This is a genomic window from Kitasatospora gansuensis (assembly GCF_014203705.1).
In the GTDB taxonomy this organism is placed as follows: Bacteria; Actinomycetota; Actinomycetes; order Streptomycetales; family Streptomycetaceae; genus Kitasatospora; species Kitasatospora gansuensis.
Map to the genome: position 1 here is coordinate 1 of NZ_JACHJR010000002.1, position 55,170 is coordinate 55,170.

General features: G+C 71.5%; 58 protein-coding genes and 4 pseudogenes (1 of these 62 only partly in view). 36 read left to right on the forward strand and 26 right to left on the reverse strand.

Annotated features, from left to right (window positions below; genetic code table 11):
* Positions 1-85: 85 nt before the first annotated feature.
* Positions 86-628 carry a GNAT family N-acetyltransferase gene (locus F4556_RS38880; protein WP_184910473.1) on the reverse strand — a complete coding sequence of 181 codons (543 nt, stop codon included), beginning with the start codon at positions 626-628 and terminating at the stop codon, positions 86-88.
* A 574-nt stretch (positions 629-1,202) separates the two neighbouring features.
* Between F4556_RS38880 and F4556_RS37065 the strand changes: the two genes are divergently transcribed.
* Entirely contained in the window at positions 1,203-2,882 is a 1,680-nt protein-coding gene (locus F4556_RS37065) for a serine/threonine-protein kinase (RefSeq protein WP_184925857.1), read from the forward strand.
* Positions 2,883-2,889: 7 nt separating this feature from the next.
* On the opposite strand, the pseudogene F4556_RS38885 reads toward F4556_RS37065, so the two are convergent.
* Positions 2,890-3,474 (reverse strand): annotated as a pseudogene (locus F4556_RS38885) (TetR/AcrR family transcriptional regulator).
* A 106-nt stretch (positions 3,475-3,580) separates the two neighbouring features.
* On the opposite strand from F4556_RS38885, the pseudogene F4556_RS37070 reads away from it, so the two are divergent.
* A pseudogene (locus F4556_RS37070) lies at positions 3,581-4,635 on the forward strand (FAD-dependent oxidoreductase).
* 104 nt (positions 4,636-4,739) lie between these two features.
* On the opposite strand, the gene F4556_RS37075 reads toward F4556_RS37070, so the two are convergent.
* Both F4556_RS37075 and F4556_RS37080 read right to left on the reverse strand, forming a co-directional pair.
* Positions 4,740-5,423, reverse strand: a complete 684-nt coding sequence (locus tag F4556_RS37075) for a hypothetical protein (RefSeq protein WP_184924090.1) — start codon at positions 5,421-5,423, stop codon at positions 4,740-4,742.
* 118 nt (positions 5,424-5,541) lie between these two features.
* The gene (locus tag F4556_RS37080) at positions 5,542-5,934 is read right to left on the reverse strand and encodes a ribosomal protein L7/L12 (protein ID WP_184910461.1); all 393 of its coding nucleotides are present in this window, start codon (positions 5,932-5,934) and stop codon (positions 5,542-5,544) included.
* A gap of 384 nt (positions 5,935-6,318) precedes the next feature.
* Here F4556_RS37080 and F4556_RS37085 point away from each other — a divergent pair, with 384 nt between their 5' ends.
* On the forward strand, positions 6,319-6,657 hold the full coding sequence (locus F4556_RS37085; protein ID WP_184924092.1) for a cyclic-phosphate processing receiver domain-containing protein: 339 nt from the start codon (positions 6,319-6,321) through the stop codon (positions 6,655-6,657).
* A gap of 140 nt (positions 6,658-6,797) precedes the next feature.
* Here F4556_RS37085 and F4556_RS37090 read toward each other — a convergent pair whose 3' ends face one another.
* From F4556_RS37090 to F4556_RS37105, 4 genes are all read right to left on the reverse strand, one after another.
* Positions 6,798-7,118: a hypothetical protein gene (locus F4556_RS37090; protein WP_184924094.1), complete on the reverse strand. Its 321-nt coding sequence runs from the start codon at positions 7,116-7,118 to the stop codon at positions 6,798-6,800.
* Complete coding sequence (locus F4556_RS37095; protein WP_184910459.1) at positions 7,118-7,309, reverse strand: hypothetical protein; 192 nt, start codon at positions 7,307-7,309, stop codon at positions 7,118-7,120. The genes F4556_RS37090 and F4556_RS37095 overlap by 1 nt, the downstream gene beginning before the upstream one ends.
* A 174-nt stretch (positions 7,310-7,483) precedes the next feature.
* A complete protein-coding gene (locus F4556_RS37100) occupies positions 7,484-8,146 on the reverse strand; it encodes a TetR/AcrR family transcriptional regulator (RefSeq protein ID WP_184910457.1) in 663 nt (220 codons plus the stop codon).
* Between the two features lie 72 nt (positions 8,147-8,218).
* On the reverse strand, positions 8,219-8,950 hold the full coding sequence (locus F4556_RS37105) for a DUF2306 domain-containing protein (protein WP_184924096.1): 732 nt from the start codon (positions 8,948-8,950) through the stop codon (positions 8,219-8,221).
* Positions 8,951-9,308: 358 nt separating this feature from the next.
* Between F4556_RS37105 and F4556_RS37110 the strand changes: the two genes are divergently transcribed.
* Positions 9,309-9,674: a hypothetical protein gene (locus F4556_RS37110; protein ID WP_184910455.1), complete on the forward strand. Its 366-nt coding sequence runs from the start codon at positions 9,309-9,311 to the stop codon at positions 9,672-9,674.
* Between the two features lie 113 nt (positions 9,675-9,787).
* Here F4556_RS37110 and F4556_RS37115 read toward each other — a convergent pair whose 3' ends face one another.
* Positions 9,788-9,982 carry a hypothetical protein gene (locus F4556_RS37115; protein ID WP_184910453.1) on the reverse strand — a complete coding sequence of 65 codons (195 nt, stop codon included), beginning with the start codon at positions 9,980-9,982 and terminating at the stop codon, positions 9,788-9,790.
* Positions 9,983-10,168: 186 nt separating this feature from the next.
* On the reverse strand, positions 10,169-10,300 hold the full coding sequence (locus F4556_RS39290; RefSeq protein ID WP_281403623.1) for a hypothetical protein: 132 nt from the start codon (positions 10,298-10,300) through the stop codon (positions 10,169-10,171).
* A gap of 667 nt (positions 10,301-10,967) precedes the next feature.
* Here F4556_RS39290 and F4556_RS37120 point away from each other — a divergent pair.
* The 3 genes from F4556_RS37120 (at position 10,968) to F4556_RS37130 (ending at position 13,784) form a co-directional block, all read left to right on the forward strand.
* Positions 10,968-11,771 (forward strand): SDR family NAD(P)-dependent oxidoreductase, encoded by an 804-nt coding sequence (locus tag F4556_RS37120; protein ID WP_313068080.1) that lies wholly within the window; start codon positions 10,968-10,970, stop codon positions 11,769-11,771.
* Positions 11,772-12,153: 382 nt separating this feature from the next.
* Positions 12,154-13,290 carry a serine hydrolase domain-containing protein gene (locus tag F4556_RS37125; protein WP_184910451.1) on the forward strand — a complete coding sequence of 379 codons (1,137 nt, stop codon included), beginning with the start codon at positions 12,154-12,156 and terminating at the stop codon, positions 13,288-13,290.
* A gap of 203 nt (positions 13,291-13,493) precedes the next feature.
* Entirely contained in the window at positions 13,494-13,784 is a 291-nt protein-coding gene (locus tag F4556_RS37130; protein ID WP_184925862.1) for a PASTA domain-containing protein, read from the forward strand.
* 65 nt (positions 13,785-13,849) lie between these two features.
* Here the strand turns inward: F4556_RS37130 and F4556_RS37135 are convergent.
* The 4 genes and pseudogenes from F4556_RS37135 to F4556_RS37150 all read right to left on the reverse strand — a co-directional run.
* Positions 13,850-14,218 (reverse strand): annotated as a pseudogene (locus tag F4556_RS37135) (VOC family protein); the annotation flags it as partial.
* Between the two features lie 148 nt (positions 14,219-14,366).
* Positions 14,367-14,780, reverse strand: coding sequence for a hypothetical protein (locus F4556_RS37140; protein ID WP_184925869.1), 414 nt, complete (start codon positions 14,778-14,780; stop codon positions 14,367-14,369).
* Between the two features lie 159 nt (positions 14,781-14,939).
* Positions 14,940-15,605, reverse strand: coding sequence for a mechanosensitive ion channel family protein (locus F4556_RS37145; protein WP_313069335.1), 666 nt, complete (start codon positions 15,603-15,605; stop codon positions 14,940-14,942).
* Positions 15,606-15,673: 68 nt separating this feature from the next.
* Positions 15,674-15,826 (reverse strand): hypothetical protein, encoded by a 153-nt coding sequence (locus F4556_RS37150; protein ID WP_184925872.1) that lies wholly within the window; start codon positions 15,824-15,826, stop codon positions 15,674-15,676.
* Positions 15,827-15,866: 40 nt separating this feature from the next.
* On the opposite strand from F4556_RS37150, the gene F4556_RS37155 reads away from it, so the two are divergent.
* Positions 15,867-16,145 carry a hypothetical protein gene (locus F4556_RS37155; protein WP_184925875.1) on the forward strand — a complete coding sequence of 93 codons (279 nt, stop codon included), beginning with the start codon at positions 15,867-15,869 and terminating at the stop codon, positions 16,143-16,145.
* Between the two features lie 4 nt (positions 16,146-16,149).
* Positions 16,150-16,965, forward strand: a complete 816-nt coding sequence (locus F4556_RS37160) for a hypothetical protein (RefSeq protein ID WP_184925878.1) — start codon at positions 16,150-16,152, stop codon at positions 16,963-16,965.
* 355 nt (positions 16,966-17,320) lie between these two features.
* On the opposite strand, the gene F4556_RS37165 is transcribed toward F4556_RS37160, so the two are convergent.
* Complete coding sequence (locus F4556_RS37165) at positions 17,321-17,620, reverse strand: DUF4193 domain-containing protein (protein WP_184925881.1); 300 nt, start codon at positions 17,618-17,620, stop codon at positions 17,321-17,323.
* Positions 17,621-18,131: 511 nt separating this feature from the next.
* Here F4556_RS37165 and F4556_RS37170 point away from each other — a divergent pair.
* From F4556_RS37170 to F4556_RS37185, 4 genes are all read left to right on the forward strand, one after another.
* Positions 18,132-18,863: a hypothetical protein gene (locus F4556_RS37170; protein WP_184925884.1), complete on the forward strand. Its 732-nt coding sequence runs from the start codon at positions 18,132-18,134 to the stop codon at positions 18,861-18,863.
* A 33-nt stretch (positions 18,864-18,896) separates the two neighbouring features.
* Positions 18,897-19,373, forward strand: coding sequence for a hypothetical protein (locus tag F4556_RS37175; protein WP_313069336.1), 477 nt, complete (start codon positions 18,897-18,899; stop codon positions 19,371-19,373).
* A gap of 164 nt (positions 19,374-19,537) precedes the next feature.
* The gene (locus F4556_RS37180; RefSeq protein ID WP_313069337.1) at positions 19,538-20,248 is read left to right on the forward strand and encodes a helix-turn-helix domain-containing protein; all 711 of its coding nucleotides are present in this window, start codon (positions 19,538-19,540) and stop codon (positions 20,246-20,248) included.
* Positions 20,249-20,327: 79 nt separating this feature from the next.
* On the forward strand, positions 20,328-20,882 hold the full coding sequence (locus F4556_RS37185) for a dihydrofolate reductase family protein (protein ID WP_184925888.1): 555 nt from the start codon (positions 20,328-20,330) through the stop codon (positions 20,880-20,882).
* Positions 20,883-21,156: 274 nt separating this feature from the next.
* Here the strand turns inward: F4556_RS37185 and F4556_RS37190 are convergent, their stop codons facing one another.
* Together F4556_RS37190 and F4556_RS37195 are read right to left on the reverse strand one after the other, a co-directional pair.
* Positions 21,157-21,978: an SAM-dependent methyltransferase gene (locus tag F4556_RS37190; RefSeq protein ID WP_184925890.1), complete on the reverse strand. Its 822-nt coding sequence runs from the start codon at positions 21,976-21,978 to the stop codon at positions 21,157-21,159.
* A 551-nt stretch (positions 21,979-22,529) separates the two neighbouring features.
* The gene (locus tag F4556_RS37195) at positions 22,530-23,372 is read right to left on the reverse strand and encodes an SAM-dependent methyltransferase (protein ID WP_246512048.1); all 843 of its coding nucleotides are present in this window, start codon (positions 23,370-23,372) and stop codon (positions 22,530-22,532) included.
* 29 nt (positions 23,373-23,401) lie between these two features.
* Between F4556_RS37195 and F4556_RS37200 the strand changes: the two genes are divergently transcribed.
* The 4 genes and pseudogenes from F4556_RS37200 to F4556_RS37210 all read left to right on the forward strand — a co-directional run bounded on the left by F4556_RS37200 (position 23,402) and on the right by F4556_RS37210 (position 25,146).
* Positions 23,402-23,602 carry a hypothetical protein gene (locus tag F4556_RS37200; RefSeq protein ID WP_184925892.1) on the forward strand — a complete coding sequence of 67 codons (201 nt, stop codon included), beginning with the start codon at positions 23,402-23,404 and terminating at the stop codon, positions 23,600-23,602.
* A gap of 53 nt (positions 23,603-23,655) precedes the next feature.
* A pseudogene (locus F4556_RS39840) lies at positions 23,656-23,799 on the forward strand (helicase associated domain-containing protein); the annotation flags it as partial.
* Positions 23,800-24,339 carry a helicase associated domain-containing protein gene (locus tag F4556_RS37205; RefSeq protein WP_184925894.1) on the forward strand — a complete coding sequence of 180 codons (540 nt, stop codon included), beginning with the start codon at positions 23,800-23,802 and terminating at the stop codon, positions 24,337-24,339.
* Between the two features lie 153 nt (positions 24,340-24,492).
* On the forward strand, positions 24,493-25,146 hold the full coding sequence (locus F4556_RS37210) for a TerD family protein (protein WP_184925896.1): 654 nt from the start codon (positions 24,493-24,495) through the stop codon (positions 25,144-25,146).
* A gap of 1,038 nt (positions 25,147-26,184) precedes the next feature.
* Here the strand turns inward: F4556_RS37210 and F4556_RS37215 are convergent.
* Positions 26,185-27,999 carry a hypothetical protein gene (locus F4556_RS37215; protein ID WP_184925898.1) on the reverse strand — a complete coding sequence of 605 codons (1,815 nt, stop codon included), beginning with the start codon at positions 27,997-27,999 and terminating at the stop codon, positions 26,185-26,187.
* A gap of 414 nt (positions 28,000-28,413) precedes the next feature.
* On the opposite strand from F4556_RS37215, the gene F4556_RS37220 reads away from it, so the two are divergent.
* Positions 28,414-28,632: a hypothetical protein gene (locus F4556_RS37220; RefSeq protein WP_184925900.1), complete on the forward strand. Its 219-nt coding sequence runs from the start codon at positions 28,414-28,416 to the stop codon at positions 28,630-28,632.
* A gap of 66 nt (positions 28,633-28,698) precedes the next feature.
* Here the strand turns inward: F4556_RS37220 and F4556_RS37225 are convergent, their stop codons facing one another.
* Positions 28,699-29,040: a hypothetical protein gene (locus F4556_RS37225; protein ID WP_184925980.1), complete on the reverse strand. Its 342-nt coding sequence runs from the start codon at positions 29,038-29,040 to the stop codon at positions 28,699-28,701.
* Between F4556_RS37225 and F4556_RS37230 the strand changes: the two genes are divergently transcribed.
* Positions 29,033-29,458, forward strand: coding sequence for an NUDIX hydrolase (locus tag F4556_RS37230; RefSeq protein WP_313069340.1), 426 nt, complete (start codon positions 29,033-29,035; stop codon positions 29,456-29,458). The genes F4556_RS37225 and F4556_RS37230 overlap by 8 nt on opposite strands.
* A gap of 74 nt (positions 29,459-29,532) precedes the next feature.
* Here the strand turns inward: F4556_RS37230 and F4556_RS37235 are convergent, their stop codons facing one another.
* The gene (locus F4556_RS37235) at positions 29,533-30,111 is read right to left on the reverse strand and encodes a TetR/AcrR family transcriptional regulator (protein ID WP_184925905.1); all 579 of its coding nucleotides are present in this window, start codon (positions 30,109-30,111) and stop codon (positions 29,533-29,535) included.
* A 92-nt stretch (positions 30,112-30,203) separates the two neighbouring features.
* Here F4556_RS37235 and F4556_RS37240 point away from each other — a divergent pair, with 92 nt between their 5' ends.
* From F4556_RS37240 to F4556_RS37255, 4 genes are all read left to right on the forward strand, one after another.
* Positions 30,204-30,650, forward strand: a complete 447-nt coding sequence (locus F4556_RS37240; RefSeq protein ID WP_184925907.1) for an anthrone oxygenase family protein — start codon at positions 30,204-30,206, stop codon at positions 30,648-30,650.
* Between the two features lie 357 nt (positions 30,651-31,007).
* Positions 31,008-31,397 carry a hypothetical protein gene (locus F4556_RS37245; RefSeq protein WP_184925909.1) on the forward strand — a complete coding sequence of 130 codons (390 nt, stop codon included), beginning with the start codon at positions 31,008-31,010 and terminating at the stop codon, positions 31,395-31,397.
* A 279-nt stretch (positions 31,398-31,676) separates the two neighbouring features.
* Positions 31,677-31,892, forward strand: a complete 216-nt coding sequence (locus tag F4556_RS37250; RefSeq protein ID WP_184925911.1) for a hypothetical protein — start codon at positions 31,677-31,679, stop codon at positions 31,890-31,892.
* A 206-nt stretch (positions 31,893-32,098) separates the two neighbouring features.
* A complete protein-coding gene (locus F4556_RS37255) occupies positions 32,099-32,353 on the forward strand; it encodes a hypothetical protein (RefSeq protein WP_184925913.1) in 255 nt (84 codons plus the stop codon).
* Between the two features lie 235 nt (positions 32,354-32,588).
* On the opposite strand, the gene F4556_RS37260 is transcribed toward F4556_RS37255, so the two are convergent.
* On the reverse strand, positions 32,589-33,770 hold the full coding sequence (locus F4556_RS37260; protein ID WP_184925915.1) for a hypothetical protein: 1,182 nt from the start codon (positions 33,768-33,770) through the stop codon (positions 32,589-32,591).
* A 1,012-nt stretch (positions 33,771-34,782) separates the two neighbouring features.
* On the opposite strand from F4556_RS37260, the gene F4556_RS37265 reads away from it, so the two are divergent.
* Positions 34,783-35,280 (forward strand): ricin-type beta-trefoil lectin domain protein, encoded by a 498-nt coding sequence (locus tag F4556_RS37265; protein ID WP_184925917.1) that lies wholly within the window; start codon positions 34,783-34,785, stop codon positions 35,278-35,280.
* Positions 35,281-35,436: 156 nt separating this feature from the next.
* Here F4556_RS37265 and F4556_RS37270 read toward each other — a convergent pair whose 3' ends face one another.
* Both F4556_RS37270 and F4556_RS37275 read right to left on the reverse strand, forming a co-directional pair.
* Positions 35,437-36,792 (reverse strand): AAA domain-containing protein, encoded by a 1,356-nt coding sequence (locus tag F4556_RS37270; protein ID WP_184925919.1) that lies wholly within the window; start codon positions 36,790-36,792, stop codon positions 35,437-35,439.
* Positions 36,782-37,912 carry a hypothetical protein gene (locus F4556_RS37275; protein WP_246512050.1) on the reverse strand — a complete coding sequence of 377 codons (1,131 nt, stop codon included), beginning with the start codon at positions 37,910-37,912 and terminating at the stop codon, positions 36,782-36,784. Before F4556_RS37275 ends, F4556_RS37270 begins: the two co-directional genes overlap by 11 nt.
* Positions 37,913-38,057: 145 nt before the next feature.
* Here F4556_RS37275 and F4556_RS37280 point away from each other — a divergent pair, with 145 nt between their 5' ends.
* The 7 genes from F4556_RS37280 to F4556_RS37305 all read left to right on the forward strand — a co-directional run bounded on the left by F4556_RS37280 (position 38,058) and on the right by F4556_RS37305 (position 43,517).
* Complete coding sequence (locus F4556_RS37280) at positions 38,058-38,660, forward strand: hypothetical protein (protein WP_184925983.1); 603 nt, start codon at positions 38,058-38,060, stop codon at positions 38,658-38,660.
* 13 nt (positions 38,661-38,673) lie between these two features.
* Complete coding sequence (locus F4556_RS37285; protein WP_184925922.1) at positions 38,674-41,157, forward strand: helix-turn-helix domain-containing protein; 2,484 nt, start codon at positions 38,674-38,676, stop codon at positions 41,155-41,157.
* Positions 41,157-41,708 (forward strand): hypothetical protein, encoded by a 552-nt coding sequence (locus F4556_RS37290; protein WP_184925925.1) that lies wholly within the window; start codon positions 41,157-41,159, stop codon positions 41,706-41,708. Before F4556_RS37285 ends, F4556_RS37290 begins: the two co-directional genes overlap by 1 nt.
* Positions 41,709-41,895: 187 nt before the next feature.
* Positions 41,896-42,447, forward strand: a complete 552-nt coding sequence (locus tag F4556_RS37295) for a hypothetical protein (RefSeq protein ID WP_184925928.1) — start codon at positions 41,896-41,898, stop codon at positions 42,445-42,447.
* 218 nt (positions 42,448-42,665) lie between these two features.
* Positions 42,666-42,938, forward strand: a complete 273-nt coding sequence (locus F4556_RS37300) for a hypothetical protein (protein WP_184925931.1) — start codon at positions 42,666-42,668, stop codon at positions 42,936-42,938.
* A 75-nt stretch (positions 42,939-43,013) separates the two neighbouring features.
* Positions 43,014-43,142: a hypothetical protein gene (locus tag F4556_RS39295; RefSeq protein ID WP_281403852.1), complete on the forward strand. Its 129-nt coding sequence runs from the start codon at positions 43,014-43,016 to the stop codon at positions 43,140-43,142.
* 3 nt (positions 43,143-43,145) lie between these two features.
* A complete protein-coding gene (locus F4556_RS37305; protein ID WP_184925934.1) occupies positions 43,146-43,517 on the forward strand; it encodes a hypothetical protein in 372 nt (123 codons plus the stop codon).
* Between the two features lie 317 nt (positions 43,518-43,834).
* On the opposite strand, the gene F4556_RS37310 is transcribed toward F4556_RS37305, so the two are convergent.
* Positions 43,835-44,458, reverse strand: coding sequence for a TetR/AcrR family transcriptional regulator (locus F4556_RS37310; protein WP_184925937.1), 624 nt, complete (start codon positions 44,456-44,458; stop codon positions 43,835-43,837).
* Between the two features lie 218 nt (positions 44,459-44,676).
* Here F4556_RS37310 and F4556_RS37315 point away from each other — a divergent pair, with 218 nt between their 5' ends.
* The 5 genes from F4556_RS37315 to F4556_RS37335 all read left to right on the forward strand — a co-directional run bounded on the left by F4556_RS37315 (position 44,677) and on the right by F4556_RS37335 (position 48,039).
* A complete protein-coding gene (locus F4556_RS37315; RefSeq protein WP_184925939.1) occupies positions 44,677-45,096 on the forward strand; it encodes a hypothetical protein in 420 nt (139 codons plus the stop codon).
* A 512-nt stretch (positions 45,097-45,608) separates the two neighbouring features.
* The gene (locus F4556_RS37320; protein ID WP_184925942.1) at positions 45,609-45,884 is read left to right on the forward strand and encodes a hypothetical protein; all 276 of its coding nucleotides are present in this window, start codon (positions 45,609-45,611) and stop codon (positions 45,882-45,884) included.
* Positions 45,885-46,086: 202 nt separating this feature from the next.
* Entirely contained in the window at positions 46,087-46,659 is a 573-nt protein-coding gene (locus F4556_RS39930) for a ribonuclease FAU-1 family protein (protein WP_512699297.1), read from the forward strand.
* Between the two features lie 251 nt (positions 46,660-46,910).
* Positions 46,911-47,159 carry a hypothetical protein gene (locus tag F4556_RS37330; protein ID WP_184925949.1) on the forward strand — a complete coding sequence of 83 codons (249 nt, stop codon included), beginning with the start codon at positions 46,911-46,913 and terminating at the stop codon, positions 47,157-47,159.
* Between the two features lie 89 nt (positions 47,160-47,248).
* Positions 47,249-48,039, forward strand: a protein-coding gene (locus F4556_RS37335; RefSeq protein ID WP_184925951.1) for an IS5 family transposase whose coding sequence is annotated in 2 segments (ribosomal slippage) — positions 47,249-47,564 and positions 47,564-48,039 — 792 coding nt in all. Because the reading frame shifts where the segments join, the coding sequence is not laid out codon by codon here.
* A 296-nt stretch (positions 48,040-48,335) separates the two neighbouring features.
* Here the strand turns inward: F4556_RS37335 and F4556_RS37340 are convergent.
* Positions 48,336-48,707, reverse strand: a complete 372-nt coding sequence (locus F4556_RS37340; RefSeq protein WP_184925954.1) for a DUF6188 family protein — start codon at positions 48,705-48,707, stop codon at positions 48,336-48,338.
* Positions 48,708-48,746: 39 nt separating this feature from the next.
* On the reverse strand, positions 48,747-55,170 hold the 3' portion of the coding sequence (locus F4556_RS37345; protein WP_184925958.1) for an RHS repeat-associated core domain-containing protein. It continues 596 nt past the right edge of the window; only the last 6,424 of its 7,020 coding nucleotides appear in the window; the start codon falls outside the window, past its right edge; its stop codon occupies positions 48,747-48,749.

Genomic DNA, 55,170 nt, shown 5'->3' on the forward strand with positions numbered 1-55,170 from the left:
GATCTCCCCGCGCGCAGCCGGCCTGGAGCGGCCGCCCGTGTGTTGGGTGCCACCGGGAGCCGGTCGTGGCGGGCCGGGGGAGTGGTCAGTGGGTGGGGCGGTCGGTCCGGTAGATGAAGTGCAGGCGGTCGTCGGCGGGGTTGTCGGGCTCCAGGGATGCCTCGGCGCAGCGGTGGAGTCCGGCTTTCTCCAGCATCCGCCAGGAGGCCCGGTTGGCGCGGTGGACGGGGATGACGATGCTCTGCGCGTCGGGGTGGTCGGTCCAGGTGGCCGTGATGATCGCCTCGATGATGCGGGTGCCGAGTCCTTGGCCGGTCAGCCGGGGGTCGCCGATGAGGTAGTCGAGGGTGATCGCCTGGTCGGGGATCTCGGTCTGGGAGGCGAGTTCGCCGAGGTACTGGGGGTAGTCGGCGAGCCGGCACCGCTGGACCAGGGCGACCGGGGCTCCGTCGAGGGCGACGAGGAAGTCCTCCGAGGGCTCCTCGCCCCGGACGGCCGGTGCGAAGTGGCGGGCGATCGCCTCGGGTGAGGTGTCGTGGTTCCACCAGCGGGCGACATGGGGCTGCAGGAGCCACTGCCTCAGTTGCGGGAAGTCCGGTTCGCCGACTCTGCGCCAGGTGATCGTCACGGGAGGCCTCACGGGATCGGGCGGGTGTGTGGGGCCTTTATCCCAGACGCACCGCCGCCGCGTCACCGGGATTCCCGCCCGCCCCGCGCCGGTGGACCGCCGCTCCGCCGCTCCGCCGGACCGCCGCTCCGCCGGACCGCCGCTCCGCCGGAGCGCTGCGTCACCTGATGCCGCGTCACCGGGATTCCCGCCCGCCCGGCGCCGGTGGACCGCCGCGGCCGCGCGCCGCCGGACCGCCGCTCCGCCGGACCGCTGCGCCGGCGGACCGCTGCGCCGGCGGACCGCTGTGTCATCTGATGCCGCGTCGTCTGGTCCTGTGTCGGTCCTGCCCGGTGTGGCCGGCGGCCGGGCTCTTGGGTGGGACCGGCCATCAATGGCCGGTGCCCGTGGCCTGGTGCTGTGGGTGGTGGGGTGGCCATCATCGCGGCGGCGGCCCGTCGGAGCCCGCGCCGGCGAGGCGTCCGGGGCCGTGTCCGCGAAACCCTTCCCCTTCTGCCGAACGTGAGACAGACATGCTGACTGTGCTGCCCGGCGGGCTGCTCGTGCCTGCGGCGACCGTGCCGGGGGTGGCGTGGTGAAGGCGCTCCAGGACGGTGATCCGCGGCGGGTGGGCCCGTACGAGCTGCTCGGTGTGCTCGGGGCGGGCGGTATGGGGCGGGTCTACCTCGGGCGGCTGGGTGAGGTTCTGGTCGCGGTGAAGGTGATCAATGAGGAGTTGACGCAGAACGGTGACTTCATCGCCCGGTTCCGGCGGGAGGTGACCGCGACGCGGGCGATGTCGGGGCCGTACTTCGCGGCGATCGTGGACCATGACGTGGACGCCGAGCAGCCGTGGCTGGCGACCGAGTACGTGCCGGGTCCGACGCTGAACGCGGTCATCGCCGAGCACGGGCCTCTGGACGTCGTGTCGGTGCGGGCGCTGGGGGTGCGCCTGGCCCAGGCGCTGGGTGCGATCCACGCGGCGGGGCTGGTGCACCGGGACGTCAAGCCCGGCAACATCCTGCTGGGGGCGGACGGGCCGAGGCTGATCGACTTCGGGATCGCGCGGGGTGCGGCGGTGACCACTCTGACGCAGACGGGGGTGCTGGGCACGCCCCAGTTCATGGCGCCGGAGCAGCTGCAGGTGCGGGGGCGGGTCACGGCGGCGGCCGACGTGTTCGCGCTGGGGCTGGTGCTGGCCTTCGCGGCGACGGGGGAGCATCCGTTCGGGCAGACGGACTCCTTCGCGTTCGGGTTCCGGATCGTGCACGAGGAGCCGGACCTCGAGCAGGTCCCGGCGGACCTGGCCGGTGCGGTCCGCCGCTGTCTGGCCAAGGACCCGGGTGAGCGGCCGACCCCCGGGCAGCTGGGCGCGATGCTGGGCCTGGGGGAGGAGACCCTGGACCGCAGCGGCCTGGCGGTGCTGATCCGGCACGCGGGCGACACCGAGATTCCGTCCCCGCCGCGTACCCCGACGGAGCGCAACCACGTCGAACGCCCGCCCCGGCGGCGCCGGGCGCCGATCGCGCTGGCAGCCGTCGTCGCCGTTGCCGTCGGCACGGCCGTCACCGTCGCGCTGGCCCCGGGCGGCGGCACCCCGCAGGGCCTGGGCCCGACGGGCACAAGCCCCACCGGCTCGGCGGTGTCGGTGACGCCCACCGCACCGACGGCGTCCGCCGACCCGGGCAGCCCCACGGCCACCACGCCGCCGCCCCCGTCGCCGGCGCCCCAGGCGTCGGGCAGCGCGCCCGTCACCGAGCCGCCGCCGACGGGCGGCACCGACGGGTCGTCGGGCGGCGCGGCCGGCGGCACAACCGGCGGCGGCAAGAGCACCGGCAGCACGTCAGGAAGCGCCGGGGGCACCGGAAACGCCGCGGGCGGCGGTGGCGGTACGCCGGGCGGGAACACCGCGGCGCCGGCGCCCGCGCCCAGGACCACGCCGGCCCCCACGCCGACCCCCACACCTCCGCCCCCGCCCCAGGGTTCGCCGCCTGCGGCGATGCCGGGCTACAACGCGACCTTCGACCACGGCTGCGTCGGGGCCTGCGACATGCCGCTCACCATGACGTGGTCCGCGCAGCCGGACGCGACCCGCTACGACGTCCGGTACGACAACCAGACCAGGAAGGTGAACACCGTCTACTCGACCTCGGGCACCAGCTACCACCTCACCGGCCCGTACTCCGGCGACCACGTCTGCATCGCGCTGCGGGCGGCCAACCAGTACGGGGCGTCCGCGTGGACGGAGACCTACTGCTTCGACACCCCGTACTGACGGGCCGTCACGGTGGCGGGTACACGGCGTCCAGGAGGCCGCGGACGAACCGGTCGGGGTCATCGAGGCCGGCGTGGGCCAGGGTGGCGGGGCCGCCGGTGAGCAGGTGGGGGATGGCGGCGTGCAGGGCGAGGGTGACGGCGGCGGCCGCTGCACGGTGACGGGCAGCCCGCCAGGCGCTTGGGCGTGTTCGAAGCCCGTGAAGTCCGCGGCCGCGATCGGGTCGAGGACGGCGGCGAGTTCGCTGCGGCGGGCCGCCTCGTTCTGCAGTTCCAGGTAGGCGAGCATGCGGGGGCGGCCGGGGCCCGCGACGTCGCGCAGCAGTGCGCCGAGCAGGGCCGCCAGGCCCTCACGATCCGTGGGTCCGGCCCGGCCGGCCGTCAGTTCCGCGGTCACCCGGCGGTACTGCTCGACGCAGCGCTCGGCCGCGGCGCGCAGCAGGGCGTCCCGGGTGGGGAAGTAGTTCTTCGCGGTGCCCGGCGGCACGGCGGCGGCCGCGTCCACGGCCCGGTGCGTCAGTCCTCGTTCCGCCCGCGGCGGCCAGGACCTCGATCGCGGCGTCGCGCAGCAGATCCCGGCGGTTCCCAGTCACCGTCAACTTCCTTCTTTCGGTCGGTTCGTTGACCACGATACCCCAGCCGTGGTACCACATCTGTGGTGGTCCGCTGCTGGGCGGACCCGGCGACCGGGGGCGTGTGATGACGGGTACGGCCGTTGTGGTGGGCGCGGGAGTGGGCGGGCTGGCGACGGCGATCGGGCTGCGCCGGGCGGGCTGGCGGGGTGACGGTGCGCGAGCGCCGCACCGAAGTGGAGTGCTACGGCACCGCGTTTCGCTCTCCACCCCGGTGCGCAGGACGCCCTGGAGCGGCTCGGCGTGGGCGAGGCGGTGCGCGCCCGCGCGGTGCCCTACCGATCCGCGCAGGTCCGCACCCCAGGCGGGCGGGTGCTGGCCCAGCTCCCGCTGGAGCGCCTCGAACGCAAGGCGGGCCGCCCCGAACTGCTGATCTCCCGGCCCTACCTGATCGACGCGCTGCTGGCCCGGCTGGACGCCCTGGGCGAGGTCACCGTCCGCCTCGGCGAGAACGTCACCGACCCGGCCGCGCTGGCGGACGGGTACGACCTGGTCGTCGGCGCCGACGGCATCAACAGCGCGGTGCGGGAGGCGTGGTTCGGCAGCGGAAGCGGCCCGCGGAAGGTGGGCTCGGTCGCCTGGATCGGCATCGCCGACCTCGACAGCGCCGTGCACGGCGAGACCTGGGGCCGGGGCCGCTTCTTCGGCCTGACCCCCATCGAGGCGGGCCGCACCAACTGGTACGCCGCCGTCCCCGAGGGCACCGACGCGGCCGGCCTGCGCGCCCTCTTCGAGGGCTGGCACGACCCCATCCCCCGCATCCTGGAGCGCGGCGACCCCGCGACGTGGCTGCGTTACGAGATGCGCCACCTCTTCCCCGCCCTGCCCACCTTCGTCCACGCCGGCCAGGCCGGCAAGGTCGCCCTGGTCGGCGATGCGGCCCACGCCATGACCCCCAACCTCGGCCAGGGCGCCTGCACCGCCCTCCTCGACGCCGAAGCCCTCACCCGCGCCGTCACCCACCACGGCCGCTTGGCCCTCCCGGCCGCCCTGCGCGCCTACGACCGCGAACGCCGCCGCACCGCCCAGCGCACCGCCCTCGCCTCCCGCACCCTGCACCGCATCGTCTCCACCGAACGCACCTGGCTCCGCGACACCGCGGCCCGCCTCCTGCCGGGCTGACCCGCCCCGGGGGCCCCGACAGCAGCAGCTCGACCGCTGCCCACCGTCCAGGCCGCTCCGCGCCTGCCCGGAAATCCATCTCCGGAAGGCCGGCTGAGGAGCGGTCAGTCGGCGCTTCCGGGCCAGGGGTTCTGCCCGGGTTGGACGTATTCCATTTTCAGGGAGACACCGGCGGGGTTGGACCATGGCTGCAGTTGCACACAGAGCAGGGTGCGGTCCGTGATCCACTCGGTGGGGTGGCAGTCCCGCCCGTGTGAGTCGAGGTCCCAGCCGTGGTCGAGGTGTGAGCGCAACTGCGCGTAGACCGCGCTGAGATCCGGTTCGGCCGGGCTGGAGACGTAGTAGGTGGCTCTGCAGAGTCCCGTTGCGCAGCTCTGGGATCCGTCTTCGGTGGAGAGCCCGGCGGGGAGGGACAGCTGCTCGATGCCAGGGATCTGCTCGGCCCGGCTTCCGGTCCAGTACAAGGCACCCGCCCACAGGCACGCGATCATCGGGTAGAGGGTGAACACGACGACGCTCGCCGTCCCGATCACCGGCGGTTCACGGTGCCCGGCCTTCGCGTGCCGTGCATCCATCACCAAGCCGGTCAGCACCAGCGGGACCGGCAGCAGGATTGCTGCCAAAAGGACGTCGTGCTGCCCTTGCCGGAGCTGCAGGACGCGGCTCGCCAGGCACCCGGCCGTGACCGCGCACACGAGCAGCAGGGCGGCAACCGTCTCTCGTAGGCCCCGCCGCCGGACCGAGGGCCACCAAGCCGCCAACGGGCACAGCACAACGAGCGTCACCATGGCCACAAGCATTCGGTGCCCCTCCGTTGACCGCGCCCCCGGCGGACAGACGCCGCCCCGGGGAGCGCGGTTCCACGGCGCGGCCGCCGGCCCTGCGCCGTCCGCGGCCTGTGGGTGTTCAGGTTCCCGAGTGGGTGGTGTGGCCGGGCAGGGGCCCGTAGGCGGTGCAGAACTCGCAGCCGCAGCTGGTGAGGGAGTTGGCCTGGCAGTGGGCGGTGGGCCAGTACCGGGAGGCGCACGGGCCGGGGCCGACGGGGGTTTCGTCGTCGGGCAGGGTACGCCGGCACCAGTCGCACCGGACGGCGGCGGGCACGCCGGCCTGGCGCAGCCGCCGGGCGGCTGCCTCGGCGTCGGCGAAGGGGATGTCCTCGCGTGCGGTGACGGGCGCACGGTCCAGCAGTTGTCGGCTGTGCCACAGGCTCAGGTTGGTGACCGCGACGACCGCTCGCAGGGCCGCTGGCCCGCCGGCCGAGGCGTCGGTCAGCAGGACAGCGAACTGAGGGTCCTCCACAGCTCTCCTCCGGACCGGTCGATGCGGGTGCCGCCCCCAGTCAACCGTTTGGAAGACAGCGAGTCCAAGGGGAAACCGTGCCGCTGCTCCCTCGCCCCGGAACACCGGCCTCGGGCAGGCTGCGCCGGTGACTTCCCACCTGCAGCGATACCTGCACGGTGATCACGAGGGCGCCTGGGCCGACCTGCGGCGCCTGGGCCCGATGCCCTGGCGGAGGACTGTGCCGCCGTCGCGGCCGAGACCATGCGAAGGGTCTCTCGGCACGTCGCCCGCCTCGCCGACGCCCTCACCGCTCTCGGCCCGCGACCCCCCACCCCGGGCTGCCCGCCAAGTACCGGCCGCCCCCGGGCATTTCGCGGCCCGGCCCGCTGCGATGATGACCGGATGAACGAGGACCCAGCCGCGCCGATGCCCGTCATCCTCGGCATCGACGACCTCCGGCCGCTCCCCAGAGCCACCCGGATCGCCCGCACGAGCCGCGACGGCATCCAGCTCCTCCGGGAGCACCGCGACGGCTACATCGACGAACTCTGGCTCGACCACGATCTCGGCGGCGACGACAACATCCTGCCCGTGGTGACCCTCCTGGAGGAAGCCGCCTTCCACGGACAGCCCTTCGACATCGGAACGGTCTTCGTCCACAGCGCCAACCCCACCGGCGCGGCAACCGTCGTCCAGGCACTGACGCGCTGGAACTACCGGGTCCGCCGGGCAACGGCCTAGCGAAGCAGGCCAAGGCCCGGGTGCCGAAGCCGTGCCCCCAGGGTGAACCGGGCAACTCGGCCTCACCGCACGGACGTTGACACCACTGCCGCCGAACGACCGCCCCGCTGCGCCGTACGGGACGGCACGGCGCGGTCCGTTCAGTGGAGGCGGGAGCGTTCCCGGGTCCGGGAGGGGCCGGCCGTGGAGCGGCGGGTCCTGGCGGGCCGGGTCGGCCGCGGGTTTGCGGCGGGGGTTTCGGCGCGGGCGGCCTGCGCCGCGAGGGCGGCCTGCAGTGCCTGCCGGGCGGCCGCCAGTGCGATCGCCGCGGCCGGCTGCGGCTCGGCGATCTTGTGGCGGGCCATCAGTTCCTGGCAGGGGCTGCACCACACGGGGCTGGCCGGCGAGCCGTCGCCGTAGCGCAGGTCCTCCGGCGGCAGGTAGTGGGTGCCGCACTCGAGGCATTCGAAGAGCAGGCGCATCAGGCCCACGTCCCTGATCCGCCGCACCGTTCGCACGCCGAGGTGTGGTGTTCGACCCGCTGGGTCAGGGTGCCGGTGCCGGGGTCGATGTCGTGGGTGTGCCGGGTCTTGTCCGTCACCCGGCGGCCGCCGCACGCCGGGCAGAGCCGCGGCTGTGGCGCGCCGCCCGGTCCCGCGTCCTGTCCGCTCATGGACTCCGCCCTTCCCGCGATTCACATGTGCCGTCACCGTAGCGGAACGACCGCACTGCGTCAGCACCATGGCCGCAGGCACACACTTCCGGCACATGCCCGCCCGGCCGGCGTCGTACGCCCGCACGAGAGCCGAACGGCAACCGCACCCGGGAACAACGGTTGCGGAAGTTCCTAGCCGAGTGCCGTGACCCCCAGCAGCAGGACGCGCAGGCCGTTGTCGATCGCCGCGTCCCGTTCGGCGGCCGAGAGGCCGGGCTGGAGGTTGACGAGGATGGTGGCCAGCCCGTGCACGGTGGCCCAGCTGGCCGTCACCGCCGCGCCGGTCTCCTGCGGCGGCAGGATTCCCGCCCCGGTCAGCCGCTCGAGCGCCGCCAGGAGGATCGCGTCGGGCTGCGGCTGCCCCTGGGCGTCGGGGGCCGGCTGGTGGCCGGCCGATCCCGGGGTGCCGACCCCCGAGGGGTTGCCGTCCATGGCGGTCCGGAACAGTCCCGGCTCCTCGAGCGCGAACCGCACGTACGCGCGGCCGACTTCGCCCAGGTGGAACACGGCCGCCGCGCGCGGCCCAGGGGGCTCGGGGACGGCCGCGACATGGGCCGCCATGGCCGCTCCCAGCTCGCACAGGGCCTGTTTGGCCACCGCCGCCTTCAGTGCGGCCAGGGTCTTGAAGTGGCCGTACGCGGAGTTGGGGGCGACCCCGACGAGGCGGGTGACCTCGCGCAGGACCACCGCCTCCGGCCCGCCGGTGCGGGCCAGTTCGATGCCCGCTGTGATCAGTGCCGCCCGCAGGTCGCCGTGGTGGTAGGTGGTGCGGGTGCGGCGGGTGGGCTGGGTCATGTACGGATCCTGGCACGGACGGATCCGGGGCGGCCACCCGCTCCCGCGGCCCTTGCGGTGGGCGGCCACGGGCTACGGCGTGACGAAGCGCAGGCCCGGGAGGCCGCGGCGGCGGATCATCAGTTCGGCGACGACGATGTTGGGCAGCCAGCACAGGAACGGGACCGCGGCGTAGGCCTGGGCGACCATGTGGTCCACGTCGCCCCCGGCGGCCCGCCCCGCCAGCACCTGGAGCAGGATCAGCACGCCGAACCAGAGCCGCAGGGTCGGCGCCGCGAAGGTCAGGGCGAAGCTGCGGATCATCCAGGCTTGGTGCGCGGCGAAGTCGCCCTGGCGGGCGGCCCGGTAGCCGCGGTAGGTGGTCCACCCCCAGAGCACGGCGAGGCTGCCGAAGCCGAAGAACCCGGCGAACGCCACGGAGTTGAAGAACGACATCACCAGCGCCGCCACCGAGCCCAGCCCGACGGCGGCCACGTAGGCGCGCCCGATCCAGCGGTGCACGCGGGGCAGGCGGCGCCGGATCGCGCGGACGAACTGGAACGGGCCCACGGCCAGGGCCGCCCCGGCGGTGACGATGTGGACGTAGAAGGCCACCTGGACCGCGAGGGGCCGCTGCGCGTAGGTCGGCGCGAGGCCGACCCGGCCGGCGGCGAGGTCCTGCAGGCTGCCGGCCGCGTACTGGCCGACGGAGTAGCCGGTGATCGCCACCGACAGCAGCAGCATCACGGTCCAGCCGGAACGGGAGCCGCGCCGGGGCCGGCCGGTGGCCGTGGGCGGGCGGGAGGTCACTACGGGTGCGGACATGGCGAAGGGGCCCTCTTTCGGGGCGAGGCGAAGCGCGGGAGGGGCGGCACCAGCTCAATCTGTACAGTGTGAGTTTTAGTGCCCGTCCAGCACACGTGTCAACAGCTCCCGACAGCGGCGCAGGCCAAGGAACCCAAGGGAAGATGACGCCGGCTCAGCTCACACCCGGCCCCCGGCCCGGGCGGCCGACCGCCGTTCCCCGGGCACGGATTTCGTGTCAGCGGCGGTGAAAGGAGACACTGCGGGGGAGTGCGGTGCCGATCAGGCCGCAACGCCGACGCGGGCCCGCGCGCCCGCCGACGCACGGCGGTACCGGCCGGCGTCCCACCGCCCGTACCGCACCGAAGGAGACCCCGCAGTGCCCTGGAAGTCCCACCTCACCTGGACCGGCCACACCGCCGGCAACGCCACCACCGTCCACCAGGGCCGCACCTGGCACCTGTCCAAGCACCTCAGCCCCCCGGACGCCCAGGGCCGCTACAGCCCCTACGAACGCTGGTACCTCCACGCCGACGACGGCCACGGCCAACCCCACCCCGACCTCGCCAGCGCCTCACTCGGCCGCAACCGCGTCAACGCCCAACGCCTGGCCGAACTGACCATCACCGGCTGGGAGAACAGCCACCAGCTGCGCCCCGGCGACGGCGTCCAGCTGTGGCGGCGCACCGACGGCGACGGCACCCTGGTCCCGCTGGACGAACTCCTCGCCGGACGGCACCGCTGACGCCGACCGCGGCCTCCGGGCCCCGCGCCGAGGCCTGACGGGCAGCGTCGGGTTTTCCGTCTGCGGGACAGGCCCGACCGGCTCCGACGGAGATGCCCCGGCGGTGCGCCGGATCAGGAGAGCGGCGGCCAGGGCCCGGCGAGCAGACGGGCGGCCTCGGCGACGATCCTCGTGGCGATGACCTCCTCCGGGTCGGCGAAGGCGGGGCTCCAGTTCCCGTACTCGGCGCCGTCGCTGACGATCGACTGCAGCGCGTCGGGACAGCCGAGCCGCGACCACGCCTCGACAGGGGGAAACCGGAGGGCCACCTGCGCCGTCGAACGGCCCCGCTGAGCCGGCCCCGGACCGGTCCGATGCCCGTCACGGGCCGGTGCCGCCCACCGTTCCGCTGCTCCGGTCCGGCTCTGCCACCCGGCTGTCCTGCCCGGCCGTCCGGCACGCGGTGCCCGGGCTCGCCCGGGCTGCCCCGGCCCTCCTGGCGTACTGCGCGGGGGTCAGGGCCATGGCAGCCGGCTGGACTGCCGGTAGTTGTCGGCGTCCGGGGAGTACGGCCCGCCCTTCGGCTTGCGGAACAGCCGGGCGAAAGCGACCAGCTTCGCCCCCAGTCGTCCAACCGGACTCCTCATACCGCTGTCCTCCCCGTACGGTGCCGCCCGATGGCACAGCCCTCCCCGCAGGCTAGGCCCAGCCGGGCTTCAAGGAGCCTGTGTTGAGCGAGACTTGAGGACGAACAGCGCATTGCCGTCACCTGGGCGGGCGTCGCGGTGCCGTTCGTACTGCCGGTCAGCGCACTCAGCTGGGCCGCGGTCGGGCCGGACCGGCCCGAGGGCCGGCGCGACCGGCTCTGGTTCGACCTGCGCGTGGACGCCAACTGGGCTGAGGAGCAACTGAGTTCGCGCATCCACCAGGTCGGCGAGGCCGGAGCGCGACGACCGGCCCACCGGAGCGCTCCGGCCGGGCAGCGTGCGGCGGGGCTCGGGCAGAGCGGTTCCGACCGCGGCCGGGACCAAGGCTGCGGCCTCCTCCCCGAGGAGGAGAGCGCGGCGACCGATCGGCCGAAACCCCGGACCGGAAGGCCGATCCGGCGGCCGGCGGCCGTCCGCCAGGCTTCGAGACATGACAGACCACCACCGCACCCAGTCAAACTCCAGCCCCCACCGGCATTCTGACGCTCCGTCGGCACATTCCCCGGGCGGCCCCGGACGCCGCGCCGTACTCGCCGGCGCGGCCGGCCTGCTCGGCGCGGCAGGACTGGCCGCCGCACCCACCGCCGCCGCGTCCGGGGCACGTACCGTGCCGCGAGGACGTTTCGCGGGGAAGGTGGTGGCCATCACCGGGGCCACCTCGGGGATCGGCCGCGCCACCGCGCTGGCCTTCGCCGCCCAGGGCGCCGCGGTCGGCTTCTGCGGGCGGCGGGCCGAGCTCGGGGCCCAGGTGGAGCGCGAGATCCGCCGGGCGGGCGGCACCGCCCGCTACGTCCGGGCGGACGTCCGGGTCGAGAAGGACGTGGAGAACTTCGTCCGGCAGACCGTCGACTCGTTCGGCGGCCTGGACATCGCCTTCAACAACGCGGGCATCAGCCGCACCGCCCGGCTGCACGAACTGGGCACCGACACCTTCGACGACGTGATGGCGACCAACGCGCGGGGCGTGTTCCTGTCGATGAAGTACCAGATCCCCCACCTGCTGGCGCGCGGTGGCGGGGTGGTGATCGTGACCTCGTCCTCCGCCGTCGAGGTGGCCCGGCCGCAGGGCGCGGCGTACTCGGCGGGCAAGCGCGCGGTCCAGGGCCTGGTGCAGGCCGCCGCGCTCGACTACGGCCGCGACGGCATCCGGGTCAACGCGATCATGCCGGGCACCACGGACACCGCGCTGGTACGGCCGCCGGGGATGGACGACGCGACCTGGACCGCCGCGAGGGCGTGGCTGGGCGAGCAGAACGTCGACGGGCTGCACCGCATCGCCTCACCCGAGGACATCGCCCAGGCGGTCCTGGGCCTGGCGGCGGACGACTTCGCCTACATGACCGGAGCCGGCGTCTTCGTCGACGGCGGCGCCAGCGCCGGCCGCCGCCTGCTTGTCCCGCCCCGGCCCTGACCGGAGAACACCCGGGCCGGCCGGGGGCCTTGACTACCTGGTGGCCCGGGGGTCGCGCGCGCCCAGACGGTACCTGCTGACGAGCCGTCCGAGGAAGGCGGCGTTGACGAGGGCGGCCGACACGGTGGCGGTGAGGAAGAGGACGGGGTGGCCGGGCCTGAGTAGAACTGCTCATTCCGTCCTGCGCATGTCCCGGTGTCGCCGCCGGGCCCTGGCCGCTGCCGGGGCGGGCCCGGCGAACTGACGGACTCGTCCGACGATGCCGTCGGCACCCGGGCCGCCGGGAGCCCGCGGCCGGGGCGCCGGCAGGGGCCGTGAGCCGGAATAGTTCGGCGGAACCACGTTGTTGATCGGGCAACCAGCGATTGACGAGGGGTCAGCCATGTCTGTGAACGGGACGGTCGCCGAGGGGTTCGAGGGCGTCCGGGAGGAGTTCGAGGCCTTCCTCGCCGAGGAGCCGGCCGAGCCGGGCGCGCAGCTCGCCGCGTACCTGGACGGGCGGCTGGTGGTCGACCTGTGGTCCCAGGGCGTCGAACGGGAGAGCCTGACCGGCGTCTACTCGGTGACCAAGGGCGCCGCACACCTGCTGGTCGCCCTGCTGGTGCAGGACGGCGTGCTCGAACTGGACCGCGAAGTGGCCTCGTACTGGCCGGAGTTCGCCGCCGAGGGCAAGGGCCGGCTGACCCTGCGCGAGCTGCTGGCGCACCGGGCCGGGGCGATCTCGGTGGAGGGCGGGTTCACGGCGCAGGAACTGGCGGACGACCGGCTGGTCGCCGGGCGGCTGGCCGCGCACAAGCCCTACTGGGAGCCCGGCACCGCGCACGGCTACCACGCCACCGTGATCGGCGCGCTGACCGGCGAGGTGGTGCTGCGGGCCACCGGGCGCACCCTGCAGGAGCTGTACGAGGAGCGGATCCGCGCGCCGTACGGCCTGGACCTGTTCCTCGGGCTGCCCGAGGAGTTGGAGCCGCGCTTCGTCAGCCTGCAGCGGGCCGAGCCGACACCGGATCAGCTGGCCGCCTTCGCGGCGCAGCCGCTGCCCGGCAAGGACGGCCTGTTCGCGACCTCCTTCAACCTGCGCACCGACCTGGTGGACTTCGTCAACCGGCGGGAGACCCGGGCCAAGGGCCCGGCCTCGGCCGGCGGCGTGGGCAGCGCCCGCGGTGTCGCCGGGATGTACGCGGCGGCGATCAGCGGCCTCGGCGGCCTGGGCCCGCTGCTGAAGCCGGAGACCGTCACCGAGTTCACCACCCTGCACTACCCGGGCACCGACCTGGTGACCGGCTCGGTGGACAACTTCGCGCTGGGCTTCGAGACTTCGGGCCTGCGCTACCCGTTCCTCGGCGCGAACGCCTTCGGCCACCCCGGGGTGGCCGGCGCACAGGGCTTCGCCGACCCGGCGAGCGGCGTGGCGTACGGCTACACCCGGCGGCGGTTCACCTTCCCGCCCTCCGGCGGCGCACCGGAGAACGACCAGCTGGCCGCGGCCGTGGTGGCGGCCGCCCGAACGGCGCGCTGACGCCGGTGAGGGGCCGGGGCGGCCGGCCCCTCACCGCCCGCGCGCTCTCCGGCCGACTGCGGATCAGTATCGGACGGTCCGTCAGGATCGTTCCCAGGCCGGGCTGTTGGGTCCTGGCGCTGTGTCCGCGAAGGTTCAGCGGGGTGGGCCGGGGTCTTCCCTCTGCCGCAGATCAGCGCGATGCTGCCCGCAGGGAGGGCGACATGAGCTGGATGGGACCGAGCACCGCTCGCGAGGTGACGGTTCCCGACACCGTCGGGCTGACCGTGACCGATGCCCGCACAGTCGCGTCGGAAGCCGGCGTGGCCCTCGCCGCCGCCGATCCGGACGGCCCACCGGTCGGGGCACTGACCTGGCCCGGAGTCTGGGTGGTCACCGCCCAGACTCCCGCCCCCGGCACCAGGATGCGCCGCTGGGGATCGCTGGTGATCGAGTTCGAGAAGGTGCCCGACGGCGGGACGGGAGAGCGGGAACCGCGTCCTCCGTCGCCCTGAACCGATCCCGGCGAACCTTCCCGGTCACGGCACCGGCCGCCGCGCCGGTGCCGTGACCGGGGTCAGCGAGGGGTCAGGAGGCAGAACTCGCTGCCCTCCGGGTCGGACATGACCGTCCAGGGGACGTCGCCCTGACCCACGTCGGCGAGCGTCGCGCCGAGGTCCTTCAGGCGCGCGACCAGCTCCGTCTGACGGGCGGTCGAGGTGGTGGCCAGATCGAGGTGCACCCGGTTCTTCACCGTCTTGGGCTCCGGGCCGGCGACGATGTCGACGCAGACGGCCACGGGGTCGGGGCAGACGAAGCCCACGGGTTCGAGGTTGGTCACGCCGGGCCCCTCGCTGTCGACACCCCAGCCGAGCGCCTGCGCCCAGAACCGGCCGAGCGCGGAGTCGTCCCGGGCCTTCATGGTGATCTGCACGAGTCGTGTCGCCATGCCGCAGATCCTGGAACCGGGCCCGGCACCCAGGAGCAGACCGCCGGGACGGCCCCAGGCCGCTTGCGCCGTACGGGCCGGGACACCGGGGACAGCCCCGGCGGGCTGCCGGTCCGTCAGCCCGGCGCCCGGGCTCCGACGGAGCGCTTCAGCCGGCGGACGAGTGCCCTGGGTGACGCGTCGATCCGCCGGAGAGCAGCCACCGCCAGCGCCGGCGCTCCGTGACCACAGTCGCGGCGGCCAGCAGGGTCACGGGGCCGGCCGCCCACACAGGCCAGGCCAGCCACGCGGAGGCCACGGCCGCGGCGAGCTGGAGCAGCACCAGAAGGATCGTCACCCAGCCCGGTACCGCGATGATCACCTGTGCTTTGTCACCCGGAGTGGAGAAGCACGTGGGAAGACCGACCAGGAGCACCACGGACAGTGCGGCAAGCAGCCAGGAGTGGCCGGCCAACGCCCAGGGCGTCGCCACCCACGCGACGAGTTCCACCGCGAAGCGCAGAACGGACGCGCCGCGGTCCTCCGGTCGGGCCGAAATCGATTCCCCCGCAGTATTGACCACCTGTGGACGGTTTCACCGTCCGCCCCCAACGGTCAAGTGGCTGAGCGCCGTTGCTCACGAAGCAGGCATCCCGTGCCCTGCGGGGCCGGCTGCCGCGCGGCCCCGACTCCTGCAGGGAACGCAACACCGCCGAGCTCCCGGGGCGATGGTGACGCACCGTCAGCCGTCAGGCGGCTCCGGGGCCTGGGCGAGGGCGAGGCGGGGCAGGGCGGCGGGGTGGTGGTGGCGGAGGTAGCGGAGGTAGCGGATCAGTTCTTCCCGGGCCCAGCAGCGCAGTTCGAAGGCGTCGTCGGCGTTGCGGGCGGTCATCAGGGCCCGGACCACGATGGTGCTGGGCGTGGTGTCGACCACCTGGAGGGCCCGGCCGACGCCGTCCCAGAGCTTGTGTTCGGCCAGCCGCCGTTCGAACTCGGCCCGCAGTTCGCCCACCGGCGTGCTGTGGTCGAGGTGGAGCAGGGCGGTGCCGGTGATGCCGGGGCCGCGGCGGGACCAGTTCTCGAAGGGCTTGGCGACGAAGTACGAGACCGGCATGACGATCCGCCGCTGGTCCCAGGTGGCGATCGCGACGCAGGTGAGGGTGATCTCCTCGACCGTGCCCCACTCCCCGGCCACGACCACCACGTCGTCGATCCCGACCATGTCGCTGAAGGCCGGCTGGAGGCCGGCGAAGACGTTGCCCAGGGTTCTCTGGGCCGCCACGCCGAGCACCAGGCCCGCGGCCGTGAGCCGGCGCAGGCCGCGCTGCACCACGCGGTCCACCACCAGCAGCACCACCAGGACGGCGGCAGCCGCCGCGAGCGGGCGCAGGACGGTCCAGATCTGCACGGCGGGGGTTCCCTCCTCTCGGGCGGGCAGGCGGGCGCGCGCCCTGATGCGGCGTCAGGCAGCGATGCTCAGGCGGCGTTGCGCGGGCGGCGTCCGGAGCGCAGCAGCCGGCCGCGCTCGTCCTCGGCCGGTCCGCCCCGGACGCCGTACGGCTCGTGGGCCCGCAGCTGCCGGTTCCACTCGTGTTCGAAGGCGCCGGGCAGGCGCGAAAGGACGGTCACCGGGTGCTCTCCTTCGGCTCGGTCCGACGGGTTCGACCCGGTGCGTCTGACCCCGATGGGCCGGGCGAAACCTCTCTCGCACGCGCCACCGCCCTGGGGCTTCCGCACCACCTCCGGCCACGTCCCGGGCACCGACCCGGCGGGCTTCGAGGCCGAGGCGACCAGCGGCCGCACCGGCAAGGCCGACCGGCTCTTCGAGGAGGTCAAGGCGAGCTACCGATCCGGCCGCCCCCCCGGGAGCGGTACTGCGGCCTCGTTCCGCGGCGCCGGGCCGACGACCCGACCGATCCCGAAAACCCCGCTGCCGCCACTAGGTTGAGCCCATGTGCGTCTCGACGAACCGGGCAGAGTTCTCCGGCACCACGCTGTACACCGGGCGTCGGCGCCACCCGCAGCACGGGGTGATCCACGTCCTGGGCTACCAGAACACGGCGGTGAATCTCTCCGCCGGTGCCAACGCGATGCTGCTCCACCTGCCCGGCCGCTCCATGAGCCCCGAGAACTTCCTCTCCGCAGGCGGCTGCACCGACATCCTGTCCCGCATGGTGGACGCGGTCCGCCCGCCCGGGCAGCTTCACGAGCGGACGCGGTCGGCGAGCACCCCGCGCTCGGTCCAGGTGTTCGACCACGACATCTACACGGTGCTGCTCGCCGAGGACGCGACACAGATTCCGGCCGCGCTGGCCCAGGTGCCCGCGCGCAAACGCCCCGGCATCGACCCCGAGCTGCTGCGGTTCTACGCCGACCACTACCCCGAGCACACCATCGTGCTCTGCTGCTTCGACAACGCCGAGGCGAAGAAGGCCAGTCCGCTGCTGCTCTGGTACCGGCCCCTGGACCCGGACGTGCTCACCGCCCCGGCCCTGGACTGCCACACGGGCGGCGTGCCGGCGACGGACACCCCCGTCGTGGCCGACCACTGGGTGGTCTTCGGCTCCGACGAAGCCCCAGCCGGCTGGGGCACGCCCGTGAACTACCCCGCCGGCATGCCCGGGCAGCTCTACGACTTCCTCCCCGACACCGTCGTGGGCAGGCACTTCGGCTCCGAGCCGCTGCCCAACGGCGACTTCGCCCTCACGCACGAGGACCTCCTGACCGGCAGCCTCGACCGGATCCACCGGCTGCAACCGGCCCGCTGAACACCCCGGGGTCGTCGTCCGGCCCCTGCCCGCCTGGTCGCGGAGCGGCACGGCCGCTGGATCCTGACCGAGCGCGCTCCCGGGCGGAGCCGCACACCTTTGGCCGTCCGCCTCGCCTACCTGGCCTCGCGTACGGCCGGACCCGGATCATCCCGGGCCTGCCCCGGCCGAGGGAGTCGACCCGAGGCTCCTCGGCCAGGTCGGCCTCGGCCGGGGGCAGGCTCGGCGCGACCCGGCCGACTTCGCCGCCCTGCGCCAGGCACGGGCGGCAGGCCGGCGTCGGTCTCCGTCAGCCGCTTGCGGCCGGCGCCGGTGGGCGACAGCGCCCGGGCCCGGGGGCCCGTCGGGCGGGTGGTCAGTCGCAGTCGTTGCAGATCGGCTGGTTGTTCTTGAGGCGGGCGAGCCTGCTGCGGTGGTGGACGAGGAAGCAGTTGGCGCAGGTGAACTCGTCGTTCAGCATGGGCTGGACGGCGACGGTGAGTTCCTCGCCGGAGAGGTCGGCGCCGGGCAGCTCCGATCCGTCGGCGGCTTCCAGGGCGTCGACGGCGTCGATGGCGGAGGCCGCCTTGTCGCTGCGGTGGGCCTTCAGCTCCTCGATGCTGTCGGTCGAGCTGTCCTCGTCGGTCTTGCGCGGAGCGTCGTAGTCAGTTGCCACAGATGGTCCTGTCGTTGTGATCGAGCCGGTCGCCGCCGAAGCTGACCACCAGCACCGGGCTGCGCCTCGTCTTGGTCCGGGGCAGGGTACCCCCGCCGCCCCCGCTGACGTCATGTCCGCAGTGGTGTGCGGAGTGTAGTTGACCTTGTGGCCGTGGAGACCTCGGGTCCGGCATGGGCTCCGACTACGACCGGCCCCGTGCCGCTTGCCGGCCCAGTGGCGCCTTCGTGCGGTACTGGTCTCGACGGGCAACGGCGTACTCGCCGCTGCGGTGCTGGTCCTCTTCGTGGGGCACTGGGGAGTCGCGGCGCCGATCGCCGGGACGCTGGTCCCTGCCCGTGGAACGAGATCCAGGGCATCGAGCCGAGCATGAAGGAAATCCGGGGAAGCGACGTGGGCTACGGGCGCTCCGGCCCGCTGCCCGGTGACGTGTACGAGCGGACATCGGAGTTCGACTGCCGTGGATTCGTCTCATCGGAGTTCGACATCGCAGGTCAGGTACGGTGCGGGCATGATCGAGAGTCTTTCTCCCGACGGTGATGTGCCCGGTGGGATGTTGCTGGGCGGCTACTTCGTCGCGGTGCCTGAGTCGCTCGATGGCTCGGGCCTGCCTCGGGCGGCGGGGCTGACCACGGCGTCCGACTGCCTGATCGACCGGCTTCCGGAGGACGACTGCTGGTTCGGTACCGTCCCGGAGGCGCTGGCGGCCTGCCTGCCGGTCCAGGTGCCTGTGGGCGCACGCCTGTACGCCCTGCTGGTGCCCTCCGACCATGCCGGTGGCTTCACCGCCGACATTCTCGCCGCCGGTACGGACGAGCCGGTGCTGCTCGCGCACCTCGACCGCCGGGCCGGCCTGCCCGTCCGGGAGGTGGCCGAGGGCGGGCGGGAGCTGGGCTGGGAGGTGCTCGGCTATGACCTCGGCCTGCTGCACAGCTGGCTCTGCAACAACCTGTACGAGGACGGTGTGCGCGAGCTCGGCGTGGCGGCCGACGACGACCGTGGCCTGCTGCCCAGCCGGGAAGCCGCCGTACGCGTGGCCGCCTGGGCCAACGCCCGCGGTGACACCAAGCCCGTCACCTGGTTCCCCGCTGCCCTGATCGAATGGGACACCCCGATCGAGGGACGGACCGGTCCCGCTGTCACCGAGGCTCCGGTGCGTCGGGCAGCACAGCCCTGGTGGCGCCGGATCTTCCAGCGGGCCAGGCCGAGCTGCGCGGTCGGGGTGCCGGTCAAAGTCCGGTGAGACGCGGGCAAGTTCGATGAGACGGGCCAGCAGGTGATCCTGGCCGATTGCCAAGAGATCTCGACCGTCCTGCCCCGGCTGCTCCTGACCGCACCGGCCGGGCGGGTGGATGATCGGGGTGTGCTGGTGCGTACCGAGTTGCTGCCGCTGGGTCCGTCGGGTTTGCCGAGGGTCCGAGCCCACACGCCCGTCGGCAGCGCCGTGGTGGTGTGGCGCGGTGACCTGGACAGCGCGGCGGGCCGGCACCATGTCGAATGGACCGTCGACGAAGACGTCCTCTGGGGCCGGAACACGCGGTCGGCCGCGCTTGCCGAGCCAGGGGTGCGCGAGGAGGCCGGCCGCGTCGTCTTGCGAGGACGGCTCCAGCTCACCGAGGACGGCGCCGCTGTCCTTGAGATGGGTGACTCGCGGGTGCTGTTCGAGATCGGCTCACCGCCACCGCCCGACAGCGCCTGGGTGGAGATCAGCGTCGAAGCGGACCGGGTGGAGCTGTACCCCTACCTGCTCTGACCGGTCGAAGTCGCCTGGCAATCCATCGGGCCGCCACTTCGCAGCCTCGGCCGCCGGTCCCGGTCCGCTGCGCCTGGGCGTCCCGGGCGGGAGTGTTGTCCGGTGGGGGTGCCAGACTGACAATCGCGAGAGCGGTGTGTGTGAGGGGGAGTGGGTTGGGTCTGGTGATCGAGAGCCGGCCGTCGGAGCTGGCGTACGTCGAGCGGGTGTGGCGCAGTCGCAGCGAGGACGTCGGCCGGATGATGTCGGTCGCGACGTCGCACTGGGAGCTGGTGTTCTGGGAGCAGCACGGTCAGGTGCAGGCGGCCGTGCTGGGGCCGGAGGCGAAGGCGTCCTGGGCGCCGGTGCCCGGGGACGCCGCCTTCTTCGGGATCAGCTTCGCGCTGGGTACGTCGATGCCGCACATCCCGGTCAGCCGGCTGGTGGGCGGCAACGTGGCGATCCCCGACGTGACGCGGCGCTCCTTGTGGCTGAAGGGCTCCGCCTGGCACGTGCCCGGTTACGACAATGCCGAGGCGTTCGTGCTGCGGATGGTGCGCGAGGGCATCGTGGACCTGGACCCGGTGGTGCCCGCCGTCCTCGGCGGCGCCTGCCCGGACCTCTCGGACCGTACCCTGCAGCGGCGGTTCGTCGCGGCGACCGGCCTGACCCAGGGCGCGGTGCGGCAGATCCACCGCGCCCGCCAGGCCGCGGTGCTGATCCAGGAGGGGGCGCCGGCCCAGGAGGTCGTGCACCGCCTGGGGTACTTCGACCAGCCGCACCTGGCACGGTCGTTGAAGCGGTACGTCGGGCGCACGGCCACCGAGCTGAGCGCCCGGGACACGGCGGAGCCGCTGTCGCTTCTGTACAAGACCGCACCCCTGGCGCCCGCCTAGTGTCCATGACGTAGCCGACCGGGGTCGGCCCGCCCCGCCAGGGGCGGGCGCAGGACCCCGGACTCATCGTGGAGGAATCATGCGCAAGGTTGTCTCGGGTCTGTTCGTCTCGCTCGACGGTGTCGCCCAGTCGCCGAACGAGTGGCAGTTCGCGTTCGACGAGGAGATGGGAGCGGCGCTGGCCGGCACGCTGGAGTCGGCCGACACGATCCTGCTGGGCCGGGTGACGTTCACCGAGTGGGCCGGGTACTGGCCGACGGTGACCGACGGTGAGGACGCCGGTTTCGCGAAGTGGATCAACGACTCGCCCAAGCACGTCGTCTCCTCGACGCTGGACAGCGTCGACGACTGGGCGAACAGCACGCTGCTCAAGGGCGACCTGGCGGCTGCGGTCAACGAGCTCAAGGCGGGCGAGGGCAAGGACATCACGGTGGCGGGCAGCCCGACGCTGGTGCGCTCGCTGCTGGAGCTGGACCTGTTGGACGAGCTGGTGCTGCTGATCCACCCGGTGGTGGCCGGCGAGGGCCGCAAGAAGCTGTTCGCCGACGGCAGCGCGCTGAAGAAGCTGGAGCTGGTGAGCGCCCAGCCGACCAGCAGCGGGGTGATCATCGCGACCTACCGCCCGGCGCGCTGAGCCGGCGCCAACCGGGCGAGCGCGTCGGCCGTGCGCTTCACAGCGGCCGTCCCGGACCGCACCCCTGCCCTCAGCCCTGACCATGGCAAAGCCACCGTCACCGCCACCTACTGCCCCAGGCCGGCCCCCGACTGTCGGTGGACGTCCGCCGGGTGCTCACCGGCGGGAGGCCGCCGCAGTGGGCGGAGCTGGTGGGGCGGTGGGGCACCCGCCTCGCCCCACGGCGGCGGGTGCCCCACCGCCCCACCGTGGGCGGGTGCTTTTGGCGCCCGGGTCAGGGCATCCGGGCGGTCGCGCCGTAGCCGAGCGCTTTCGAGGGTGTCTGGGCGTCCACCGCGTGGCCGGGAGTGGGGCGCCAGTCCGCCATCAGGGTCAGTCCCGGCTCGACGAGTTCCATGCCCTCGAACCAGGACGCGATCACGTCTCTGGGGCGGACGTGGAGCTGCTGGCCCACGCCGGCGAGGTAGGCGTCGGTCATCCGGCCGACCTGGGTCCGGGTCTGCGGGTCGGCCAGGTCGTCGGAGAGGTGCGAGATGGCGAGGTAGCTCCCGGGCGCGCAGGCGTCCCGGTAGCGGGCCACCAGGGCGGCCGGGTCGTCCTTGTCGTCGACGAACACCAGCAGGCCGCCCATCAGGATGCCGACCGGCCGGCTGAGGTCGATCAGTTCGCGGACCCGGGGGTGCTCCCAGATCCGCTCCGGGAACCGGCCGTCCGCCTCGACCATCGCCACCAGCGGCTCGTCCGCCAGGATCTCCTCACCGTGCAGCACGGCCGAGGGCTCGTGGTCCACGTACACCACCCGGGCCTTCGGGTTCCGGGCGTGCGCCACCTCGTGCACGTTGCCCATGGTGGGCAGCCCGGATGCGAGGTCGACGAACTGGTCCACGCCCTGCGCGAGCAGGAACCGCACGGTGCGGCGCAGCCAGTCCCGGTTCGCGCGCGCGAGCAGTTCGACGCTGGGCAGCACCGACCTGATCCGCTCGGCCTTCTGCCGGTCCACCTCGAAGTTGTAGAGCCCGCCCAGGTAGTAGTCGTAGATCCGCGCGATGTTGGCGGACTCCACGTCGGCCACCGGGCGCTCGGTGCTTGTGGTCATGGGGACCCCTCACCTCGAGATGGCGGCACGTCACGACGCCGTGCCGTCCACCGCCGGCGAGTATAGTGACGGGCCATCAGTTCCGGTGCTGGACCGCACTGTTGGGCCACGGCCTGGCGCGGATGGCCGCCGACGCGCGCTCTCGCCGGCTGCCACGGGCGGCGTCAGCTGCGGGGCGGGTCACAGCCCTCCCCGAGCCCCCGCGGCTGCGCCACGTCCAGGACCAGCTCACCGAACTCGGCATCCGCTGGGAGCAGCCGGTGCCGGGCTGCCCGGGGTGCAAAGCGGGGTTCCGTTCTGGACCCACAAGGGTGCCATGACCGCTGAGGCAGTCAACCGGCAGCTGGATTGCTACAAGACGGCCTCCTGACGGTCCGCACCAAGGAGTCCCGGAGGGGACGTGACCCAGGCAGTGGGGCACATCTGTGACCGACCGTCAGAACGGCACGCTGAAGTCGGCCGCTGTCAGTCGCCCTCCCTGCCGCCCGCGGTGTCCTCGGCCGGATCAGGACCCGACTGCGCCCGACGCGGTTCGAGCGGCTGGGTGGGGTTCAGCGCTTGCGGGCGACTCCGGACCAGTAGTAGGCGGCGGCGGGGTCGGCGGGCTCTCCGTCCTCGGGGCGCCAGCCCATGACGGGAACGACCCCCGGGTCCACGAGCTCCCAGTCGCCGAAGAACCGCGCCACCTCGTCGCGGGTGCGCGGCACCAGAGTCATGTTCCCCTTGGCTGCGGCTTCGACCACCGCAGCCATGGCGGTCGGGTTGAAGTCCGCTCCGGGGTGGGTGATCGCGACGTAGCTGCCGGGGGCCAGGGCGTCCATCAGCACGCGGGCCTTGGCCCAGGGGGCGTCATGGTCGGCGACAAGCATGAGGACGGCCACCAGCGTCAGGCCCACCGGCTGGTCGAGGTCCAGGGTGCCGGTCAGGATCGGGTCGGCGAGGATCTTCTCCGGTTCCAGCAGGTCGGCGTGGATGTAGGCGGTGCGGCCGGAGCCGGTGCTGTCCATCAGCGCGCGGGCGTGGGCGAGCACGATCGGGTCGTTGTCGACGTAGACGACGCGGCTGTCCGGGGCCGTGGTCTGGGCGACCTCGTGGGTGTTGCCCTCGGTGGGGATGCCGGTGCCGATGTCGAGGAACTGGCGGATGCCCGCCTCGCCGGCGAGGTAGCGCACCGCGCGGCCGAGGAACCTGCGGTTCTCCCGGGCCATCACCTTGATGCTGGGGATGGCCTGCTCGAAAGCCTCGCCGAGGGCCCGGTCCGGCGGGAAGTTCGTCTTGCCGCCGAGCCAGAAGTCGTACATCCGCGCCGAGTGCGGGATGTCGATGCGCAGGTCCACTCGTTCGATCGCCGGATCCTCCAGCCCACGCTTCATCCACTCGATGTCGTCCGGCATGTCATCCACCCCTGTTTACGCAAGCGCCCATGACGGGCCGTCAGGAAGGAATCCTAGTCGGTGGCTTGGCGCAGTGGCTGTGGCGGTCCGGAGCTGCGCTGTTCGGGGTCTCGTCGGTTCCCTGGCTGATCGACACCGTGTCCCAGGACCGGCCCTCGGTCCGGGCCGCCGATACGGACCAGCTGCTTGTCCTGCCGGACGCGCCGCTGATCGTCACGGCGCCACCGTAGGGGCTCGTACGGCGCCGGGGGAGGAGGCGACCGAGCATCCACAGACGGCCGCCGAGTTCCACACCGGGCACCGTCACCTCGACCCGACGGACAAGACGCGGGACGGTGCGCTGATCTCCTGGCTCGACCGGCAGCGCTACCTGGGCGGCGCCGGCCTGCTCGCCCCGGTCCGCATCCACGAGCTGGACCAGCTCGGCATGATCTGGGACAAGCACGCCCGCTCCTGGGACCGCGGCTACGCCCACGCCCGGGCCTGGGCCGAGACCCACGGGCACCTGGCCATCCCGGCCGCCGAGAAGCTCGACGGCCACGCGGTCGGCGCGTGGGCCGGGCGCCAGCGCAAGAACACCAAGCTGACGGCCGCTCAGGACGCGAAGCTCACCGCGCTGGACGCGATGTGGCGCCTGGACCCGGACTGGAACCGCTCCTACCGCCGGATGCTCGCCTACCTCGCCGGCGGCGGCACCCTCACCGGCCCGGCCAACCGCACCGGCGGCGAGGCCGACCCCACGTTCCGGCCGGGCGCGTGGCTGCGCAAACAGGACAAGGCCCGCACCGACCAGAAGCTGACGGTCCAACAAGTCGCCCTGCTCGAAACCCTGCTGGCCACCCGGCCCGCCGCTCTGGCCCAGCAGCAGTCCGAGCGCCCGGCCGAGGGCTCGGTCACCTGGGCCGCCGAGTGGACGTGCGACGCCTGCGGTGAAGGGGGCGACGCCCAATTCGAGGACGGCACCTGATCGGCGTGCACCTTTGACCCGGTACCCGGCCTTCGCACCCACCGCCGCTCTGCCCGGCCGGCACGCGCAGCCAGGGCCGGCACTTGCGGGGACTTCGGGGAGACCGGCAGGCTGGGCGGCTCCGCCCGGCAACCCGTCACCCGAGGACCTTCCTTGAGCACCCGTCCGTCCCGGCCCGTCGTCCTCACCAAGGGCGGCAGTGCCCGGATCAGCCTGGCCAAGGCCGACCCCGAGGCGAAGATCACCTGCACCCTCTCCTGGCAGGGCCGCGAGAACGGGCAACGCTCGGATCTCGACCTGTTCGCCCTCCACGTGCCCGCCGAGGCCGTCAGCAGCGCTGCGGCGGCGACCACCGACGCGGTGGACCACCGCACCCTGGGCAGCCTGACCGCCGCGCCCCACCTCCTGCACAGCGGTGACTCCACCGCCCCCGGCAGCGAGACCGTCACGATCGGCCGGCTGGACCGGCACGGCTACATCCTGCTCTGCGCGTACTCGGCCGTCTCCAACGGCGTCGGGTCGTTCCGCTCCTACCAGGCCGAGATCACCGTCACCGACCACCGGGGCCAGACCGTCACCTGCACCCTGTCCGAGGAGTCGGACAAGTCCTACTGGTGCGCGTTCGCCCTGATCGACCTCACCGACCCGGCCGGCGCCCGGATCCGCAACGTCGAGAACTACTCGGGGAAGAGCATCGAGCGGTCGCCGCTGCTGCGCACCGACGGGTCGTTCGAGATGGACAAGGGCCCGTTCCGCTTCAAGGGGCTGCTCGGGCTGCTGACCCGCCGGAGCAAGCCACTTTCCTGATCCCATGGCTGACCAGGATGTCGGGGCCCGGCGGATCCGGTGGAGCCGGGAGCCGGCCGCCGACGGCGACGGCGCCCAGGACCGCGCCGGCGATCGGCCCGCGCCTGTAGACCGGCTCCTCTGTCCCCAGGCCACCAGACCAAGACCGATCCGGCAGGCCGCCGGAAGGAGCGCAACGGGCCCAAACTCGAGGCGTTCAAGGGCAGCGATCTGCCGCACCACGACGACGTCGACCTGCTGCTCACCGTGAACCGGGCCGCCGACGGCGAGGGCTGGTCGTACTGCTGGGACCACGAGAACGCCCGCGGCGGGACGGAAGGCCCACCGGTGTTCCGGGAGGCCGCGGCCGACGCCGAGGCGGTCACCGTGGCCCGGCTCCTGGAGCACGTGATGACCAGCGCGGACGGCCCGGCCCGCTGGACAGCCGTTCGTTGCTGCCGCCGTCCCACTACCCGGGCTGGCCCGCCGAGCGGTGATCCCGCACATGCGGCTGGCATGTTCGCGGCCGAAAAATCCCTGCTCACAGCCCTAGCGGTGGCCGAGCAGCCGGGTCTACTGTTCCCGGCACGGCAGCCCCACCACAGGCTCCACCCGGGCCGCCGTGCAGAGCAGCCGCGCCCCGACCCGGATGCGGCTGGCCTCCTACCGGCCGGGCCCGGAGCGCTCCCCCGTCGCTCCCGGCCCGGCCGCTGCCCTCCTGGTGCGGCCCGGTCGCTTCGCCGCTTCACGTGGTCACCGAACTGCCCGCGAACCTGGCCGCCGGCGCTCCCACCCGCCGGCCTCTCCGTACCGGCCCGCGCGGCGGAGAGGGCGGGATTCGAACCTGCGCGGGCCCGAAGGCCCTGCTCGGCCGTTCTCCAGCCCGGCACCCGATCAGCCGCCCCAGGTACCCCAGCCTCGGGGACGGTGCGCTGTCCCTTCCGGCGTGACACCACTGTGCCCGCCCGGCCTGACACCGCCCCGACAGCCGGCACCCGTGGACGGAACACAGCGAGGGGGCACGCAGGCCGCGTGCCCCTTCGCCTTGCTACCGCAGCGTCAGCTCACGTTGAAGTAGTAGTAGTACGTCTCGTGCGTCCGTCGGTCCCGGTCGGTCGGGTAGACGGAGAGGATGTGCTGCCCGCTGGTGTCCGGGGTCCAGGAGACCTGCGCCGTGCCGTCCGCCGCTGCGGCGACGGTGGTCTCGGCACCGAAGTCGAGGGCGTAGGTGTAGGACGCCGTGTTCTTCACCTTCGGAGCGAAGGTGAACACGCCGGTGACCCCTACCCCGCCGCCGGCGGCTCCGGATCCGGTGTCCTCCGGGTAGGTCTCGGAGGTGACGGTGGGACTGGTGTCCACGTAGGCGAACAGCCGGTTGGAGGAGCTGACCCAGCCGTTCGGGCTGTGGCTGCGCACCGTGATCATGCTGCCGCCCGCGCCTGCGAGGGCGAGCGTCACCGAGGCGGTGCCGTCCGCGGCGGCCGCCACGGTCTGCGGCGTGTCGTAGTTCACCTGCACGGTGTAGCTGTCCACTGCGGCCAGGCTCGCGTTGGGCGCCAGCTGCAGGGTGAAGGGCGTGTCCAGCAGCACCGGTGCCGGCAGGCCGGTCACCACGGGCATGGTGGTGGGGACGTGGAACCGGTAGCTGGTCGTGGGGGAGGGGTTGCCCGCCCGGTCGAGGCTGCGGACGAAGAGCGTGGCCGGGCCGGCGTCCGGCGGCGACAGCGTGACCTTCACCGCGCCACCGAGCTGGGGAGCCCGGACGCGGCCCGGCAGGGTGTACGGGTCGGTCCACTGCGGCAGCCCGTTCGGGCCGTCGGACCAGCCGTCGACGGGGAAGTCCTGGGTCCAGCTGTACTGGTAACCCTCCACGTCCGCGGTCGAGTTCGAGGTGAGCGTGAACTCGGCCGGGACCCCGCCGGGCCCAATCTGGCCCTCCGGGAAGTTCGCCGAGGTCACCACGGGTGCGGCGGTGGGCCGGGTGACGTCGACGTGGAAGGCGCAGGGCTTGGACCAGGCGGACAGCTCGGTGCCGTCGCCGCCCCGGACCTGCCAGGCGTACGTTCCGCCGTCGGCGAGCACGCCCGGCGGCACGCTCGCGGCCCTCCCGCGGTCCTTGGTCATGGTGTTGCTGGTGAACTCGGTGCGCTGCTCCGGGTGCCCGGCCGGCCAGATGGCGTAGGTGCCCGTGAGGTACTCGTCGTTCGCGTCGGCGTCGTGCAGCATCGCCGTCAGTGGCGGCGTCAGGGTCCCCAGGTACGGGCGCGCCTTGTCCGCGCAGGTGTACTGCTGGCTGTAGAGGTCGGTGGGCGCGCCGGGCGCGGTGTTGGACGTGGCGTACATGAGCATGCGGGGGCTGAGCCGACGCCCCAGCGCGGTGTTCGCCTCGTCCGCGTCGGACAGCCGCAGCTCGAGGGAGAGGGTGTGGCCACCGGACGCGGCGGCGCTGGCGGCCGCGCTGTTCAGGTCCAGCCGCAGGTACGAGGCAGGGCCGCCGGCCGAAGTGGCCACGGTGCCCAGCAGCTTCTTCTCGGCGGGCGCCCGGCGCCAGGTGACCGGGGCGGTCGGCGTCGCGGTCTGCCAGACCTCGACGGTGCGCGGGACGTAGCTCGTGGCCGAGGTCTCACCGAACAGGAACCAGCCGGCCACCACGTGCTTCCCGGTGTCCTTGGCGGCGAAGCCCGCCAGGTCGAAGGAGGCGTAGATCCGCGACTTGTGGGCGGTGCCCTGCTCGTCGAGCCAGCTGCCCAGCGGCAGTTCGCCCGTCGGCTGCGGGTAACTCGTCGTCGGCGTGGTCGCGTCGGTGTACGCCAGCGAGACCTGCGGCACCTGCTGGATCGGCGGCGCAGCGGCAGCCGACGAGGCGGACAGCATCACCCCCGCGAAGGCAACTGCGGCTGCAGTGACCAAAGTTGCAGGACGAATGCCCCGCCACCGCCCCATATGTCTTGCCATGGTTGGAAAACCCTCCCCGGCGCCCCGAAGGGCGATGTCGTTTGGCGGGCACTCTAGTGTCAAGATCCGACAGGCGCGAAGGAGTTGTGGCGTCCCCCGGAGACGTGTTGCACCGGTGCTCATGCCGGTGCAGCCGCTGCGGCGGCCGCCGGGTCACGGCCGTCTGGGTGAAGCCGGTGGACCTGCCCGATTGCCCGCTGCCCTGGGCACCGCTGCGCGGCGCGGTGCGGCTGACGGAGCGCCAACTCCTCTTCCTCGTACGGGTAGTAGACGGGCTGGGGCGGGAATAGCCCAGGTACTCATGTCCGCAGAGTGAGCAATCCTGGGGGAGTTATGACGGGTGACCGTCACGATGCGGCCGGCCCGGCTCGCCGCACCTGGCGCCAGAAGATGACGGCCTGGTTGGCCGCTTGGTACAGCCGCCATCCGGGAACGGTCGTCATAGGCGGCTTTCTGCTGCTGGTGGCGGCGGTGTTCTTTCTGATCGGCCAAGGCAACAACGGCCCTGCTGAGCCGTGCCCGCCCAGCAAGGTCTGCAATTTCGTTCGCTGAGCCTGCCGAACCGGCCACCTGGCGCTGGACACCTTGATGACCGCCCCGGTACGCCCGGGGCGGCCATCAAGGTGGGAGCGGGTCAGGCAGTCCGACGGCGGTGAGTTCGTGGAAGCCGACGGGTTCGGCTCGGCGGTTGGCCAGCGGGTACCAGACCTTCCCGTTCGGCCCGTACCGCTGGAGGTCCTCCAGGCCGGCGGCGGCCGGGACGGCCTGGAGCATCTTGGCGACGTGCCGCTCCTGGGCGTGCGTCCGCAGCCCGCCGACGCGGTTGTCGAAGCCGGTCCGGCCGGTGCCGGTGAGCACGAACAGCAGCCGCGGGAACCGCACGTACCGGCGCTCCCACAGCGGCACCCGGCCGCCCTGTTCGGCCTCGATGGTGCCCGCGCGCATCCCGGCGGTGAGCATCTTCGGTGACCAGCACTCGCTGCCCGGCGGCCTGGTTCACCCCGGCGAGGACACCGCCACCGCGCTCGCCCGGGAGCTGCGGGAGGAGCTCGGCCTGGACACCGCCGCCCTGCCCGACCCACCGCGGCTGCGCCGGGTCCAGGACCAGCTCACCACCCGGCCCGGCCGCGACGGCGTCTTCCACCGCCTGCACCTGGTCCACGTGCTGCGCGTCCCGCTGACCGTCCGTCAGGACCTCGCGTCCGTCGAGATCGACGCCGAGGACCGGACCGAGGTGGCGTGGACCGACGTGGTCCGCGCGGCCGGCCTGCACCTGTACCCGGACGTCGGCCAGGCGCTCGCGACGTCGAGCGGCCCGGACGCGGACGCTGCGGTGTTGCTGCCGCCGATGACGGACCTCACCTGCCGCTGGCGGTGACGGCGACCAAGTACCGGCCCCGCCGGCGGGGCCGGGTTGGCGGGCCCTGGCTGTCCGTCCGTCGGGATGGTGGGTCAGATCACGGGGAGGCGGTCCACCAGCAGTTCCACTCTCCGCTCGGCTTCGGCCGGGGGGAGCCGTCCGGCCCGGGTGAGGGTGGCCACGCCGTGCAGGGCGGCCCAGAACACCTCGGTGAACAGCCCCGGGTGGACGTCGTCGCCGGCGACGACGGCGAGGGTTTCCAGCAGGGCGGCGAAGGCGTCCTTGAGCGGTTCCGGGGTGTCCTGGGCGGCGAAGGCCAGGCCGCCGTCGAGCTGGAACATGGCGTCGTAGACCGCCGGGTTGCGTTCGGCGAAGTCGAGGTAGCTGCGGGCGAGGGCGGTGACCTCGGCGCGGGGGCCGTCCGCGGCGGAGGTCGCCGCCCGCAGCGCCGCGGCCATCTCGGTGGCGCCTTCCAGGGCGACGGCGCCGATGATCTCGCGCTTGCCGCGGAAGTGGCTGTAGAGGACGGGCTGGCTGTATTCGATGCGCTCGGCGAGGCGGCGGGTGGTGACCGCGTCCCAGCCCTGCTGCTCGGCGAGTTCGCGGGCCGTCGCCACGATGAGGCGCTCGCGGGCCGCCCGTTCGCGTTCCTTGCGTTCCTGTACCGACATGACCGAAATTCTAGCACTGCTAGACAAGTGAGCGGCAGTAGTACTAGCGTTGCCTCATCACCTAGCAGCGCTAGATTCCTGGAGGGGTCACCATGCTCGACACACTCAAGGTCGTCACCGTCGTGGTCGTCGGAGTGATGGTGGGGGTGGAGTTCTCCGTCGCCTTCATCGTCAACCGGATCCTCGGCGCACTGCCCGAAGACAGCTACCAGCTCGGCCGCGCCCACGGCGGCCGGATGCTCGGCACCCTGATGCCCTTCTGGTACTTCACCTCCCTCGCACTCAGCGCCGCATGGGCCATAGCCGGATGGCACCACCCGGGCGCCGGCCTCGTCGTCACCGCCGCCGCACTGCTGGTCCTCAGCGTCCTGATGTCCGTCCTGCTGCTCGTCCCGATCAACAACCGCAGCAAGACGTGGACCCCCGAGAACCGCCCCGCCAACTGGCGGGAGCAGAGCGACCGCTGGGACCGCTTCCACTACGGCCGCGTCGCCGTCATCATCGCCGCCTTCACCCTGCTCGCCACCGCCCTCGCCTGAACCCGCGACCCCAGAGCGCACACGCGGCGTCACATCTGATCGACGTCTCGGTGCGATCCCGGACCGCACCGCCGTCTCGGCGGGCCACCACGACCGGACCCCAGGGACAACCTCCCGTGCAGCGGGACGACGTGCTGCACGACGGGGACGGCATGCGCTGCACAGCAGGACGTCCTCTCCGGGCCCCCGCAGCTGCGCCACGTCCAGGATCAGCTCACCACCCAGCCCCGCCGCCCGGTGTCTTCCAGCGCCTCCACCTGGACAGTGGTCGTAGTCGGCCCGGCTCCAGCCTCGGATACCGTGTTCTCTACGGGTGCCATAACGGATGTGACGCCCCCACCGGAGGTAAGTCAGCGTATGAGTTCAAAGCGCAGCAAGAATCCAGCCCTGCCCGTACTTGACGACGCATTCCGACTCGCGTCGGTCAAGGACGCCGAAGAGTCCACCCGTGACTTGGCAGCGCGGCTGGCCACCACCGAGCTGCGCCGCGTTTCCCACCCGGGCCGGGTCACCTGGGAGCCCACCGACCAGGCCGAGCCCGTACCGGTGCCGCCGACCGTGGTCGACGGTGACGGGGACCTGTGGCTGCGGGACCGGGGCACTGGCACCTGGACCATGCCCGAGTTCAACCCGGAGGAGTTCCCGGCCCGCTGTGGCGAGGTTCTGACGTGGAACGAGCTTGCCTGCGAGTACGGTCCGCTGACCGCACTGGCCGACGACCGCCGCATCGGCGGCGGCCGGCGCTGACCGCGCAGCCCTCTGGACCACGCTCCTGAAGCGCCCGGTGCGGCCGGCTGGGAGCTCCAGCCGCCGAGCTCGACGAGGGCGGCGAGCAGGTGCTCGGTGATGGTCGACGTCTTCTTCCCCGGTTCCCGGTTCGGCGGCCGCGGTGCCTGGTCGCGAGGCCGCACGCGGTGCCGCGACCACATGTCGCGGCACCGCGACCACGAGCCGACCCGGCAAAGGTCACGGCCCGGCTCCCGGATAGCGATCCGGCCCGCCACTCGGGCTGTGAGACCGGGGATCATGACCGACCGTCGCAGCCTCTCGCTGCCCGCCTTCTCCGAGCCCGCGACCGACGCTTCTGCGCCCGCCCAGGTGGGCGGCCGCCGACTGCTGCCGGTGGAGCAGGGCGCGGACTTCCGCCGGCCGCCCGGCGCGACCGCGGCCGCGCCCGCTCCGGCCCGGCGCCCACTCACGGCCGGTGGCCTGACCTTCTCCGACCCGGACCGGCAGATCTGACCGCCGCCGGTCTGCACATCTCCGACCTGCGGCGGTTTCATCAATGAGCCCTCATTTGAGGGCCCAAAAGCAGAAGCCGTCGCGTGCAGCCGGTGTTCTACCAGCCATCCATCGCCCGGACGCCGCCGCTGATCGCGTAGCGGCGGCAGGCCAGCAGCTCTTCGGTGGTGACGCCGATGTCGTTGGCGAGGCGGGCGAGACCGTCGGTGGTCGAAGACGTAGGCCGGGACGACCTCGAGGGCGAGCAGGCCAAGCTACTCGGCGCAGGAATCCGCATCCACGTCGCGCTGCTGGAGACGCTGCGCACCAAGTGGGTCTCCCTCCTCGCCCTGCCCGGCGACCAGCGGCCGGAGCAGCGGCTCCACCGACAGCTCGGCTACCGGTACGCCGGGCCGTACCAGGCCCGCACCGACGGGCCGGTACTCGACCTCCTTCTGCTGCGCACCGGCGCCGGCATCTGACGCCGAACGTGCCTGACAGGGTGGAGATATGAGTAAGCCACGTACGGATTGTCCGCCGTGCCTTACACCCTCGATCCGACCCCGGACAACGCGGGCGCCCACGAAACCGGAGCGACGCGATGAGCCCCGCCGTCGAGTTCGTCGGCGCCCGGCACCTGGACCTGGCCAAGGACGGTGGCGACGAGCGGGTGGGCGGCCGGTACCTCGTACGGGCTGCGCCGGCCGCCGCCCGGCTCTACGCCAAGCCGCCCGGCGGCGTCACGTCGAGGATGCGCCCCCGTACCGCGGTGTCCGACGAGTCACCGTCGGCCCCGCCGCGGTCTGCCCAGACGAGGAAGGCCTTCTCGCCCTCCGCCGGGTCGAAGACCGACCCGGCGGTGAGGTGGAAGCGGTCCTCGGCCGACCCGTTGTCGACCTCGATCTCGGGGCCGACGGAGCCTACGTCGGCAGCGAAGACCTTGGCCCGGACGGTTGGAACGGTGCTGAAGGTCTCGGCGCTCTTCTGCACCCAGGAGAGGAGGAAGCGCCCGTTCGGCAGCGGTGCCAGCGCCGGGGCGGCGGAGTTGATCCCGTCCGCGCTGGTGGCGGAGAAGACGGCCGACCTCGTGCCGTCGGCCTTGAACACCGACGCCTCCACCAGACTCGCGTCCACGCCGAGGTCGGTCGGCCCGAAGCCCCTGACGTGGGCGATGACGAAGCGTCCGTCGTCGAGCACGGTCATCGCCCGGTCACCCCGGAAGCCGGAGAGGCCGGGAACGGTCTCGCCGGTCTTCGGCGAACCCTCGAAGTCGAGGATGCGGAAGGTGAGCGCCCCTCCGCCGGGAGCGGAGGGATCGCTGCGCCACGCGACCACGAAGTCCCCGGAGATCCGGGTCGTGATCGGGCTGTGGTGGAAGCCCTCGGTGACGTTGACCGTGAACTCGCTGCCCTTCTTCGCACCGTCCGGGCCGAACCGCTGGGCGCGGATGCGCTGATCGGACCGCGCGTCCGCCCAGGCGACCAGGCACCCTCCGTCGATCGTGCTGGTGACACTCGGCCGGCGCTCCGGGTCGGCGTCGGAGGTGCTGACCTGGATCTCGGGACCGGCCTTGCGCCCTTCGAGGTCGAACCGCTGCATCTTCACCCGGGGCTGCGGGCCCGGTGGGTTGATGGCGCGCTCGAGCCAGACCACGACCGGGCCGGACCCGGTGCCGGTGGCCGCCGGGAACCCGCGATCGGTGTTGCCGGGATCCGACCCGGGGCCGTTGACGACGAACTCGTCGCGGAAGCGCGTCCCGTCCGCCTGGAACAGCTGGCCCTTGATGTCGAAGGCACCGGCGTCCTCCCAGACCACCAGGTAGTGGCTGTTGAGGAAACCGGCAACGGCGGGCTGCCGCTGGATACTCGCCGTCGTCGTGTTGATCAGGATCTCGCCCACGGAGCACCTCTCGGTCGACTCTGACTCCCGGTCAGGTTCGCATACGGACCCAGTCGGGCCAGGTCAACGACCCGCGCGGGGCCCGGATCCCATCCGTCCGTCGCGCGAACGTGGTGCCGGCCGAGCCCGTGCCGGCACGAAGGGCGCAGCGGAGCGACGCCGACCCCGCGAACGGGCGAACGGGCTCAGCGCTCCTGGTACGAGCCCATCGCCTCGTTCACCCGGGCGGAGAAGGAGAGCGGACCGATCGCGTCGGCCCAGGCCGTTGTCTTCGGAGTGAGCCCCATGTTCGACGCGACAGGCCGCGCGAAAGGGTCCGGGACACGGCGGCAGTGCCGCCATGGCGGTACTGCCGCCGGCCTTCGCGACGCGCCGGCGGGCTCAACGCCTGGTGGTCCCACGTCGAGGCGGCGCAGTACGCACCGTCGCGGCCGGCAGTGACGTGGCGGCGCCAGGACTCGGTGGTGATGCCGTCCGGGGCCGGGCCGGCCGCCAGTTCGGCGGCCGGGACGCCGGGGCGGACCCGGACCTCGGCGACCTCCGCCGCGACGCACCACCCCCGACCACCCCGACACCTCCCCCTTCCCCGCCACCGCTCCCGCCCGCTCCCGCCCACGCCCACTGTCGCGGCGCAGCCGCACGGGGAGTTGATGATGCCGCACGGCACATGATCAAATACACCCGGTTGCTCCACCTCCGCGGGTGCTTCGGCGGCCTGGCGCAGCACCGGGGGAGACGGGGAAGCCGAGGACCGCGCGCGTCCGGCTGCCGTGGCCGGCCTCGGACATGGTGCTGAGTGGGTCACTGCCGTTGCGGCCGAGTGACGGGATCACGGGGGAGAGCGTCAACGCCCGTGCACGCCCACGGCGCGGTCGGAGCCGAGCCGGCACCACAACGACCAGGAACCGGACCGACCCGCGTTCCCCTGTCGACTGCCGTCCCTCTCGGGCGAGTCGGGCGAGCCGCCCGTGCCCAGTCCATTGTTGTCTGAAAGGTTGTCATGAAGAACACCGTGCGTCGCACAGCGGCGGTCGCCGCAGTCACCCTGGCCCTCACCCTGGCGAACACCGGGTCCTCGCAGGCCGTCTCCGGCACTCAAGACTTCATCGTGTACGGCGCAACTCCCAAGTGCGCCACGCCCTACGGCAACGGAACGGCGAACGGCACGACGCTGACGCTCTGGGACTGCACCGGCTCCAGCGTCCAGAAGTTCCAGTTCTCCAGCTCGGGCGAGGTCAAGCACGTCCAGAGCGGCAGGTGCATCACTCCTCGGGGCAACAGCTACTCCAACGGCACTGTCCTGACCCTTTGGGACTGCACCGGCGCCAGCGTCCAGAAGTGGAACGTCGGCAGCCACTACGACCGGGGTAACAACCGGACGACCCCGCTGTTCAACTCGGGCCAGTGCATCACCAACGAGGGCAACAGCTTCGCGAACGGCACCCAGATGACCCTGTGGACCTGCAACTCGTCCTGGCCCGCTGTCCAGGACTGGGCCGTCTGGCTGTAGCACCACCGGCCAACTGGGCCCTACGGCGAGCAACCGGACGCAGCAGCGACCTGCCGCCCGAGACGTACGACAGATGAAGGCCGAAGCGGCTGCACCATGCTGCGCAGGGACGAAGTTGCGGGCCGCCTCGCCGTGGCCACAGGCGTTGATTGGCTCTCAGAACTTGGGGCGGTGCTGGGCGAGTTTGGCGAGCATGACTTGGTTGGCTTCCCAGCCGTCGGGGAACTTGGCCGGCACGGACAGGTGGACGGGGTCGGTGGAGGGGTGGCTGTCGAGGAGGTCGGCGATTCCTTCGCGGGTGACGACGATGCAGGCCTGCCGGTGGCGGGAGGTGAGGACGCACAGGCGTCCGGCTTCCAGGTGGAAGGCGGTGGCGTCCCGTCGCCCGGACAGTGGGTGGACGACGATGACGATTTCGAACTCGCGGCCCTGGAGCCGGTTCGCGGTGTCAACGCTCACGCGTCGTGCGTCGGGGTGGCCAGTGCGGGCCAGGGCTTGCCGGACCAGGTCGGCCTGGTCGCGGTGGGCGACGCCGATGGCGATGTCGTCAGCCCCCAGGTGGCGGCCGTCGCTGTAGCGCTCGCAGGTGGCGAACGCCCCGCGGGCGAGGATGCGGGCGGCGAGGTCGGCTGCGGTCTGAAGGGTTTCGGTGTCCGTGCGCGGGACGTGACGGCGTGGCAGCTCGTGCAGGGCCCAGCCGGTGGTGAAGGCCGTCGCGATCGTCTCGTCCAGGTGCCCGCCGCCGAGCGAGGCGGTGGTGAGTTCCAGAGTGCGTGCCCCTTCGCCGGTTCCGGCGGTGAAGCCGGTGAAGGGGTAGAAGGCCTGGGCGATGGCAGGGGCGGTGGGTGCCGGCAGGCGCCAGGACACCGGCAGCCGGTGCACGGGGATGCCCGGGTTGTGCTCCAGCATCACGGTGACGCCGTTCAGCGTCGGGTTGTACGGCAGGCCGATCCAGCGTTCGGCGCCGACGACCGTGAACGGGTCCAGCTGGCCGGGGTCACCGACGAACAGGCCCCGCTCGAAACGCTCGACGATCCTCAGCAGCATGTCGGAGCGCATCTGGTAGGACTCGTCCAAGATCGCCCACCGGAACGTGGCGTCGCGGACGGTGGCCCACTTGGCGGCGGTGCCGACGATGATCCGGCAGCCGGAGAGGTCGTTCAGAGTGCGGCCGACGGTTAGGTTCGTCAGGCTGTTCAGGGCCGGTGGGGCGATGTAGGAACTGGAACTCAACCGGCCGAGGGGGAAGTCGGGGTTGGCCTCGGCGAGTCGTTGGATCAGGTCGTCGACCTGATTGTTGGTCTGGGCGACGATGATGGGGCGTTCGCCGCCGGTGACGAGCTCGCGGGCTGCGCGGACGACCAGGGTGCTCTTGCCGGCCCCGGGAGGGGAGTCGACGACGACGGCCCGCTGGGTGGTGTGGGCGAGGTCGTCCAGGATCCGGGTGGTGGTGGCGTTCGCGGCGGCGATCGGATCCGTGATCGGCTCGGGTGCGGTGGTGTCAGTCGTCATGGCCCCATCCCTCTGCGGCGGCATTCTCGGTCTCGGTGGTGTCGGCGTCCGGCGCCGGGGCGGGGGAGTGGTGCGTCCACGGGGTGCTGTCGGACGCGGGGAACTCCGCCGCCGGACGCCAGCCCGGGTCCGGCAGGTAGGCAATGCGCTGGTCCAGCGCCGGCACACCGCCCGGCTTCGGAGTACGAGGGGTTCCCATGCCGCCGGTGACCTCCACGGTGACCAGCATCGTGTCCCCGTCGGCCTGGGCGGAGACGATCCTGGCCTTGTGGCTATCCGGCATGTGCGGGCTGACCAGGCTGGTGTCGGCGGTCAGGCGCACGGGATCGTCGGTGCGGATGGTGACGCGCGGCCGCAGCACCCGCCGGTTGCTGTCGCTGAGGATGACCCGGCCGGGTTCGGCGGCCACGACCGTTCCGGCGAACGCTTCCCCGACACTGCGCCGGTCGGCCAGCACGAACGGGTCGTCGAAGGCCATGTCGGACTCGAAGTCGACCAGTGCCTGCTCGAGCCGGTCCAGGCGCCGTGCCGCGCCGATCGCGGTGTCCCGCTTGCGTTGGGGGAGGCCGCCGGCGTCACGGTAGTCGGAGTAGGAGGTTAAGGCGGCGCAGTCACGCGTGAAGCGGGAGGCGGCCCGCGGAGCCTCGGGGACGGAGCGCAGCAGCGAGATGGCGTTCCACATCATGCGCCAGGTGGGCTGGATCTGTTCGCCGATCAGCTCCCGTAGTTCTGCTTGGGCGGCGGCCAAGGCCACCGGGTCGCCGGCCGTGTGCGCGGCGTCGAAGCGCTTGATGGCCGGGGCCAGGTCACGGTTGTCGAACTGGGGGGATGTCGTGGGGCCCGCAGGAGGGCAGATGTCCGGGCTCTCCGCATCGGCCATGGCCTGTGCGACATCCGTCCCGGGAGACGGGGAGATCCAGGCCAGGAGGGAGGCGAGGCTCTGGTCCTCCAGGGTGCTCTGGCCGGTGGCCCAGTGTTCGGAGAGCATGCTGGTGACGGGCAGCAGCAGGCAGGTGCCGGCTTGTTCGGCCCGCTCGACCAGGAACGTCAGCCACATGCCGAACTCGGGCACGACGTCCGCGACCGCATACGGTCCGGTGGTCGAACGGAAGCGGCACATGCGCCCGAGGTCGGCCAACGCCTTGATCCCGCCAGTGTTCGGGTTCCCTCTGCGCCACCCACAGCAGACAGGTGTAGCATTTGGGCAGGGTCTACTGTTTAGGGGTTCTGTGGTGAGGGTCGGCTTCGGCGGTGAACAGGTCGACGTGCCCGATGACTTGGGCCGGGCGCTACTGGCGGCCCTGCGGGAGCAGCCAGTGGAGCCGCCGAAGGCGTCAGCCTTCGACGAGCTCACCGCCCTGGTGGCCCGGATCAACGGCGTCAACCGCCACCTGAGCGTGGTGAAGGAGTTGGCGATGTCCCAGGCGGACGCCACCGGCGGCTACTCCAACCGCCGTGCCCTGGGCGTCGCGGCCGGCATGTCCCCTTCGCAGCTGGGCCGGGTCCTGGAGGGGCACGGTCTTCCGCGTGACCGGCGCAGTGGCGGCGTCGACCTAGTCGTCGGCTTCCGCACCACCGATGACGGCGTCCTGCACCTGGCCACCGAGACTGACGTGGCTAGCCTGCCCGAGTTCACCCTCCCCTTCGTCCCGGTCGAGCGGGCGACGGAGCCCACCGAGTTCGCGGGCCGGGAGCTGACCTTCTACTACCGCCCGCAGGTCCCGATCGCGGTGGCCGACCTCGGGCGTACCGCCGGCTACACCCTGCGCCCCGACGAGCTGGGCCTGACCGCCTGCGTCACCGAGCCGGTCTTCGACGCCCTGTTCGGCGACCCCCGGCTCGATGCGACCCGTTCCAACGGACGCTGAGGAGCGACGCCCGATGTCCGACGAACTGCTGAACTCGGTCGACGCCCTGCTCTCGACCGTGCGCACAGGCCTGCCGGTCCCGGCGGAGCGGCAGCGGCTGCGCCTGGCAGCCGGACTGACGATCACTCAGATCGCGGTCGCTCTACGGGTGGACTCGGCCCTGGTGCGGGGCTGGGAGGACGGCAGCGCCGTCCCGGGGCCGGACATCACCCCGGCCTACGCCCGGCTCCTCGACGGCCTCGCCGCCCGCTTCCCCGCCCCCGAGCAGCCCACCGCCCCGGTGCAGGCCCCGGCGCAGCAGCAGGTGGCGCCGGATCAGAACCCGGACGGCTCCCCGGTGCTGTTCGAGCCAGCGCCGTGCGTGCAGTGCGGGCGTCCCTCGGTCTACCGCGCCCAGGGCCGCCCGATGCACCTCGGCGGCCTGTGCCGCCCCGCCGCCCAGGCGCCGGTGGCCATCGCGCCGCAGCCCGAGCAGCTCACCCCCGCCCCGGTAGTCCAGCCGGTGCCGAGCATGCCGCCGGCCCCTGCCGCCCCGGTTGCGGCTGTCCCGGCTCCGGTCACCACCGAGCCGCTCCGGCCCACCGCCGCTGCCTCGACTGCTGCGCCGTCCCGGCCCGCGCCCGCCGCGTCGCCGGACCGCTCCGGCCAGCGTCCGGCTCTGGCCCGTACCCCGGGCCGTCCCGCCCTGGCACGGCCCGCGGCTCCCGCTGTCTCGGCTGCTGCCGCCAGGTGGTGGCCGGTGGTTGCGCTGGACAGCGCCGAGGACGGCACCTGGGCGCTGGATGTGCCGCAGGTCCCGGCGCCGGCCGGGCCGAAGCTGGGCGACTGGTTCGCGTGGCTGGGCACCGGGCTGCCGTTGCGCGTCGAGCGGGCCCACCCCTCCGGCCGGGGCGGTGACGGCACGGTCTGCCTGACCGCCGCCGCCCTCAAGCAGCTCGGGCTGCCCGCCGCCCTGCCGGCCACGGAGAAGGCCCTGGCCGCGCTGCAGATGAAGCTGGCGAAGGCCGCCGCAGGCGTCGGTATGGAGATCAGCGACCACATCGGTCCCACGTTCCACGTCTTCCGCCGCAAGGGATCGGCCGGTGGTCAGAAGACCTCGGTGCGCATCACGGTGGCGCCGTGGTTCGGGCAGGGTGACGCCCGCCAGCAGGCCGTCAGTGCTCTCGCCGTTCCGCTCGCCACCGCCCCCGACGGCACCAAGGACGGGCTCACCTTCGCCCGCCGCTTCCGGGCCTTCACCACCGACCTCGGCGTCGCCCCCGGCGCGACGACCGCCACCACCGCGATGCTGCTCCTGGACGCGGTCCGTCCGCGCGAGGAGTGGGGCAAGGACACGGCGACGGGGGAGTGGTCCTCCCATTCGCGCGAGGGAGCCCTCCCCAAGGGCGACCTGTGCGTGCCGCCGGCGGCCGGGGCCCGCCACCACCTCACCCGCGAGCTGCTCTCCGAGGGCGGGACGGTGTGTGAGGAGGAGGACTACAAGTGGTGGGCCCGCGAGCTCACGCCCGAGGAGACCGGCCGCCAGTGGGCGGTGGCGGTCGACGTCTGCGCGTCCTACCTGTCCGTCACCGACTCCCTGCGCCTTCCCTCGGGCCCGCTGGAGCCGGCGCGGAACCCGGACTGGAACGACGGCAAGACCGCCGGCCTCTGGTGGTGCGACTACACCACCACACCCGTGGACGAGCTGCTGCCCCACCCGGCCACGTTCCACGGCCGCCCGCCGACTGGGCCTGGCTGGTACGCCACCCCCACCGTCGCCTACATGGCCACCACCTACGGCTTCGACTCGGCCACCATCACCGACGCCCTGCTGTCCACCCACACCGTCCCGCTCCTCAAGGAGTGGACCGGACGCATCCGCGCCGGATACAAGCGGACCTACGCCGACCTCGGCCTGACCGACGGCCAGAGCCCGACCGAGTTCCTCACCGCGTACGCCGTGCACAAGGACGTCGGCGACGACCCGGTCCGCGCGGACGCCCTGGTCCTCGCCGGGCTCTACAAGTCCATCTACAAGGGCGGCATCGGCAAGTGGTCCGACTCCGCCCGCCACCTGGACGACCAGACCTGGCAGACGAAGGTCGCCGCCACCTGGTCCTACCGCCCCGAGATCCGCTTCACCATCATCTCCGCCGCCCGCATCGCCGCCCACCGCCGCCTGCGCAAGACCCTCCAGCTCACCGGCCGCGCCCCCTTCGCGGTCAACGTCGACTCCTACCTCTACGCCGCCGACACCCCCACCCCGCTGGAGCTCCTGCCGCTCAAGGACGACGGCACCCCCGTCCCCGGAGCGCTGCGCCTGGGCATCGCCCCGGGCAGCCACAAGCACGAGGCCTCGATCCCGCTCCCGGCGGTGCTCGAGGTGATGGGCCGCCGCGAGCACCCCTCCAAACTGACCCACCACTACGCCACCGACGGCACCCCGGCCGACCAGGAGCAGACCGGCACCGACGCCGCTCCGGCCGGCACCGGCCACGATGAGGAAGGCGGGAACTGATGGCCGGCTCCGGGACCCGGGGGATGTTCGGGCGGGTGCGCGAGGCGCTGTTCCCCTCCCGCACCGCCCCGGCGCAGTCCACCACCCAGGCCGGACACGTACGGGACCGCAAGTACGGCGGCAGCACCAAGGCCATGGCCACCGCGTACGGCGTCGCGCCGCGCACCGTGCAGCGCTGGATCGACGGCACCCGCCACCCCACCAAGCACGAGCAGCAACTGCGCCGCGAGGCGCTGGAGGTGCAGACCACCGAGCGCGGCCGGGAACGCAAGGCCCGCCAGCTGGCGCAGCGCGGCACGGTCTCCGGCATCAACGCCCGGGTCGGACGCACGATGACGTTCGAGATCCAGGGCTCCGATGCGGTCCGGGCCCGCGACATCCACCTCAACCTCACGGGCGAGCAGGCCGCCGCCCTGGCCCGCGCCGAGAACGAGGAGAACGTGCGCCACGTGATCGGCGAAGCCCTCGCCGACTACTTCAACGGCGGTTCCTACGGCGGCTTCACCCCTGACGACTTCACCTTCGACCCCGACGACTTTGACCTCAACTGACCCACGTCGCCATAAGCGCCATCCTCGCGTTCACCCCCGACGGCGACCTCGAGCAGGTCCTGCCCGATTTGCGCCCAGCTGCGCACGCCCCAGGTCCCGCTGGCGCCGCTCCTGACCCGTCGGGTCGGCTCGGGCGGTATCCGCTGCGGCCCGGCCCGGCGTCGGGGACCACCACTAGCCTCGTCCTATGACCCCCGAGGAACAGACCGAGCAGCTAACGACCCTGGAACTGCTCAACACGGAGATCAGCGCCCGCCTCACGCGGCAGGCCGACTCAGGCGGGAAGGTCGACACCAAGGCGCTCGCCCTCGTCGGCTTTGCCGCCACCGCCGCGCAGTTCCTCGCCTCGCGCCAAGCCCAGCCCGTTCTGGCGGTCGTCGCTCTCGTCGCGTACGGCGCAGCTTTCGGCTGCGGCTTGATGGTCGTCAGGGTCCGAGGGCACAAGGACCTCGAACCGCGTACGGCATTGGACGGCTACGGGCACCTTCCCAAGGAGCGGGTCCTGCTGATGCTGGCTGCCTCGCGCGTGAAGATGTTCGAGCACAACAAGGCGATCCAGGACACGAAGGCCGCCTGGTGGAAGGCGAGCCTGGCCGCCCTCGTGCTCGGCTTGGTCTCCTCGACTGTCGGGCTGGTGCTGCACACTGACGGACATGACAGACAACCCGAGCCAGGAAAATCCTCCCCCAGCGTCCAGCACTCCGCCTCAAACTCCCCAGCCCCGACCCAGCCTCGCTGACACCTTCGCCGACCAGACCGTCATCGGCACCGAGCAGAAGAGCCACAAGGGCGGCACTAGCACCCGTCCTCACCGACCCCACAGTCGCTGACCTGCGCCGGTAAGTTCCCCGGGAGGCCCCGGTGAGTTTCGACTACCAGCCCAGCTCGCTGTCGGTTCTGCCCGACAGTGAGGGAGATCTGGCTCCCAGGGCGGACGCCGGGCGGTAGCGCGCCGGGATGAGCGAGAGTCTGACCGCGCCACGCACCACGTGGGAGTTCTGCCTGGCCGCCGCCGACGGCCTGGTCCAGGGCCACGCGCCGGCCGACCGCGAGCAGCACGAGCGGGTGGTGCTGCTGATCGCGGCGGTCACCGCCGCCGTCGCGGAATCGGTCGGCCTGAGCGAAGCCGCGGTCGGCGATGTCGCGCTGGCCGGATCCCCCGGTGTGCTGGACCTGCTGCTGGTCGGTGCCCGGTTCTCGGTGCAGGGCTGCCCGGCCGGCCCGGGCTAGGGCGGTGAACAAGCCGAGTACCTGCTCGCCGCCGACGGCCCGGTCTTCGACGAGATCCGGTTCCTCGCCGAAGGCGTGCTGCGCGCGCACCTGGCGGCCTTCCCCGGGACGGTGCCGACCGTTCGGGACGGCCTCTCCCGGGCCGCCCGGGCCCGGCAGTTCCACGACATCGGCGCGCCTCTCGGCATGAGCGTGGAGGACTGACCGGTGACACCCGACGAGATCCTGCGCGTCCTCGCCGCCCTCGAAGCCGCCTGGACCGGCGACGACCAGGCGCTGGAGAGCCTGGCCCACGCCGGCCCCGGCGAGAAGCCGCTGCACGTCGCCATCGCCGACTACGCCAACCTTGCCCTGCAGAGTCTGACGGCCGCGGCCCACGGCATCCACGACGGCCTGCCGCCCGACCAGCTCCAGGTGCTCGCCGCGCAGATGGGCGCCGAGACCGGCACCCGCATGACCAAGCTCCTCGCCCAGGCCCTCCAACTGTGGGCCGGACAGCCGGCCGGGCCCACCGCGGTCGACGACATGGCCCACGTCGTCATCAGCGCGGTCCTGGCGTTCACCTCCGATGGCGACTAGGACCAGGTCATGTCGATCCTCGCCCAGCTGCGCACGGCCGCTCTGGCGAACCGCCGCTGATCCGGTCCGGGACAGCCGCCCGGGCCGGGAGAGCCGCCGTGTCCGTGCCGCTGGCCCGGTCGTTGGCTGGCCATGAAGTATCTGGGCATGCCCCTTCGGGGTGTGCTGGGCAAGCCTTGGGCAAGCCATCGAGCGGGGCTTGCCCAGGTGTCTGCGGTTGGTTCCGCCCCAGGTCAGCGGGAACTGCTCCGGGCCCGGCCCGGAGCAGCGAAAGTGGGCAGCAGTCTGGCAGGTGGGAGAAGCCCGTCGGAGGGCCGCTACTGCTGTACCTGGGCATGCCGCCGGTCGTCCGGGTTCTGCGGGTAGACCGTGCCGATCAGGTTGCGGGCGAAATGGTCCAGGTTCTCCAGCCCGGCGGCGGTGGTGGCCAGGGTGCTGGGAGTGTCGACCAGTAGGTGAAGGATGGCACCGTGCAGGGCGAGCGTGACGATGGCGGCACTCTGTGGGGTGACCGGGAGGCCGGCGGCCCGCTGGGCGAGTTCGAGGCCGGTGAAGTCGTCGGTGGCGATCTGGTCCAGGATCGCCGACAGTTGGGGATCGCGCGCCGCCTCGCTTCGCAGCTCGAAGTAGGCGAGCATGCGCGGTCGCCCGGGCCCGGCGACGTTCTCCAACAGCCCCCCGAACAGGCCCACCAGCTCCTCGCGGTCGCAAGGCCCGGGGCCGGCGGCCGTCATCTGCGCCGCGACCTGGCCGTACTGCTCAACGCACCGCTCGGCTGCCGCGCGCAGCAGGGCCTCTCGGGTCGGGAAGTAGTTCTTCGCGGTCCCCACTGGCACTTCTGCGGCCGCGTCGACGGCCCGGTGCGTCAGACCGCGCCCGCCCGCGCTGGCCAGCACTTCGATAGCGGCGTCGCGCAGCAGGTTCCGGCGGTCCTGATTCATCGGTGCTCCTAGTTCTTCGGTATCTTGCCACACTACCCCAATTGTGGTACCACAGATGTGGTATGCAATGCCGACGCTTCATTGGGGGGAACCATGGCGCAATTCAGAAGAGACTGCGGCGCGCGGCTTCAAGATCTTGATGACCCACTCGAAATCATGGCAAGAATGCTGACCCGCACACATCTGGTCACCGGACGGGCGCCTTCGGGGGGAGGCCTGTGAACTGGGTGCATGCCGCAGGCTACGGCGCTGTCGGCGGACTACTGGTGGAGCTTCTGGTTCTCAACGGCCGCCTGCAGAGCTGGCAGGCCGCACGCCGTCTGGCCCGTGAAGGCAGGCGCAAGCTGCCGACCTTCCGCAAGTACGTCGACGTGCCCGCCGACCTGGCGGCTGCGCTCAGCCGCGTCTTACTCGGCGCGTTGACCGGATGGCTGCTCCACCCGCAGATCAGCGGCCTGTACGCGGCGGTGGCGGCAGGGGCTTCCGCGCCCGCGTTGATCCGTCAGATGGGTTCGTTCCGGGGGGTGCAGGCTCTCGCGAGGGTGGGCGAGGTGTTTCCTGTCGAGCCGTCGGTGACACCCGCTGAGCCGCCGGCTGAGGTTGGCCCCGGTGCTGCGGTGACGGGGCGGGGGCTGTGAACTTCGCGCGCAGGTACGCCAAGTCGATGCTTGTCTCGGATCGTGCCCCTGATGCCGGGTCGGGCGAGCGCAGTCAGGCGGGCAGGTGGTGGCGCCGCTATCTGGCATCGATGCTTGATGCCCCTCTCGCGGGCGAGTCCCTGATTGCCCCTGCACGCGTGCCAGGGCCGCGCCGGCCGACTCCGCCCACAAACAGCCGTTCGGCGCTCGATCCACCGGAGTCTTCGCGGCGCATTCGAGGCGTCCTCGTCGCCGCCGCATTCATTGCCATCCTTGTCGGGGCCCTCCTGACACGGCCATCGGTACCCCCTGTGAGCCAGGGCCTCTCCCCCCTTCTTCCCAACCCAGGCGCGTCCGTCACCGTGCCGGGCACGCCTCCAGCCTTCCCAGCTCCCAGCAGCATCGTGGTCGGCGGCACAAGCAGTGGAGACGTAGGTACGCCCCGGCCTTCCACCTCCTCCCCTGGCTCGCCGTCCCGTTCCACCCCCTCCCCTGGCTCGCCGCCTGCGGCGATGGCGGGTTACAACGCGACCTTCGACCACGGCTGTGTCGGCGCCTGCGACATGCCATTCACCATGACGTGGAGCGCGCAGCCGGACGCGACCCGCTACGACGTCCGGTACGACAATCAGACCAAGAAGGTGAGCGTCGTCTACGCGACCGCAGGTTATAGCTACCACGTCACCGGCCCGTACTCCGGTGACCACGTGTGCATCGCCCTGCGGGCGGCCAACCAGTACGGGGCGTCCGCGTGGACCGAGAGCTACTGCTTCGACGTCCCGTACTGACGTCGGCTTGGTCCCGACGCTGCGACTCCTTCACCCTCTACGGCGGCAACCGGGACTGCCAGGCGTGTGGCCGGGACTGCTCCGTCCCAAATTCGAGTGGACTTCCCGGTCTCGGGGCCGGGAAGGATCCGGTGGTGACTGACACCGACTTGTTCCAGCCCGGTTCCACGGCGGTGCGCCGCGACGTCCACGCCGGGCGGGTGTGGACCGCGATGCCGCAGCGGGTGATCGCGGACACCGGCCACGTGCTCACCCTGGCCTACTGGCCGGGGATCGAGAGCCTGGCACCGATGTCCTGGATCACCTCCACCCGCACCGGCGACCAGTCCCTGCGCGAGCGGATGCTGACGGAACTGGCGGCCGGCACCTGGGCCGTTACCGCTGGACCGGCACCACCCTGCTGTCGCACTTCCTGGTCGGCGAGTGGTTCTCCGTGCACTGCTTCCAGGACACTTCCGGCGAGCCGCTGCGCTGGTACGTTAACTTCGAGAAACCGTATCTCCGCCGGCAGGGGGTCGGCATCGACACCCTGGACCTGGTCGTCACCCCCGACCTGTCCGGGCCCCACTGGAAGGACCGCGACGAGTACGCGCAGCTGCGCCGCCTCGGTGTGATCGACGACTACCTGCACCGCCAGGTTGAGCGGGCCAAGGGGCGGGCGATCACCATGCTCGACAACCGCACCGGCCCGTTCGCCGGCGGCTGGCCGGCCTGGGCCCCGGACCCTGCGTGGCCGCTGCCCGAACTGCCCGCCGACGCCGACGTCCCCGACTGATCCGGTCGTCCGGGAGCGGGGCCGGGACGCTGGCCGGCCCGGTGGCCCCGTCGCGGACGGTGAATTACCCGTGCCGTGTCCGCCGGCTCGGTTAGGGTGCGACCAGGGGCTGGATCGTGGCCTTGCCGGGGGCGGCTTCGGTCGCCCGGGAAGGCAGAACAAGCGATGGAAGAGGGGCGGCCCGTAAGGGCCGCCCCTTCGCCGTTCTTGGGACGGCCCGGGCGCGGAGATTCCCGTGTCTCCTGGTCGAGGTGGACCGCGACAATGAGGGCAACGGCGTCCTGGTGGACAAGCTGGCCGCCTACCGGGCCTGGTGCGAGCTGCCCGCCCGCTACACCGCGAAAAAGGCGTTCGAGGAGTCCCTGCACGTCGTCGGGGCCCGGACCCACGACCTGCGCCGCCACGGCGGCGGTGCTGCCCTTCGCGGCCCGGACCAGGAACCTGCCCCGGGCAGCAGGAGCTGCTGGTGGCGATCGGCACCGAGCGACGGCCTCCCGTAGAGCTCGTAACACGATCTTGTGGGTGTGGGCTGGTGGGCCGTGTCCGGTGTGACGATTCGTCCGTTGGTGGTGGTGTGAGTGCACCGTGGATGATCGATGACGAGTTGTGGGCGCTGATCGGGCCGGTGCTGCCGCCCTGGCCGGAGCGGTCGCCGGGTCCGCGGCCGGTGGATGACCAGCTGTGTCTGCAGGGCATCCTGTTCGTGCTGTTCACCGGCATTACCTGGCAACAGTTGCCGCCGGAGTTGGGCTTCGGCTCGGGGCAGACGTGCTGGCGGGGGCTGTGCCGGTGGGCGGAGGCCGGGGTCTTCGAGCAGGTCCACCGGATACTGCTCGCGGAGTTGAACGCGGCCGGGCGGATCGACTGGACGCGCGCGTGCGTGGACGCCTCCCACGTGCGGGCGAAAAGGGGGGTGCCGGGGTTGGCCCGTCGCCGGTCGACCGCGGCAAATCGGGCAGCAAGCACCACCTGATCTGCGACGGCAACGGCACCCCGCTGAAAGTGATCACCACCGGCGGCAACGTCCCCGACATCACCCAGGCCCTCGCCCTGGTCGACGGCGTCCCGCCCGTGGCCGGCCGACCGGGCAGGCCCCGCCGACGGCCCAAGTCCCTTCTCGGCGACAAGGGTTACGACAGCCGGCACGTCCGCCGCGAGCTCGTCAGGCGTCGGATCCTGCCCGTCATCTCCCGACGCGGCGAGCCCGACATCCGCGGCCTCGGCAAGCTCCGCTACGTCGTGGAGCAGACCTTCGCCCTGCTCCACCAGTTCAAACGCCTGGCCACCCGCTGGGAACGACGCCTCGACATCCACGACTCCCTGGTATCGCTCGCCTGCGCACTCATCTGCTGGCGACGACTCAACAAGCAGACCCCGTGATCGTGTTACGAGCTCGTAGTTCCCGGCACCGCCACCCCGTACGCCCGAATAAGCCCCACCGGAGCAAGACCGGTGGGGCCTTATTCGTTGCCAGGAAGGCTTCCTGCATGAGCGGGACTATTTAGCTACCAGCAAAGAGGTCGTGGGAGGAAGAAACCTCTCACAAGTCTCTCCTTCTTCGAACCAATGACTATTTCCGCATACTTCGCCTCAGCGGGCGATGCTCTTAATGTATTTGCGGCGATATATTTCGGCTCATCGAGGCCAGTGGAGCCGCTACGGGTCGGGCATGGCAACTACTTCGGATCCCAAATTGCGAGCTTGCCCCCCGGCATGCAAATGACCCGAAAGCCATCTTCTGCAAGGATCTCCCAGGCCTCGTAGTTCGGATCGGGAGTCGCCGTCAGCGTCGCCCCACAAGCAAACTGAATTGTCAGGACTCCACCGTCGGACGACCACGCCTTGGAGATGTCCTTGTGCAGGAGTCTGACAAGACTGTCCGCGGGAACATCAGTATCCCCTGGTTGAAACGCAGCTGAGGTGCCGTCGGCGTCCTTCAGCTCCACGTTCGCTTGAAGGCGGATCCGCGTGTCCGGATCCACGAGGAGAGTCAGCGCATAGTCGAAACAGACTCGCGTCAGGGTGCGGCCTTCAACCTTGAGGTACATGCAAAGATCCTACAGGAAGAGAATGATACCCGCTCTCGTCTATGGCAAAGATCCCATAGGAAGAGAGTAATACCCGCTCTCGTCTATTGCGAAGTGAGTTGTCGAATTACCTCCGGGCTTTCCATCCAAATCGAGATAGTGGTCATTTTTGGCGTCCCGGAAGCGGACATATCCATTCGGGTAACGAGGGTCGGCGCCGGGGTCCATGATTCGGACCTCCGTGACCCTGCCCTTCCAATAAGAGGGGGCCGTCCAGATCCAACCGTCATTATTCCTAGTTGGCGTTTTCGTCCAGTCGGAGCCCACTCCTGCTGGCAGCTTGGACGGAAGCGCGAGCCCGTTGGCCGGCGCTGGCTCAGGTGCGGCTCCACTGGCTGGATTTGAGCCTTTGGATGCCAGCTTGCTGGCGGCTTTGGATGCCAGGCCCTTTCCGACTGCGGATGCTCCGAATGACACATCGCCAGTGCCCAGCAGTGGGATGTTCTCCAGTTGCCAGTCCAGCAGTTTGCCATAGAGGTCGTTGTATGTGCTGGAGTCTTTGCATTCCTTGATGGCGAAGCATGCATTTAGGGCAGCTGCAACATACTGATGGTGATCATCGACGGCATCCTCGCCAAAGCGGTGATTATTCTTTTGGAGAAGCTTCAGATTTTTGTTGGTCTTCTCTCGGAGCTTTCCAAAGTTTGGGGTTGTGCTTATTTGAATCCCGCCCGGGAGAACGGCTTTCTCTGTCTTCTTGATCTCGACATCCCATGCCCCGCCATCACCCAGAGACCAGGTTTCTTTGACAATTTGGCCTTCAGGGGTCTGGCATTGTCCCGTTCCGCCACATGTCCCGTCGGGGCGCAGCCCTGAGGGGTCGCTGAGGTTGACGGGGTTGTTGTTGCTGTAGGCGTAGCCGTTCCATTGCTGGGGATCGGCTGGGTCGAGGATGGGGTCGGGGTTGATGAAGCGGCCAGTTGTGGGTTGGTATTGGCGGGCGCCGAGGTTGGTGAGGCCGGTGGTGTCGTCCTTGGTTCCGCCGACGTAGCCGTGGGTGCCGGCCCATCCGGTGGGTTGGGTGCCGCGGGGGTTGCCGAAGGGGTCGGTGGGGCGGCGGGTTTCGGTGAGGGTGGTGGCGTCGAGGGCGAGGTTCCCGGTGCCGTGGTGGTCGTTGATCTGCCAGGTGGAGGTGGTGCCTTGGCGGATGAGGGTGAGGCCGCCGGGCATCTGGTAGTAGCGGGTGCCGGTGGTGCTTGTGGGGGTGGTGGTGGTGTAGGTGAGTTCGTCGTTCCCGAGGGTGATGGTGGTTTTGCCGGGGTTGTGGCGGATGAGCTGGTTGCCGTCGGCGTCGTAGACGTAGGTGGTGGACTGGTCGGGGACGGTCCATTTCTGGCCGGCGGGGACGGTTGTCCCGCAGGCGGCCAGGAGGACGTCGGTTCCGTTGGTGGTGACGTCGCCGGGGACTGCCAGGCACAGGTTGGCGGCGGCGTTGGCGATTGTGCCGTCGTCGCGCGTCGTCCAGGTCTGTGAGGTGGCGCCGGTGCAGGGCTGCAGCTGGATCGCGGAGCCTGCGGCGGTGCCCATGGCGGTCAGGCAGGCGCCGAAGACCTTGAGTTTGTTGCCGCCGGTGGCGAACTTCTGGCCGCTGGTTGCGTCGCAGTTCGCGATCTCGGCGGGGGTGCTATTGGCGCTGCTTCCCCCTTGCATGGCGAGGCACTTGCCGGCGATGCCCTGGATCTGGACGGTCGGCCGGTAGGTGTCGAGCTTTCCTTCGGTGCTCCAGGTCAGGTCGGTGGTGCCGGCTGCGTAGGTGTACTGGGCCGTGGTGTTCCCGGCCTGGTCGTAGCTGTTGGTGGCGTAGGCGGTGGTGCTGCCGTTTACCGTGGTTTCCAGGCTGGTGAGGGCGTGCGGCCCGCCGTTTCCGTTGCCGGTGTTGCCGGTGCCGGGAGCGGTGAACGTCTGGGTCGTGACGGCGTCCTGGGTGCTTCCGCTGGCCGGGCTGTGCTGGGTGAAGGTTCTGCGGTTGCCGGTCAGGTCGTAGGTGTAGTCCTGCCAGTACGGGGTGCCGCCGCCAACCGTGTTCGTCGCGGGTGCGACGGCGCCGCTGGTGGGGGTGGTGTTGGCGCAGGCGCCCTTTCCTCCGACGGCGGGCTGGGGAGCCATGGCGAGTTGGCCGGTGTCGGACCATGCGGTGGTGAGGCGGCTGAGGTAGTCGTAGCTGAAGCACTGCAGGTCGGTCTTGGCGGGATCGTTGTCGGGGATGTTGCGCAGGGCCGTGATGCGGCCGGAGGCGTCGTAGGCGTAGGTCATCTGCTGGACTGCGCCGGTCGCGGCGGTCTGCTTGTCGACGAACTGGGACAGGGGCCGGCCGGTGGACTCGTCGTAGGTGTTGGTGACGACGATCTGCGTGCCCCATGGGTTGACGGTGGTGCGGATCGATCTGCCGTAGGCGTCGTAGTCGTTCGACAGGTCGTAGGAAGTGCCGGAGGTGCCGAAGGACTGAAGGGTGCCCCAGGTCTCGTAGCTGTAGTTGACGGTCTCGCTGGCGATGTTGCCGACGGCTGAGCGGTTGTCGGCCTTGAGCAGGCCGGTGACCGGGTCGTAGGCCGCCTGGTAGGTGTAGGTGAACGGCGTGGCGGAGCCGATCTCCGAACCCGGGATGGTCTGCGTCGTCTTGGTCGGGTGGTACGCCGTGTCGTAGGTGAGTACGGCCTTGGTGTAGGCCTTCCCGGTCGCTCCGCCCACGTACCGGGTGGAGGAGGAGGGCTGTCCCTTGAGCACGGTGTCGTAGGTGCGTGCGGTCAGCTGCTTGGCTGAGTCGGCCGCCATGCCGTCGTAGGTGGCGGTGGTACGACCCAGCAGGTCGTAGGCGAAGGTGGTGCTCTTGCTGCGGGAGTCGGTCACCGAGCCGACCCGGCCGGAGCTGTCGTAGCGTGTGGTGGTGGTGCCAGTGTCCGGATCTGTCGCCGAGACCTTCCGGCCGCGTACGTCGTAGGAGTAGGACCAGGTGTTGCCGGCCGCATCCTTGCGGGTCGCTGGCTGTCCAGCGGGGGTGTACGTGAGGGTGGTGACGTCGGCGTCAGTGGCGTTGCCGGTGGCCGTGGGGGTTTTGTACTGCCACATCTGTGCAGTACGGCCGCGAGCATCGGTGACCGTGGAGATGGGGGTCGACCCGGAGGGCGGGGACACATCGGTGCGGTCGGAGCCGGGGTAGGCGGTGGTGGTCTTGCCCTGGACCACTCCGAACGCCACGAACTCGGTTGTGGTCGGCCGGCCGAGGCCGTCGTAGGCAGTATGCGTCTGGTTCGGAGCCTGCGCGGTCGTTGTCTGGTAGAGCGTTGTGTTTGGCGCCGAGGTGTTGTTGTACCAGCTGCCGTTAGAGCGGATGACGCGGCCGAGGGAGTCGTAGGCGGTGTCCGTGAGGATCCGGCCGGTGTTGTAGGCCCAGACCGCGGGGGTGGACTGGGTCTGGATGACCCGACCAAGGCCGTCCATGATCTGCGTCGAGCTCACCGAGCTGTAGGTGTCCCCGGTGCCCACACCCACCAGGGCCGTCGTCGTCGTACTGGGCGGAACTACCTTGCCGCCGACGACACCCGGGATGGCGTAGGCGTAGGCGGTGTTGGGCGACAGGCCTGTCGCGCGGCCGGCCAGCCACACGCCGGTGGTCCGTCCCAGTGCGTCGTAGGAGACGTTGGTGGCACGATTGTTCGGGTCGGTTTCGGTCTTGGGCAAGGCTCGGGCGCTGTCGAGGGTGGTGACCGTGCTCCGACCGGTTGCCTGGTCGCTCGCTCCGGCAGGTGCCGGGCGGGTCACGGTGAGGCTGGTGGGCAGCTCACCCGCTTGGGGCGCGGAGTAGCTAGTGGCGACCACCGCTCCGCCCGTGTGGGCGTTGTCGGTCACCTTGGGATCGGTGACGGTGAGGACCTGCCCGTACTTGTCGTAGGTGAAGGTCGAGTTCACCGTGAAGTTGGAGCTTGTCCCGTTGAAGCCTTCGACGCTCTCGCTGGACGTCGGCTCGGCCTTGGCGCCAGCCTGGTCGAGCGCCTTGCCGTCGTAGTAGACGCGTGTCCACGACAGGGTGTTCTGCTCGGTCGCGGCCGCCGTGCACGCATTCGTGCCGCTGACAGTCGTCTGCTGCGAAATTAGAGCGGTGATCTGGGGGTCGGGGCCGACAGCGTAGGTTGTGCGATGGCAGATGTCAGGGGTTGCATCGGCGGTGGAGAGGGACGTCAGCGTGCGATTGTTCTGCGCTGGGTCACTGGTCGTGGTTGTGGTGCTGGTGCGCCATGATTTGTCAGCCGTGAGGGACTTTACTGTCGATACCGAGGTCGTCGCGCCGTAGCGGGCAATCAGGGCGGGCAAGCCGGTGCGGTCATGGGTGGCCGTCTGTTTGACAGGGCCGGAGGTCGTGCCGACCCTGGAGGCGATGATCGTGCCGCCGGCCTGGTCGTAGGTGTCGTCCTCCAGTACCCCGCCGGACAACCAGCTGGAGTCGGTGACCTGGCCGCTCATCGGTCCCGCGACCTTCGCGCTGCGCGTTGTGCCATCGGCGAGAATGTCACCGTCCATGCCCTGGTAATAGGTGACGCTCTTCTGCGACTTGGGCCCGTCGCTGCCGCTGCCCGCGGTCGTGGTCACGCTCGCGTAGCCACGGAAGTCATCCCAGGTGCGGTCCTTCGCATCGGTGAAGGGCGAGTCGTTGCGGTGCCAGGCGGCATTGCCGTACGAGTAAGCAGTGGTCATGGCCGTCGCGCCCGGGGTGTTCGGGTTCACGGTGACGGTGTTGACCGAGTAGCGCAGGAACCAGTCGTCGACCGGGTCGGCGTTGGGCTGCTCGTTCGGGACATGCCATTTGACGTTGTAGCAGGACCGGGTGTTGCTGTCCGCCGAGGTCGGCATGATGTTGTTGACGCGGGAGCAGTCGGCGGGGTTGTAGTCGACGCCGATGGTGCTGCCGGTCTCGGTGGTGATCAGCTGGATGCGGGGCCGGTTGTAGTCGGGGCGGGAGGGCACCAGGTTGGTGCCGTCGACCCGGTTGCGCAACAGCATCTCGGTGAAGGTGACCGGGGGCAGGGTTACCTGGGTGGCGGAGGCTTGGGTGTCTTTGCCGGTGCGCTGGATCGACGCGAGCCAGGGGACCTGGGTGCTTTCGGTGGTGTTGACGACGTTGACGAAGCGGTGGGTGAGCGCGTAGGCGTCGACGTCCTGGTAAGCGCCGTTGTAGCGGACCTTGGTGGTGATGTTCGCCAGCCACTTGCTGGTCCAGTACGTGGGCCCGCTCTTGGTGCAGGTGCCGCTTTGGTCGCACTGCTGGTCGATGGGGACGTCGGGCCAGTTCGCGGCGTTGGCCGGGGTGCGGTTGGCCGGGTTGCAGGCGGTGGTCGAGGTGACGCAGCGCTCTTCGCTGGCGAATTCGATCTTCGCGGCGGGGCTGTAGGTGCCGTTGGCGGCGATCTGGTCGCTCAGAAGCTGGCCGTAGCCGATGGAGGCGAGGACGCCGCCGCGGGTGTAGGAGCTGTTGACGCCGGTGCCGCTGTTCTGGCCGCCGCCTCGGGCGTAGAAGTTCGCCTCGGGGTTGTAGGTGTAGGTGGTGAGGTTGCCGTGCGGGTCCAGAACGTAGTCGAGGTTCCAGCGCCAGGCCGTCTGACACCAGGACGCATTGCCCTTGGCTGCGTCGTAGCACGGGTCACCACTGTTGGGCGAGTACACCGGGACGGTCCAGGCAGAGCCCGAGTCCGGGCCCTTGGCGGACGGGTTGCCGGAGGCGTCGGGCAGGTGGGCGAGGCCGAAGTAGTAGACGGTTCCGACAGTGTCGGTGACCTTGATGTAGGAGCCGTTCCAGGTGCCGTTGGTGGCACCGGTGAGGAACTGGACCTTGCTGCCGTCGTCGCCCTTGAGCCGCCATGTGCAGTTCGACTGCTCCATCGCCGCGGGCGCGCCTGCTTGGCAGGAGGCGTCGTCGGGGACGAGTTCGCCGGAGTGGCCAGCGAGAGAGAGCGTCAGGTTCGCTCCGGCCCAGCACTGGTCGCCGGAGCCGGTGATGCCAGCCTTCGAGCAGGGCCGGTAGGAGCGTTCGACGAAGCCGGTGGTGTAATCCCAGCCGTCACCGATCCATGACGCCTGGGCGTTGGTGGCGGACGTCTTGCCGTCCACGGACGAGGAGTCGTAGGACAAGGCAACAGCGGGTGCCTGGCTGCCGAGGGAGGGCGGTACCTGGATCGGGGAGGAGTAGGTGAATGCACCCGAGGACGATCCGGCCGACCATGCCTGGGAGATATTCAACGGTGTTGCCGAGTAGGTGCCCGCGCCGGAGGAGGATCCGGGCACGGCCGCAAGGACCGTGCCCTGCTGGGATACCGGCGCTGCGGGAGCGACGGCGGACAGGGACTGGATTCGAGTCTGGGCCGTGCCGTCGTCTCCGGGGAGGGTCACGTCGGCGACGAGCTTCTTGGCGGCCGCGTCGTAGTGAGACGGCACG

Excerpts from the sequence above, each read along its gene's own strand:
- F4556_RS37185 (WP_184925888.1), top strand. The coding sequence starts at position 20,328 with ATGCGCAAGGTTGTCTCGGGTCTGTTCGTCTCGCTCGACGGTGTCGCC.
- F4556_RS37285 (WP_184925922.1), top strand. The coding sequence starts at position 38,674 with ATGTCCGACGAACTGCTGAACTCGGTCGACGCCCTGCTCTCGACCGTG.
- F4556_RS37170 (WP_184925884.1), top strand. The coding sequence starts at position 18,132 with ATGATCGAGAGTCTTTCTCCCGACGGTGATGTGCCCGGTGGGATGTTG.
- F4556_RS37310 (WP_184925937.1), bottom strand. The coding sequence starts at position 44,458 with ATGAATCAGGACCGCCGGAACCTGCTGCGCGACGCCGCTATCGAAGTG.
- F4556_RS37205 (WP_184925894.1), top strand. The coding sequence starts at position 23,800 with ATGATCTGGGACAAGCACGCCCGCTCCTGGGACCGCGGCTACGCCCAC.
- F4556_RS37200 (WP_184925892.1), top strand. The coding sequence starts at position 23,402 with ATGACGGGCCGTCAGGAAGGAATCCTAGTCGGTGGCTTGGCGCAGTGG.
- F4556_RS37130 (WP_184925862.1), top strand. The coding sequence starts at position 13,494 with ATGAGCTGGATGGGACCGAGCACCGCTCGCGAGGTGACGGTTCCCGAC.
- F4556_RS37220 (WP_184925900.1), top strand. The coding sequence starts at position 28,414 with ATGACGGGTGACCGTCACGATGCGGCCGGCCCGGCTCGCCGCACCTGG.
- F4556_RS37340 (WP_184925954.1), bottom strand. The coding sequence starts at position 48,707 with ATGTACCTCAAGGTTGAAGGCCGCACCCTGACGCGAGTCTGTTTCGAC.
- F4556_RS37160 (WP_184925878.1), top strand. The coding sequence starts at position 16,150 with ATGTGCGTCTCGACGAACCGGGCAGAGTTCTCCGGCACCACGCTGTAC.
- F4556_RS37250 (WP_184925911.1), top strand. The coding sequence starts at position 31,677 with ATGACCGACCGTCGCAGCCTCTCGCTGCCCGCCTTCTCCGAGCCCGCG.
- F4556_RS37320 (WP_184925942.1), top strand. The coding sequence starts at position 45,609 with ATGGCGGGTTACAACGCGACCTTCGACCACGGCTGTGTCGGCGCCTGC.
- F4556_RS37235 (WP_184925905.1), bottom strand. The coding sequence starts at position 30,111 with ATGTCGGTACAGGAACGCAAGGAACGCGAACGGGCGGCCCGCGAGCGC.
- F4556_RS37295 (WP_184925928.1), top strand. The coding sequence starts at position 41,896 with ATGACCCCCGAGGAACAGACCGAGCAGCTAACGACCCTGGAACTGCTC.
- F4556_RS37190 (WP_184925890.1), bottom strand. The coding sequence starts at position 21,978 with ATGACCACAAGCACCGAGCGCCCGGTGGCCGACGTGGAGTCCGCCAAC.
- F4556_RS37300 (WP_184925931.1), top strand. The coding sequence starts at position 42,666 with ATGAGCGAGAGTCTGACCGCGCCACGCACCACGTGGGAGTTCTGCCTG.
- F4556_RS37225 (WP_184925980.1), bottom strand. The coding sequence starts at position 29,040 with ATGCTCACCGCCGGGATGCGCGCGGGCACCATCGAGGCCGAACAGGGC.
- F4556_RS39290 (WP_281403623.1), bottom strand. The coding sequence starts at position 10,300 with ATGAGGAGTCCGGTTGGACGACTGGGGGCGAAGCTGGTCGCTTTCGCC.
- F4556_RS37240 (WP_184925907.1), top strand. The coding sequence starts at position 30,204 with ATGCTCGACACACTCAAGGTCGTCACCGTCGTGGTCGTCGGAGTGATG.
- F4556_RS37095 (WP_184910459.1), bottom strand. The coding sequence starts at position 7,309 with ATGAGCGGACAGGACGCGGGACCGGGCGGCGCGCCACAGCCGCGGCTC.
- F4556_RS37270 (WP_184925919.1), bottom strand. The coding sequence starts at position 36,792 with ATGACGACTGACACCACCGCACCCGAGCCGATCACGGATCCGATCGCC.
- F4556_RS37195 (WP_246512048.1), bottom strand. The coding sequence starts at position 23,372 with ATGCCGGACGACATCGAGTGGATGAAGCGTGGGCTGGAGGATCCGGCG.
- F4556_RS37125 (WP_184910451.1), top strand. The coding sequence starts at position 12,154 with ATGTCTGTGAACGGGACGGTCGCCGAGGGGTTCGAGGGCGTCCGGGAG.
- F4556_RS37105 (WP_184924096.1), bottom strand. The coding sequence starts at position 8,950 with ATGTCCGCACCCGTAGTGACCTCCCGCCCGCCCACGGCCACCGGCCGG.
- F4556_RS37290 (WP_184925925.1), top strand. The coding sequence starts at position 41,157 with ATGGCCGGCTCCGGGACCCGGGGGATGTTCGGGCGGGTGCGCGAGGCG.
- F4556_RS37245 (WP_184925909.1), top strand. The coding sequence starts at position 31,008 with ATGAGTTCAAAGCGCAGCAAGAATCCAGCCCTGCCCGTACTTGACGAC.
- F4556_RS37275 (WP_246512050.1), bottom strand. The coding sequence starts at position 37,912 with ATGTGCCGCTTCCGTTCGACCACCGGACCGTATGCGGTCGCGGACGTC.
- F4556_RS37215 (WP_184925898.1), bottom strand. The coding sequence starts at position 27,999 with ATGCTGTCCGCCTCGTCGGCTGCCGCTGCGCCGCCGATCCAGCAGGTG.
- F4556_RS37100 (WP_184910457.1), bottom strand. The coding sequence starts at position 8,146 with ATGACCCAGCCCACCCGCCGCACCCGCACCACCTACCACCACGGCGAC.
- F4556_RS37090 (WP_184924094.1), bottom strand. The coding sequence starts at position 7,118 with ATGCGCCTGCTCTTCGAATGCCTCGAGTGCGGCACCCACTACCTGCCG.
- F4556_RS37085 (WP_184924092.1), top strand. The coding sequence starts at position 6,319 with ATGAACGAGGACCCAGCCGCGCCGATGCCCGTCATCCTCGGCATCGAC.
- F4556_RS37075 (WP_184924090.1), bottom strand. The coding sequence starts at position 5,423 with ATGGTGACGCTCGTTGTGCTGTGCCCGTTGGCGGCTTGGTGGCCCTCG.